The sequence below is a fragment of the Streptomyces sp. NPDC048197 genome, assembly GCF_043202395.1.
GTDB classification, from domain to species: Bacteria; Actinomycetota; Actinomycetes; order Streptomycetales; family Streptomycetaceae; genus Streptomyces; species Streptomyces siderophoricus.
In genome coordinates, this window is the sequence record NZ_JBIDAJ010000007.1 from 184,703 (window position 1) to 240,159 (window position 55,457).

Here is a 55,457-nt window from a genome sequence, read left to right on the forward strand (position 1 = left end):
GGCCGCCGGAGATGACGAAGGTGACGGTCCCGGTGGGGGTGCCGGGGCCGGGTGGGGAGGGGGCGACGGTGGCGGTGAAGGTGACCGGCTGGCCGAACACCGAGGGGTCGGGCGAGGACGTGACCGTGGTGGTCGTCGCTGCCGTGCCCTGGACGGTCTGGGTGTCGGTCCCGGAGGACGCCGCGTAGTTGGTGCTGCCGTTGTAGGTGGCGGTGATGGCGTGGGTGCCGACGGTGAGGGTGTTGGTGGTGACGCTGGCGTTGCCGCCCACGAGCGGTGCCGTCAGGGTGCCGCCCCCGCCGCCTCCGATGACGAAGGTGACCGTGCCCGTCGGGGTGCCTCCGCCCGGCGCGACCGGCGCGACATGGGCGGTGAGGGTGACCGTCTGGCCGAAGAGCGAGGGGTCGGGGGACGAGGTGACAGTGGTGGTCGTGGAGGCCTGCACGACGGTGAGCGAGCCGAAACCACTGGAAGGGGAGAAATTGACACTGCCGTTGTAGTTTGCCGTGACGGTGTGGAACCCGACGCTCACGTTGTTGACGGTGGCCGTCGCGGTGCCGCCGACGAGCGGTGCCGTCACGGTGGGCCCGCCGCTCACGGAGAAGGTGACGGTGCCGGTGGGTGTGCCCAGTCCGAGCGGGATCACGGTTGCGGTTAAGGTCACGGGTTGTCCGAAGACCGCCGGATTCGGCGCCGCGGACACCAACGTGAAGGTAAATGCCATGGTGAGGCCCTTCGATGGGGGTGTGGAGGGCGGCGGGCCGTTCGCCCCCACCTAGCCCGGAAGGCTGCGGTGAGCGACAACTTCCTGTACGAGGGGGTGGGCGGTCAGGGCAGCCGGCGTCCCGGACTGCCGCGTACCGGTGTCCTCCCCCGCCAGGTGGCAAACCGCCGATCGATAGCATCAGTAGGCGCGCCGTTCACTCGTACGCGCCAGAGCCGCTCCCCCGTTTCCCCCGGATAGCGCAGCGCTCGGCGGCCCCCCGTCACGCACGGCGCACTCCGCGGGCGTGGACGGTTCGCGGACCACGCCGGGGGCACATGCGGTCGGTACATTTCCTTGCCGGGGCGCCGCCCCCGGGCAACGAGGCCGGCCCCTCGGCCGGAAAGGTTCGGAAGGTTCGGAAAAGTTCGGAACCGGTTCGAAAGGTGACGCCATGACCGACAACACTCCGGTGCCCCCGCCCGGCTCGATACCGAGCGGCCTGACGCTGCGCCACCCCGTACCGTCGGACCACCCACGCCTCCAGGTGGCGCTGGCCGACTGGTGGGGCGGCCTGGGCGGCGAAGCGGGCGCACTGCAGCGGCAGTTGCTCGTGCCGCGCCTCTTCCTGCAGCACTTCGCGGGCACCAGCTTTCTCGTCGAGCGCCCGGACGGGACCCTGCACGCGTTCCTGATCGGCTTCCTGTCCCAGACGGACCCGCGGACCGCGTACATCCACTTCGTGGGCATCTGCCCGGACGGCAGACGGGACGGCCTCGGCAGGGCCCTCTACGAGCGTTCTTCGCGCTGGCCCGAGAGGCCGGCCGCAGTCAGGTCCGCTGCATCACCAGCCCCAACAACCGCAACTCCATCGCGTACCACACCCGCATGGGCTTCCACCTGGAGCCGGGCGACCACCTCGACGAGCACGGCACCCCGGTGCACACGGACTACGACGGTCCGGGGCTGGACCGGGTCTCGTTCGTGCGGGAGCTGTGACGGGCACCGCCCCAAGGAGCATCAGGAACGCGGCACTTCGAGAAGTTCGAGGCTCTCGATGACGGTGCCGGCGGCGTCCTCCTCCCCCACGCTCAGCAGCCAGTCGGCGAAACGCCAGCCGTGTTCCTCCATGGGGCTGCGGTCGTAGGTGGGGGGTGTGGGGCCGAAGTTCTGCTGGAGCCAGGTGTGGTACGCCCGGCGGGTGGTGCGGTATTCCTCGCGGTCGGGGGTGGGTTCGTCCGCGTCCTCGTCGAGGAGGTCCCAGAAGAGCTCCCGGAGGTCGTGCGCGGTGATGTAGAGGTCGCCTTCGTCGCCGAGGAAGAGGACGGGGAGGGTGGCGAGGTCGGCGCGGTCGTCGCAACGCCACAGGGCGTACCGGGAACCGGACGTGGTGGCCCGGGCGAAGGCGAGTACCCGGTCCTCGAACTCCGGGTTGTCGGGGTCGGTCCAGCCCACACCCTGCTGGTACGGGCGCAGTGCGAAACCTGGTGAGTAGAAGTCCGTGCAGGTGTCGTCGAATGCCTTGAGCAGGTTCAGCTCGGGTATCGGCGAGTAGGCGTCGCTCATGGGGTCAGGTCACCTGGGCAGGAATGGGTGAACGGGTGGGTGAAGTGAGCCTATGCCTCCGGGGTCGGTGGCAGGGCTCTGATCAATGCCTCCAAAGCGCCGTTGAAGGCGTGCTCCGGTGGCCTCCCGTATGCCACGACCAGGGCGTCGCGGGGGGCCGGCGGCGCGGACGGGTGCGTGAAGCCGCTCAAGCCCTCCAGGGCGAGACCCTGCCAGCGGGCGGCCTGGACGATGGACTGTTCGGTGCCGGGCGGGAGTTCGAGGACGGCGTGCAGGCCGGCGGCGATGCCGGTGACGTGGACGTGCGGTGCCCGTTCGGCGAGGGCCCCGACGAGTTGGTCGCGGCGGCGGCGGTAGCGCAGCCGCATGCCGCGCAGGTGCCGGTCGTAGGCGCCGGAGGAGAGGAACTCGGCGAGGGTGAGCTGTTCCAGCTGGCCGGACTGCCATTCGCCGGTGCGTTTGACGGCCAGCAGTGGGTCGACGAGGCGGTCCGGCAGCACCATCCAGGCCAGCCGCAGGGCGGGGGCCAGGCTCTTGCTGGCGGTGCCCAGGTAGACGACGTGGTCGGGGTCGAGGCCCTGGAGGGCGCCGACGGGCTGCCGGTCGTAGCGGAACTCGCCGTCGTAGTCGTCCTCGAGGATGTAACCGCCCGTTGCCCTGGCCCAGTTGACGGCGGCGGCGCGGCGGTCGGGGTGCAGGGGGACGCCGGTGGGGAACTGGTGGGCGGGGGTGAGCAGGGCCGCGCGGACGTCGTCGAGGCCGGACAGGTCCTCGGTGCGGGCGCCGTGCGCGTCGACGACGAGCGGGACGGTGCGCAGTCCGGCGCGGGTGATGACGTCGCGGTGGAAGTCCAGCCCGTACGACTCGACGGCCAGCCGGCCGGTGCCCAGGGTGCGGGCGAGCAGCGCCAGGCCCTGCATGAAGCCGGTGCAGACGACGATCCGGTCGGGGTCGGCGCGGACCCCGCGGGCCCGGGCGAGGTAGTCGGCGAGGACGGTGCGCAGTTCGGGGCGGCCGGCCGGGTCGCCGTAGCCGAACGCCTCGCTGGGGGCGGCGGTCAGCGCCCGGCGGGCGGCGGCGAGCCAGGCGGTGCGGGGGAAGGCGGAGACGTCCGGGGTGCCCGGGGTGAGGTCGAAGCGCGGCGGTCCGGGGCGGGTGGCCGGGCCGGACGGGCGGCGGGCCCGGGCGGGGGCGGCCCCCAGCGGCGCGACGCGGTCGGCGACCCGGGTGCCGGAGCCCTGGCGGGCGCTCAGCCAGCCCTCCGCGACGAGCTCGGCGTAGGCGTCGGCGACCGTGTTGCGGGCGATGCCGAGGTCGGCGGCGAGCGAGCGGGAGGACGGCAGCCGGGTGCCGGGGGCCAGCCGTCCGGTCCGTACGGCGTCCCGCAGCGCGCCGATCAGGGCGGCCCGCAGCCCGCCGGGGCCGGTGAGGTCCAGGTGTAGGTCGCGACCGAAAGTGGCCCAGGAATTCCCCATGGAACTGGACCATAGCGCTGTGCCATTGCTGTCGTAGCGTCGTGGTCATGACGACGACATCAACGACATCTACGGCAGCGACGGGATCCGCCGGTCCCCGGATGCAGTGGGCCAAGCTCGCGCCCGAGGTCTACAAGGCCATGATCGCGCTGGACGCGGCGGCGAAGAAGGGCCTCGACCCGACGCTGGTCGAGCTGGTCAAGATCCGGGCGTCCCAGCTCAACAAGTGCGCCTTCTGCCTCGACATGCACATCAGGGACGCCCGCGGGGCCGGGGAGACCGAGGAGCGGATCCATCTGCTGAGCGCCTGGGCGGAGGCCGAGGAGTACTACACCGACAAGGAGCGGGCGGCGCTGGCGCTGACCGAGGCCGTGACCGTGCTGACGGAAGGCTTTGTGCCGGACGAGGTGTACGAGCGGGCCGCGGCCCACTTCGAGGAGCCCGAGCTCGCCCAGCTCATCGCCCTGATCACCACCATCAACGCCTGGAACCGTTTCGGCGTGAGCACCCGCATGACCCCGGGGAGGTCCTGAACCGATGACCCAGCGGATGAAGTTCTGGGGCCGGCAGCCCGCGTTCTACCAGGCGCAGCTGGCGCTCACCATGGCCGCAAAGAAGGGCCTGGGCGACCCGGTCCTGGCCGAGCTGGTGGTGCTGCGCGCCTCGCAGCTCAACCGGTGCGCGTTCTGCATCGACATGCACGTGAAGAATCTGCGGGAGGCCGGGGTGAGCCGGCAGCGGATCGATCTGCTGCCGGCGTGGGAGGAGGCGGGCGACCTCTACTCGGCGCGTGAACGGGCCGCGCTGGCGTTCGCCGAGGCCGTCACCGTGCTGACCGAGGGGCACGTCCCGGACGAGGTGTACGAGCGGGCCGCGGCCCACTTCGACGAGCGGGAACTGGCCCATCTGCTCGCGGTGATCGTCGCGATCAACAACTGGAACCGGGTCAACGTCACGGTCCGCCAGCCGACGGGGTCCGAGCTGTGAGCGCCGCCGCGACGCTGCGCGCGCTGCACCACGGCCCGCGGCTGCCGCTGGTCCTGCCCGGTCCGTGGGACGCGGCCGCCGCCCGGGTCTTCGCGGACGCCGGATTCCCGGCGCTGGCCACGCCCAGCGCGGGCATCGCCGCCTCCCTGGGCCACGAGGACGGCCGGACGCCGCCGGCGGAGATGTTCGCGGCGATCGCCCGGATCGTGCGGGCCGTGGACGTGCCCGTCACGGCGGACGTGGAGGCCGGGTACGGGCTGTCCGCGAAGGAGCTGGTGGGCCGGCTGCTGGACGCCGGGGCGGCCGGCTGCAATCTGGAGGACACCGACCACGCCACCGGCGCCCTGCGCGACGCCGAGGAGCAGGCCGCCTGGCTGGCGGAGGTACGGGCCGAGGCCGGTGACGCGCTGGTGATCAACGCCCGGATCGACACGTATCTGCGCGGGGTCGAGGGCGAGCGGGAGACGGCGGAGACGGTGCGCCGCGGTCTGCTCTATGCGGCGGCGGGTGCCGACTGCGTCTACCCGATCCTCGCCCCACCCGCGCTGCTGTCCGCGCTGGCCACCGCCGTCGGCCGCCCGGTGAACGCCCTCGCGGTGCCCGGCGGGCCCACCCCGAAGGAGCTGGGCGCGCTGGGCGCGGCCCGGATCACCTTCGGCGGCGGGCTGCAGCACGCGGCGATGACGACGCTGGCGGAGGTGGCCGAACGGCTGCGGGGCGAGCGGCCGGCGGAGGGCTAGGCCCGGCCGCGCACGGGGCGAGGACCGCGGGCCACGGCGTAGGCGGGCGTACAGGGGTCGCCCGCCCCGCCGCGGTCCCCGCGTCAGCGTTCGTCGGTCCCGGCGACCTTGCCCGTGCTGATCGCGATCCGGTTCCAGGTGTTGATGATGAAGATCAGCGCCAGCAGCCGGGCCAGCTCGTCCTCCGCGAAGTGCCGGGCGGCGCGCTCGTACACCGCGTCCGGCACCCCGCCGTGCGCGACCAGCGTGACGGCCTCGGTGAGCGCCAGCGCCGCCCGCTCCCGGTCGGTGAAGAAGTGCGCCGCCTCCTCCCAGACGGCGACCATGTGCAGCCGCTCCTCGCTCTCCCCCGCCTTACGGGCGTCGGTGGTGTGCATGTGCAGGCAGTAGGCGCACTTGTTGAGCTGCGAGGACCGGATCTGGACCAGTTCGACCAGGGCCGGGTCCAGCCCCTCGCGGGCCGCGGCGTCGAAGCCGACCAGCGCCCGGAAGGCCTTGGGGGCGGACTTGGCGAAATTCACCCGGGGAGTGGGGAGTTGGGGTGCTTCGCAGCCTTCTGCGGTGGTCATCACGTCATGCCCTTCGATGTTCGTCATGCCTTGAATCTACGAGCGGGGACGACCGGCTGTAGGGTGCATTTCCATGCCGGAATCATGGGTCAATTCCGCCGAGGGCCTGGGCGCCGATCTGCATGTGGAACTGACCGGCCCGGGTGGCCGCCGCGCCGCCCTGCTGCGTGCGCTCCGCGAAGCCGTACGGTCCGGGCGGCTGGCTCCCGGCACCCGTCTGCCGCCGTACCGCTCGCTCGCCGCCGACCTCGGTCTGGCCCGCAACACCGTCGCCGACGCCTACGCCGAACTCGTCGCGGAGGGCTGGCTCACCGCCCGCCGGGGCTCCGGCACCCGCGTGGCACACCGGGCGCAGCCGCTGACCCCCACCCGGGCCCCGGCCCACCGCGCCCCGGCGGCCCGCCCCCGGCACAACCTCCTCCAGGGGCAGCCGGACGCGGCCGCGTTCCCCCGTACGGCATGGGTCGCCGCCGCCCGCCGGGCGCTGACCGCGGCCCCGGACGACGCGTTCGGGCCCGGTGATCCGCGCGGCCGCCCGGAGCTGCGCCGCGCGCTGACCGACTATCTGGCCCGCACCCGCGGCGTCCGCACCGACCCCGGCCGGATCGTCATCTGCTCCGGTTTCGCACATGCCCTGCGGCTGCTGTTCCCCGCCGTCCTCGCCGGCCCGCTCGCCGTCGAGTCGTACGGCCTGCCCTTCCACCGGCAGCTCCTGGCCGCCGCCGGCACCGTCACCCGCCCACTGGTTGTCGACGAACTTGGCGCGGATACCGGGGAGTTGGTGGACCTGGACGAGGTGCGGGCGGTGCTGCTCACCCCTGCCCACCAGTTCCCCACCGGCGTGCCGCTGCACCCCGACCGGCGGGCCGCCGTCATCAACTGGGCGCGGACGAGCGGTGGTTACGTCATCGAGGACGACTACGACGGCGAGTTCCGCTACGACCGCCGGCCGGTCGGCGCCCTCCAGGGCCTGGACCCGGAGCGGGTGATCCACCTCGGCTCGGTCAGCAAGAGCCTGTCGCCCGCGGTGCGGCTGGGCTGGATGGTGCTGCCCGGCCGGCTGGTCGACGCCGTCCTCGCGGCCAAGGGCGAACGGGAGGCGTGGGCCGGGGTCACCGACCAACTCACCCTCGCGGAGTTCCTGATGTGCGGCGCGTACGACCGGCATGTCCGCCGGATGCGGCAGCGCTACCGGCGGCGCCGGGACCAGTTGGTCGCGGCGGTGGCCGGCCATGCGCCACAGCTGCGCGTCACCGGTATCGCCGCCGGGCTGCACGCCGTCCTCCAACTCCCGGACGGCTCGGGCGCGGCGGACGAGCGGGCCGCGCTGCGGGCCGCCCGCTGGCAGGGCCTGGCGCTCGACGGGCTGGCGGAGTACCGCCACCCGGAGGCCCCGGATCGGCCCCGGCACGGCCTGGTCGTCGGCTATGCCACCCCGTCCGAGAGCGCCTTCCCGGCGGCCCTGGCGGCGCTGTGCCGGGCACTGCCGCCGGGGCCGTAGGGAGACCTCGCCACAAGAGGCGGACCGGCTCTATTGGCCGGCGAACTTGCGGCTGATGCCGTCGAAGACCCGCTGCGCCTCGGGGCCCAGGTGCGGGCCGGCCAGCCAGGTGTGGGCGTTGGAGCTGATGGAGGTGTTGGAGACCAGGGTCAGCCGGCCGCCGCGGTTGACGAACCAGCCGCCGCCGGAGGTGCCGCCGGTCATCGTGCAGCCGATGCGGTGCATGGCGGGCGTGCCCTGCTGCATGACCAGCCGGCCGGGGCGGGCGGGGCAGTTCATCATCCGCGCGCCGTCGTACGGGGGCGCGGCCGGGTAGCCGAACGCGTCGAGGGAGCTGATGCCGTCGGCGGAGGGGGCGTTGAACCACACCTGGGCGGCGGCGCCCACGGTCTCCTGGAGCGACTTGGTGCCGCCGTTCTCCGGCTTCACGTGCAGCACCGCGAAGTCGTAGGCGGAGCCGCCGTTGCCGGTCTCCTCGCTGCCCATGTTGATCCACTCACCGGAGGTGGTGATCCAGTCCGCCCAGAAGCGGCCGTAGGGGGTGATCTGCTGGCTGGGGGTGCTGCCGACCTGGTTCATCGGGACGCCGTTGTCGTTGTACGACGGCACGAAGACGATGTTGCGCATCCAGCCGCCCTGCTTGCCGGAGTGCACGCAGTGGCCGGCGGTCCACACCAGGTTGGACTTCCCCGGGTGCGCCGGGTCCTCGACGATCGTGCCGGAGCAGACCATCGGGCCCTTGGGGCTGTCGAAGAAGATCTTGCCGACCGGCGCCATGTGCTGGTGGTACGGGCGGGCGACCTGCTCGGCGGTGACCGGCCGCGGTTCGGGGTCGGAGGCGGCGGATCCACTGCCCGCGCCGGTGGCGTTCACCCCTATCTCCGGGGCGGCCTTGGCCTTGGCGAGCCGGTCGGCCTTCCAGTGGTCCTTGATGATCGGGTTGGCGAAGTCCGAGGCCTTGCGGGCCCAGTCACCCCAGTCGTTCCAGCCGCCGTCCTTCCACTTCTTCAGGCCGTCGATGCTGGTGGGCATCCCCTTGGGCAGCTTCAGGCCCCCGTCGCCCGGGCCCTTCTGGTCGGCGGCGGCCGAACTGCCGGGGGCGGCGGCCTGGTCGTCGCTGGGGCCGCAGCCGGTGGCGGTGACCGCGAGCAGCGCGGCCACGGCGGCGACCGCGGCGGTGGAACGGCGGATGGCTGGCATGGAAGCGGAAGTCCCCCCGGTGCGTGGCGGCCGCGGCTCGCGGCGCCATGGTGTGGTGTGTCATGTCCCGTCTCGGACTGCGCCCTACTATGCCGCGCCTGAGGGCCCGGGGGGCGGCCAGGTCCCGGCGGCCGGGGGACATAACGGGAGGGGTTGCCGCACGTCGGACGGCCCCGCACCGGCGGCAGCGGTGCGGGGCCGAGTGCCGCCCGTACTCCCCCCACAGGAGGCAGGCAGCGGTCGGGGGACGGAAGGCGGAGAGGCTCAGGACCTCGGGGGTCGGTCCTGAGCCTCTCCTGGAGGTGGGCCGGTGGGCGGGGCGTTACCGCAGGAGCTTGACGATCAGCTCCAGCACGTACTTGTCGACCTTCTCCAGGACGATCCGGACCGGGCTCGACGGCTTGAGGGTCTTCACCCACTTGCGGAAGGCGGCGACGCCCTTCTTGGCGGCGGCCCGGGCCTCCTTGTAGTGCTTGCCGAGCACCTTCTTGAGGAACTTCACGATCGCCTTGGCGCGGTCCTTGGCGTCCTTGCCCGAAAGGCCCGGCGCCTGGGCCTTGTCGAGGCCGGCCGCGTAGGTCATCGCGGTGAGGGTGTTCACGTCACCGGCCGAGCGGACCGCGCCCACCTGGACCGAGGAGACGACCGGGGTCCGGGAGTGCTGGGCCGCACTGGCCATGGGTGCCGCGATACCCAGCGTGACCGCTGCGGCGAGGGCGGTGGCGGCCATCCGCATCGTCTTGCGCATGGAACTCCTCTTCTCTCTTTCGCGGCGCACCGGTTGTCGGTGATCGCCGGAGAGAGTCTTCCGTCGCCGTCCGGCATTCCGCTATTGCCTCTTGGGGCATCGGACGGATGGCCAACGGACATGTGGTCATTGACCGAAGGGGAGCCGTACGCAGGGGAATTGAGGATTTCCGCCGGAGGTAAAGGAACCTCCTCGCCCATCCCGAGGGCGAGGAGGTTTCCGGCGGCCTGCCGGGATTACGAACGGTCCACCGGAATGCTGCCGTCCGGCGGGCTGATGTCGTGATGATGGGCGTAGGCGAAGATGGCCGCTTCGATGCGGGTGGCCACCTCGATCTTGGTCATGAGATTGGCCAGGTGAGCCTTGACGGTGCGTTCGGTGATGCCGAGTTGCTGCCCGATCTCCCGGTTGGACGCGGCCTTTCCGATGAGGATGAGCACTTGGCGTTCGCGCGGCGTCAGATGAGGGATTCTGGAGGGGTCTCCCGGTGTCGGGCGCGGGCTCGTGGGGTACGCCACGGTTATCCGCGCAGCCGATAGTTCACTTTTGTTGCACGTATGACTCTGAGGCAAAGCAGTTCTACCTTCCCCGTATTCTGCTTATGAGTCCTGCTGGGCACGATCGATCCGCTTTCTCCCCGGTTGGTCGAGTCGGGGTTCCGGCGGACGAACATGGGCGTGCGGTCATCGTGCGCTGCGGTCCGCGGTCCGCCCCGGCGGGTGACTCCGGGAGGCGGGCGCGGTGACCGCCCGACGCGACCTCCGCCCGGCCTGGGCGACGTCACGGTCGGTAACTGCCCAGCAAAGCGAGGCCACATGGCCGGAAAGAGCACTTACCGCAGATCTTAAAGGGTTCCTAAACCGCCGGTACGAGTTTGAGAAGTGGATCTCCAGGAGCCCGGCCTGTCCCCGAGGGCACCGGCCAAAGGGTCAATACCGCCCGCGCGGCCCCGTTCGTACTCTCGGTCTCCCCTGTCGTACCCCGGAACAGAGCAAGAGGAGATTCCATGAGCAACGGTTCCACCATGCGCCGGATCGGGTCGGCCGCCGTGGCCGGCGCGGCGGCGCTCGCGGTCCTGGCGCCCGCGGCCTCGGCCGCCGGCCGGCCGTCGGCGCCGGCCCCCGCGGGGGCCGCGGAGCAGTCGCTCGGGAGCAAGCTGACCGTCACGGGCTACCTGCAGTACCTGGCGTCCCGGAACACCCCCGAGGCGAAGCGGACCCTCAAGGCGTTCCGTGCGCTGCCGAAGGCCAAGCAGCAGAAGTTCGTCGGTTACCTCCAGAACCGCAAGGTCTACGAGGCGCTCACCGCGTCGCTGAAGGGCACCACCCGGCCCGGTGGCCTGCGCCGCGCCGTCCCGTACAACGCGGACGTGTCGTTCGTGAAGGAAGTGCGGGTCAAGGCCAAGGGGACCATCGCCGGCCTGGACACCCGCGTCAGCTTCGCCATGTCGGAGGAGATCTTCGGCATCCCGGTCACCGCCGAGAAGGTGTGGGTGCAGTATCTGGCCAACGGCGGCCGGGCCACCCACCTCAAGGGCGGCGGCGCCACGGTGAGCAACGTCAACGCGGCGGTGGACATCAAGGGCGGCGGCAAGCCGCACCTGGACCGTGGGGCGGCTGCCATCTCGGCCACCTGGAAGGCCACCCCGCGCTACGCCTCCTTCGGCAAGGCACTCAACAAGGTCCAGGCACTGGACGCGGGTGTGCTGGGCTACTGGCGGGCGAACCTGCACAACGCCTGAGCCGGTGCGGGCCGCCGCGCGTCACGGGCGCGCGGCGGCCACCCTCGGGTCCCGGTACGCGGCGGCGCGCGGCTGCCGACCCGGGCCGCCCGGTCCCCCCGGGCCGCCCGATGCCCCATGGCGGAACTCCCCGAGCTGTTCCGCCGTGGGGTACCACTGTTTCTGGCAACGGCAGCACCACCAGCGCCAGTTGTCCCAGTCGGTGCTGGTCTGGGTGGTGTCCTTCCACAACCAGGCGTCACAGTCGGTCGTGGGGCATTTCGGGGGAAGCGGCATGGTGGCATCCTCGGGCGTCCCCGCCCGTCCACCGGGCGGAACTCCCCGGCCGCCATCCGAACGGGTGAGCCCCACCCGGCCGACCACGCACGCGAAGGGGGTGCGGGTCCCACGGGCCCGCACCCCCTTCGTCCGGCGTCCGGCCGGGGACCGCCTACTTCTTCGGCAGCCAGCTCTTCCAGACGTCCGGGTGCTTGTCCACCCACCGCTTGGCCGCCTCGTCGGCGGACAGGCCGCCCGAGGCGATGGATTCGGAGACCTCGTTCTGGTCGTCCTTGGTCCACTTGAAGTTCTTCAGGAACGCCGCGGCGCTGCCGCCGTTCTTGGCGAAGTTGGTGTTGAAGTACTTCTGGAGCGGGGTGGTGGGGTACGCGCAGTCGATGGACTGCGGGTCCTTGGCGCCCTTCTCCGCGCAGGCGTCGGTGTACTTGGGAAGCTTGACCTCCACCATCGGCACCTGGTTGAAGAGCCACTGCGGCTCGTACCAGTACGTCAGGAAGGGCTTCTTCTCCTTGGCGAACTGCTGGATCTGGGTGATCTGGGCCGCCTCGGAGCCGGCGAACACCACCTCGTAGTTGAGGTGGAGGTTCTTCACCAGCGCCTTGTCGTTGGTGACGTAGGACGGCGAACCGTCCATCAGCTGGCCCTTGTTGCCGCTCTCGGAGGTGCGCAGCTGGTCGGCGACCTTGTTGAGGTTGTGCCAGTCGGTGATCTCGGGGTGCTTGTCGGCCCAGTACTTGGGCACCCACCAGCCGATGTGGCCGGTGACGCCGTTGCCGCCGCCCGCGGTGATCGTCTTCTTGTCCTTGACGTACCGCTTCTCCTGGTCCGGGTGGCCCCAGTCCTCCAGGATCGCGTCGACCCGGCCCTGGCTGAGGGCGTCCCAGGCGGGGATCTCGTCCACCTGGACGGTGTCGACGTGGTAGCCCAGCTGGTGTTCCAGCAGGTACTTGGCGACGGCCACGTTGGACTGCGCGCCGACCCAGGTCTGCACGGACAGCGTGACCGACTTCGAGCCCTTGGCCGCGGCGAACGGCGAGGTCTGCTTGGTCATGTCGGCCTTGCCGCAGGCGGACAGGGACAGCGAGAGCGCCACCGTGCCGGCGAGCACGGCCGTACCGAGGAATGCTGTGCGCGTACGGGACATGATCAGGCTCCCTTCCCCGTCGTACGGCGTTCCGTGGGCTGGGTGACCCGGTCGAGCATCAGGCCCAGGCACACGATGGCCACGCCCGCGACCAGGCCGAGGGCCAGGTCTCCGGTGGCCAGGCCGGTGACCACGTCGTAGCCGAGGGCACCGCCGCCGACCAGACCGCCGATGATGACGACGGCGAGGACCAGGACCACGCCCTGGTTGACGGCGAGCAGCAGGGCCGGCCGGGCCAGCGGCAGCTGCACCTGGCGGAGCATCTGCCAGCGGGTGGCGCCCAGCGAGCGGGCCGACTCCATCGCGGCGGGGTCGACCTGCCGCAGGCCCTGGGTGGTGATGCGGATGACCGCGGGCAGCGCGTAGACCACCGCGGCCGCGGCGGCCGGGGCGCGGCCCACGGCGAACAGGGCGACGACCGGGATCAGGTACACGAACTGCGGCATGGTCTGCATGACGTCGAGCACCGGGCGGAGGATCGCCTCGAACCGCTTGCTGCCGGCCGCCAGGATGCCGGTGCCGAAGCCCAGCACCAGCGTCACGGCCAGGGCGGCGAGCACCTGGGAGAGGGTGTTCATGGACGGCTTCCACACGCCCAGCACACCGATGGCGGCCATCGCGAGGACGGCGGTCAGGGCGGTGCGCCAGGTGCCGATGACCCAGGCCAGCGCGGCGACGATGAGCAGCGTGCCGTACCAGGGCAGCGCGGTCAGGCCGTCGCGCAGCGGGTTGAGCACCCAGTTGGTGAAGTGCGCGGCCCAGTCGGCGGTGCCGCCGATGACCGGGACGCCGGAGTAGAGGTGGTCGACCATCCACTCCTTGAAGTCGTTCACCGGGTGGGCGATGTCCACGAACCAGGCACCGGGCCAGACCGCGGAGCCGGTCAGCCGGCCGATCAGGGTCAGCAGGGCGGTGAGCGCGGCCACGCCGGTCCAGACCTGCCAGCCGCGCAGCCACGCCGGGCCGGCGGTGTTGGCGGTCGCGCCGATCCGGGCGCCGGCCGCGGCGGTGGTGCGGTCCATGACGATGGCCAGCAGCACGATCGGGATGGCGGCGGAGAGCGCGGCGCCGACGTCGACGGAGGCGAGCGCCTGGTAGACGCGGTCACCGAGGCCGGCCGCGCCGATCATCGAGGCGATCACGACCATGGACAGCGCCATCATGATCGTCTGGTTGACGCCGAGCAGCAGCTCCTTGCGGGCCAGCGGGAGGCGGGCGGTCAGCAGCCGCTGCCGTCCGGTGGCGCCGAGCGAGGAGACCGCCTCCAGTACGCCGGGGTCGGCGCCGCGCAGTCCGAGCGCGGTCAGCCGGGCCATCGGCGGGGCGGCGTAGATGACGGTGGCCAGCAGCGCGGCCGGCACGCCGATGCCGAAGATCAGCACGACGGGCAGCAGATAGGCGAAGGCCGGCAGCACCTGCATGGTGTCGAGGACCGGGCGGAGGATCCGGAACAGCCGCTCGGAGAGCCCGGCGGCCAGTCCGAGCAGGGCGCCGACGACGACCGAGGCGGCGACCGCCACGACCATCAGCGCCAGCGTCTGCATGGTCGGGACCCACATCCCGAGCGCCCCGCTGACGAGGAGGGAGACCAGCGCGGTGGCGGCGATCCGCCAGCCGGCCACCCGCCAGGCGATCAGCGTGACGCCGGCGGTCACACCGGTCCAGCCGAGGGCGAGCAGCAGCAGGTAGACCGCTCGTACGGAGATGACCACGGCGTTGGAGAGGTGGCCGAGGAAGTAGACGAACAGCCAGTGGTTGTCGCGGTTGTCGATGATCCAGTCGCTGGTCTTTCCGAGCGGTCCGGACAGGTCGACGGTCAGCGCGGAGGGCCAGGCGGCGCCGGGCCAGGCGGCGTGCACCAGCGGGACCAGGACGGCCGCGGCGACGGCGAGCAGCAGGAGCTTGGCGAGGCCGCGGCGGTCCAGCAGGGCCTTGAGCGGCCCGGCCTTGGGGGCGTCGGCGCCGAGACCGCGCTGAACGGCGGGGGGTGCGGAGGCAGTACTCATGCTCGGCCCCGCTTCACGGTTCCGGTCGGCACGCCCAGGGCGGCGGCGCGCTGCGCCTCGCGCCAGCGGCGCAGCAGGGCGGCCCGCAGCCGGGTACGGCGGGAGGCGACGGGGGCTCTGGAGCCCACGGCGCGGACGGCGCCGTGGCGGGGGGTGGCGGCGTACATCATCAGGCAGCCACCTCGCCGGGCCGGTCCTCGTCGATCCGGGCGACCACGTTGAGCAGGCAGGCGTGGTCGACGACGCCCAGGCAGCGGCCGCCGTCGACGACGCGGGCCGCGCCGCCGGAGCGGGCGACCGCCTCGATGGCGTCCGAGATCAGGGTGTCGGCGGCCAGCGCCGGGCCCTGGTCGGCCTCGCCGTCCTCGGCCGGGCGCATCGCGCGGCGGACGGTCAGCACCTGCTCGCGGGGGACGTCCCGGACGAAGTCGCGGACGTAGTCGTCGGCCGGGGAGCCGACGATCTCCTCGGGGGTGCCGAGCTGGACGATCTCGCCGTCGCGCATCAGGGCGATCCGGTCACCGACCCGCAGCGCCTCGGAGAGGTCGTGGGTGATGAAGACCATGGTGCGGCCCTCCTCGCGGTGCAGGCGGACGACCTCTTCCTGCATGTCGCGGCGGATGAGCGGGTCGAGCGCGCTGAACGGCTCGTCGAACAGCAGGACCTCGGGGTCGACGGCGAGTGCGCGGGCGAGTCCGACGCGCTGCTGCTGACCGCCGGAGAGCTGGCCGGGGCGGCGCTTCTCCAGGCCGGCCAGGCCCACCTTGTCGACCATCTCGTTGGCCTTCTCGCGCCGTTCGGCCTTGCCGACGCCCTGGATCTCCAGGCCGTAGGCGACGTTGTCGACGACGCTGCGGTGCGGCAGCAGGCCGAAGTGCTGGAAGACCATGGCGGCGCGGCGGCGGCGCAGTTCGCGCAGCGCGGTGCGGTCCATGGCGCGGACGTCCTCGCCGTCCATCTCCAGGTCGCCGCTGGTCGGTTCGATCAGCCGGGTCAGGCACCGGACGAGGGTGGACTTGCCGGAGCCGGACAGGCCCATGACGACGAAGACCTCGCCCTTGTGGACGTCGAAGGAGACGTCGCGGACGGCGGCGGTGCAGCCGGTCCGCTCGCGCAGTTCGGTCACGCTCAGCCCGGCGACGGAGGTGTCATCGGGGATCTTGTCGGCCTTGGGGCCGAAGACCTTCCACAGGTGGCGGACGGAGAAGACGACCTCGCGGCCGTCCTCGGCCGCGTCGGTGGCCTTGCGGGCAGCGGGTATCTCGGATGCGCCGGCGGCGGTGGTAGCCATCACGCATCACCTCCCTCGGTAGGAATCTTCTGGAGCAGTTCGGCGCACTTCTCCCCCACCATGAGCACGCCCAGCATCGGGTTGACGGCCGGCATCGTCGGGAAGACCGAGGCGTCGGCGATCCGGATGCCGTGCAGACCGCGGATCTTCAACTCCGGGTCGACGACGGCGAGTTCATCGTTGGCGGCGCCCATCTTGCAGGTGCCGGCGGGGTGGTAGACGGTGTGCGCGGCCTTGCGCACCAGCTCGCTGATCTCCGCGTCGTCGGTCACGTCCGGACCGGGGAAGACCTCGCGCTTGAGCCACTTCTTGAACGGCTCGGCCTGGGCGACCTTGCGGGCCAGCTTGATCCCGTCGACGAGGGTCTGCCCGTCGTAGTCGTCCTCGTCCTCGAAGTACCTGAAGTCGAGGGCGGGCTTGACCTCGGGGTCCGCGGAGGTGAGGTACAGGCGGCCGCGGGAGCGGGACTTGGGGATGTTCGGGGTCATCGAGACGCCGTGTTCGGGGCGCTCGTAGCCCAGCCGCTCGGGGTTGTCGGTGAACGGGATCTGGTAGAAGTGGAACATCAGGTCGGGGCCCTTGTGCTCCGGGTCCCGCTTGACGAACAGCCCCGCGTCCGAGTCCATCGCGGAGTTGCCCGGGATCGGCCCGTTGGTCTCCCAGACGATCACCGACTCGGGGTGGTCGATCAGGTTCTCGCCGACGCCCGGCAGGTCGTGCACGACGGGTATGCCGAGCGCCTCCAGGTCCTTCTTCGGCCCGATGCCGGAGTGCATCAGCAGCCGCGGGGTGTCGACGGCGCCGGCGCAGACCAGCACCTCGCGGGCGGCCTCGACGTAGACCTCCGCGCCGTCCTTCGTGCGGACGTGGACGCCCTTGGCGGTGGTGCCGTCCAGCTCCAGCTTGTGCGCCCAGGTCTCCAGCATCAGCGTGAGGTTCGGCCGGTCGCCGGCCTCCATGTGCGGGTGGAGATAGGCGACCGAGGCGGAGGACCGCTTGTTGTTCTCGGGGTGGTAGGAGAGGTCGAAGAAGCCGACGCCCTCGTCGAACGGCCGGTCGTTGAACCCGACGACCTCCGGCACGCCGAGGGCGGTCTTGGTCGCCTCGATCCAGTCGGTGGCGATCTGGTTCTGGTCCTTCTTCGCCACCCGCACGATGTTGTTGCGCAGCTTGCCGAAGTAGGGGTCCATCTCCTTCGCGCCCCAGCCGGTGGCGCCGGCCGCCTCCCACTCGTCCCAGTCGGACGGCAGCGGCTTGAAGGAGATCAGGGTGTTGTGCGACGAGCAGCCGCCGAGGACCTTGGCCCGGCTGTGCAGGATGTGCGAGTTGCCGCGGGGCTGCTCGGTGGTCGTGTACTCGTAGTCCAGCTCGCCGCCGAGGAGGCCGAGCCACTTGCGCAGCGTCAGCACGTCCTCACGGTCGATGTCGGACGGGCCGCCCTCGATGACGGCGACGGTGACGTCCGGGTCCTCGGTGAGGCGGGAGGCAATGACGGAACCGGCGGTACCACCGCCGACCACGACGTAGTCGTACACGGGCATGGAGGGTGCTCCTTCTTGCAAAGACCTTGGGCGGTGCGGGGGTTGGGGGATCGGGGCGGGGGCGGCCGCTGGTCGGCGGCGGTCGCTCAGCCCGCGAACCACCGCACCGGCGCAGGCCGGAGGTTCTCGTAAATGTGCTTGCTCTCGCGGTACTCGTCCAGACCCGTGGGGCCGAGTTCCCGGCCGATGCCGGACTTGCCGAAGCCGCCCCACTCCGCCTGCGGGAGGTAGGGGTGGTAGTCGTTGATCCAGACGGTGCCGTGCCGCAGCCGTGCGGCGACCCGGCGGGCGCGCGCGGTGTCGGCGGAGAAGACCGCGCCGGCCAGCCCGTACTCGGTGTCGTTGGCGAGCGCGACGGCCTCGTCCTCGGTGGTGAAGGTCTCCACCGTCAGGATCGGCCCGAAGGTCTCCTCGCGGACGACCTTCATCTCGCGGTGGCAGCCGTCCAGCACGGTCGGCGCGTAGAAGTAGCCGGTGGCCGGGCGGACCGCGGACGGCTCGGGCCGGGCCCCGCCGCACCGCAGCTGGGCACCCTCTGCCAGCGCGGAGGCGACGTACGCCTCGACCTTGTCGAGCTGCGCTTGCGAGACCAGGGGACCGCACTCCACGCCGTCCTCGGTGCCCCGGCCGAGCTTGATCTTCTCGGCGCGGCGGGCGAGTTCGGCGACGAAGCGGTCGCGCACCGACTCCTCGATGATCAGCCGGGCGCCGGCCGAGCAGACCTGGCCGCTGTGGATGAACGCGGCGTTGAGCGCCTGGTCGACGGCGGTGTCGAAGCCCTCGTCCGTGGCGCAGGCGTCGGCGAAGACCACGTTCGGGTTCTTGCCGCCGAGCTCCAGTGCGATCTTCTTGGCACCGGACACCGCGGCCGCACCGGCCTTCGTGCCGCTGACCAGGCCACCGGTGAAGGAGAACAGGTCGACGTCCGGGTGCTCGGCCAGCCGCTGGCCGACCGGCACGCCGGTGCCGGTGACGATGTTGGCGACCCCGGCCGGCAGTCCGGCCTCGACCAGCAGCTTGACCAGGTGCACGGTCGACAGCGGGGTGACCTCGCTGGGCTTGATCACAAAAGTGTTGCCGGCCGCAAGGGCCGGCGCGATCTTCCAACTGGCTTGCAGCAGCGGGTAGTTCCACGGAGTGATCAGTGCGCAGACACCGACCGGCTCGTGCACGACCACGCTGTGCACATCGGCCGAACCGGCGTCGACGACCCGACCGCCGCTCTCGTTCATCACCACGTCGGCGAAGTACCGGAAGGCGTTGGTGACGTCGTCGATGTCGACCCGGCCCTCCTCCAGCGTCTTGCCGGTGTCCCGGCTCTCGATGAGCGCGATCTCCTCGCGGTCGCGCTGCAGCAGGTCGGCGACCCGGCGCAGCAGCGCGGAGCGCTCGGCGACCGGCGTACGGGGCCAGGCGCCCGCGCCGCCGTCGAAGGCCCGGGCGGCGGCCGCGACCGCGGCGTCCGCGTCCTCGGCACCACCCTCGGCCACCACCTGGAGGGTCGTCGCGTCGGCGGGGTCGAGGACCTCGCGGGTGGCCCCGGACGCGGCGGCCCGCCACACCCCGGCTATGTGAATGGTCTCGCTTGCCGACACGATTTTTTCTGCCTTCCGGTTTCCGGTCTGTTCCCACTGGTGCAACCACTGGCGTCACCAGCAACGAGGACCCCTCCCCGGAAGCGCCTGACCTATGCCCAAACATTCATGGAAAGTGAGCCGACTCACTCGGTGTGCAGCGGAATGTCCTAGAACGTACCCTGAATAGCCGTATGTCCAAGCGGGGAGCTCACGCCGTACGACCCGCCGGCAGCAGGAGGTCCGTGCGGCCGTCCCTCACACCGCCCCACCGCCCCTCCGCCCCCTCCGCCCGGAGGTATCGAGATGACCACCAGACGGCGTGCCGTCACCGCCACCGCCCTGGGCTGCGGAGCGGCCCTGCTCGCCGGGGCCGCCTGTACGGCCGCCGCGGCGGCCGGCGATCCCGACGGTGAGGGCGACCTCGCGGGAAAATCGGCCCAGCAGATCTCCGACGACGCCCTGCACCAGCTCGTCTCCGCGAAATCCCTGCGACTGCGCACCGAGACCACCGCCGATCCCACCAAGCTCGACCTCACCCTCGACAAGGCCGGCAACTGCGCCGGCGCGATCAGCAAGGGCGACCTCGGCCGTGTGGAGATCATCAAGCACGGCAACCAGGTGTGGATGAAGCCGGACGCGGCGTTCTGGAAGAGCCAGCTGCCCGGCGAGGAGGGTGCCCGGGCGGCCGCCAAGTACCGCAACACGTTCCTGCACGGCACCGCCGACCACGACGCCTTCCTGCAGAACCTCGCCACGGCCTGCGACCTCACCGCCTTCCAGAAGTCCGCCACCGGCCCCGGCGAGCCGCCTCCCTCCGGCGAGCCCACCCCCACCACCAAGCTCACCAAGGGCCACCCCACGACCCACGAGGGCACCCCCGTCCTCCCCGTCGTCAAACACACCGACGGCGTCACCGAGACCCTCTACGTGGCCATCAAGGGCACCCACTACCCCCTCAAGCTCACCGTCGAGGCCGACGACCAGAAGGGCACCGTCCTCCTGAGCAACTACGGCACGCCCGTACCGGACAAGACCCCGGCCCCCGGCGACACGGCCGACATCTCGGCACTGGAGGACCTGTTCCAGGGCACGCACACCGCGTGAATGGCACGAATGGCATATGCCGCTACAGCGCGTAACCGGCCCGGGTGCCTATCGTTGAACCGTGCGGCTGCCCGTACGACGTGGCAGCGGGGAGGAGCGGCACGATGACCATCAGCCTTGAGCGGACCGAAACGATCACGATCGACGGGATGGAGATGGCCGAGCGCGAAGAGCCGACCTTGGACGAGCTGTTCGAGCGGCTGGAGAACTCCGTCCCCGAGGGCTACAAGTTCGAGATCGTCGGGGGAACAATCTTCATGTCGCCGCAGCGTGCCGCCCACTGGGAAACCATCCTGGACATCGTCGAGCAACTGCGGGCCCGCTACCCGAGGAAGCGCGTCATGTCCGACGTCCGCGTCGATTTCCCGGGCAAGCTGAACGGCTTCGCTTCCGACGTGCTCGCGATCGCCGAGAGCTCGACCAAGGACCGGGACGGCCGCTGGCACTACCAGGACATCGAGTTCGTCGCCGAGGTCGTTTCCGCAAGCACCGCGGGGAACGACTACGGCGTGAAGAAGAAGGCCTACGCCGAGGCCGGCGTCCCGGTCTACGTGATCGCCGACCCCTACATCGGCCGCTGCCGCGTCTTCACCCAGCCGCAGGACGGCGAGTACAAGGGCGACCTCACCGTGCCGTACGGCGAGCCGATCGACCTCACCGGCACCGTCGTGGACCTCACCCTCGCCACGAACGACTTCCCCCGCCAGGGATCCGCGGCGCGCGAGACCTCCCCGACCGAGTGAGAATGCAGGCATGGTGCAGACAGCGGCGAAAGCAGTGCTGGAGGGCGGCCCCGCGGACCTGCCCGAGCGGATCGTGCCTGCCGATCCGCACGGCAGCGAGCTGAAGATCCCCTTCCGCGGCGGCTACGAACACTTCCGGCCCACCACCCGCCAGCAGCACACCTCCGAGGGCGCGCTGCCGGTCTACGAGTGGTGGGAGCGCACCGAGATCGCCGAATAGGCGGGGTGCGCGGGCCGTCAGCCTTTCGGGGCGAACGCCTGGAGGGCGATCCGCTGGGTCTCCTGCTGGAGCGGCCAGTCGGCCTCGGTGCCCAGGACGAGGACGGCGAACTGCCGGCCGTCGTCGGTCGTGAAGGCACAGTCGACGACCTTGACGCGGGTACCGAGCCGCTCGCTGTCATAGGCGTAGACCAGCTGGGCGGCGTCCGTGCCGGGCGCCGGGCCCTCGAAGTCGCCGAGGCTGATCTCCTCGTAGCCGGGGTTGCCGGCCAGCCCCTTCGACGCCTGTTCCAGTGCCGCGCGCGGACCGATGTCCGGTTCGGTGATCTCGAAGACCTGCAGCAGTCCGCGGTCGTCCGGCGCGGTGTAGAACACCCCGGTCTTGCGCTCGCTGCGCTGCCAGCTGTCCGGCACCGCCGTGGTGAACCCCTTGTCGTCATGGACGAGGCGGTAGCCGGCGGGCACGGCGGGAGAGGAGACCGCGTCCATGGGCGGTGTGCTGTCGGTGCTGGGCGGGGTGGTGTCGGTAGCGGTGGAAGTGGGGGTGTGCGGGGCGGAGGCCCGGGTGCGGGCGGCGGGCGGTGCGTCGCCGTCGCGGCCCCACAGCAGATAGGCGCCACCGGCCCCGGCACCGATCACCGCCACGGCCAGCCCGGCGATCAGGGCGGTGGTGCGGCGGCGAGACCCGGGGCCGGGAGCGGGACCCGGGCCGGGAGTGGGTACGTGTCCCGGAGGGACCCCGGGGTCGGGTAACCAGCCGGAAGGCGGCTGCGGTGGTGTGCCCACGCTCGGGGCGAAGTCCGGGCGGGGCGGCATCGGACCGCTGTACGGGGCGGGCGCGGGCCTGCCGTCCTCCCAGCTCTGGGTCTCGTCGTTCCAGCGGGCCGGCCCGCCGCGTTTCATCGTCAGCCTCCCACCAGGGCCGCGACCGCCTGGGTCACCGCCGCCCCGGACGCCAGCAACCCGACCACCGCGCCGGCGTCGGTCAGCGCCGCCCGCAGCCGCGCCAGCCGCCCGGGTCCGGCCGCCCCGGTGCCGCCGATCTCCTCCTCGGTCCCGGCGAGTTCCTCGTCCAGCGCGGTCACCTCGGGGCTCCGCACCGCCCGGGCCAGGTCGCTCCGCAACTCCCTTACCGCACGCAGGAGTTCCTCCTGCGCCGGATCGGCGGCCGGTGTGCCGCCGCCTTCGTTCTGCGTCACGGTGTTGTGGTCGCCGATGGCGAAGGCGCCCCGGACGCTGCCGATGTGGATGCCGTTGCCGCGCGCGTCAGCCGTTGCCACTCTTCTTCCTTCCCTTCGGGGCGGTGCCACCCGCGGTGGTGTTCTGGGTGATCGTGTTGTTGTCGCCGATGCCGACGGCCCCCTGGGCGGACTCCACGTAGACGCCGCCCTCGGCGACGTGCACGATCCGCTGCTCGAACTCGTCGGTCTGGTAACCGGCCTCGCGCAGCGCGGTGGTCACCCCGGCCGTCACCCGCTGCTGCACGGTCTTCAGGTACCGCGCCACGTCCATGTCCTGGAACAGCGACGCCTCGCCGTACGAGCCCAGTTCACGCACGGAGACGCCGGGGCCCTCCGGGAGCGCGGCGCCGTGCCCGGCGGTGGCCAGCCGCCACGCCGAGCGCAGCCCGCGCGCCAGGGTGAGCACCGCGTCGCCGGCCGAGCGCGGCGTCTGGGCCAGCGCCCAGACCGCCTTGCCGAAGTGGTGGTGGTGCCGGTACTGGTGGGCGAGCCGGTCGGCGTCCTGGAAGAGCTGCCGCAGCGGCCACAGCACGTGCGGCGCGACCTCCAGCATCAGCATCCCGCCCTGGGTGTGGACCCGGACGAAGACCGTGGTGACGATGCCCTCGTTCCAGCCGCCGACCCGGATCCGCAGGAAGTGCCGCCGGGTCTCGCCGCCCTCCTCGACCGCGGCGGCCCGGTGCTGCGCGAACGCCTCCGGCCCGTACGGTGCCGCGGCCCGGTCGGGCAGTCCCTCGACCGGCAGGAAGACGCACTCGTCGATCTCCAGGGTGCGCAGCCGGTCCCGGACCGCGGCCGCCGCCTGCGGTGATCCGTGCGGCGACGGCACCCGCAGCGCCTCCACCAGCGGCACGATCCGGGCCAGGATCGCGGCGTTGTCCAGCGGCTCGGTCTCCCGGTCCGGGTGCGGGACCAGCTCCACCGACAGCGACCAGGTCTTGTACGGGTCCCCGGCGCCGCAGAACGGGTTGGCGGCGCGGTACATCACCAGCGGCCCGTGCTGCTCGATCCGCACCCGGTCCCGCAACCGCCGGAACCGGACGCCCTCGGCCCGCTCCGCCGGATCGGACATCACATCCGGGAACCGCTCCTTGGACAACTCCCGGGCCAGCGACCGGGCGAACTGCCCCTGTTGCAGCCCGACCAGGACGGCCAGCGCGACCGGCAGCAGCAGCGTGACCCAGAACGGGACGGCCAGGACGGCCGAAGAAGCGCCGTAGTCGCTGCCGCTGTCGTACGAGGAGCCGTACGAGGACCCGTACGAGGAGCCGGACCAGCCGTCGCTCCCGCCGCTGTCCGACTGGAAGAGGGACAGCAGGCCCGGGATCAGCCGGCCGGGCGTCCAGAGGCTGACCGCGAACGCCGCGGCCACCATCCCCACGAGGAAGAAGAGCAGGGAGAGCCGGCCGTACCAGCGGAGCGCGAAGGACGCCGAGCGGGCCAGCCACTGCGGCAGGGGCGCCCGGCGGACCAGGCGGGACAGCCCGATGAGGACGACGGGGAGGACGTAGAACGTCACCATCCCGCCGGACAGCGGGATCGCCACGATCCACAACCCGAGGATCGCCGCCGCCCAGCCCAGCTCCAGCCACCGGGCCCGCAGCGCGTGGGCGAGCACCCGGGCCGCGTCGATCCCCAACGAGGGCGCGGCGAACCGCTCCTCGTGGACGTAGAGTTCGTCGATCACCGCGTCCCGGAACCCCTCGTCCAGGTACGTCCCGGCGCACAACAACCGGGTGGCCTCACTGGCACCGGGCGGGACGGGTTCGAGCGGGGCGGGCTTCGTCAGCTGCGCGGGTACGTTCATCCGGACACCGGCCTCCCCCAAAAGCCTTGCGGAAGCCGCAGCATAGGCCAGGGAAGCACTCCGTGTCAGGGAGTTAACGCAAGGTCACGACAGCGTCATTTTCTTGACCGCAGTCACAAAGGACGACCACTCACCCGCGGGGAAGAACAGCACGGGCCCGTCAACGTTCTTGCTGTCCCGGACGGGGACGACGCCGGGGATACCGGGGGCTACTTCGATGCAGTTGCCGCCGTTGTCGTCGCTGTAGCTGCTCTTGATCCAGGTCGCCGCGCCGAGTTCGTGCCTGTTCATGCTGCCCGTACCCTTCCATCACGTCGCTGATCAAAGCGGCGGACTCGCAAGCTGACGGGATGTCGGCCCTGAGCACATCATAGGTCTGGCTGTGTCGTACGTAGACGGCCGGATCGTTGGTGAAATGGCCGCTGTCCAGCGATTCCGAGTACACCCACCGCTCGTCGGGCAGCTCGATCAACGACATGGAGCCCCTGGGGCGGACAAGCCCGAAGATGTCGGCCGGGGCCACCTGGAGGCGGATATTGGACCGCTGTCCGGCGCCCAATAGATGCGCACATTGGTCACGCATGACCTCCGGGCTCCCCACCCCGTTACGCAGACAGCTCTCGTCCAAGACCACCACGTACAGCGGCCCATCGTCGTCCAGAAAGCGCTGCTGTCGGCTGAGTCGGGCATGAACGCGCGACTCGACATCGTCGGCGTCTGCGTGACGGCGGCTGAACAGTGCGCGGGCATAGTCAGGTGTCTGCAACAGCCCCGGGATGACGCGCTCTTGGTACTCCCGCAGGGCCACCGCCACCGCATCCATCTCGGCCCGCCGCCGGAACCAATCCGGGTGCTCCACCTGCGGATACCAGTCGATCCGCCCCCACAACCGCAGCAACACCCCACCCGTGCCGAGGATTTCGTCGCAGGCGTCGGCGAAGGTTTCCTGCGGCACCCGGACGCCCGCCTCGACACGCGCCACCTGCGAGCGGTCACAAGGGACCTTGCACGCCAAGGCTTCCTGGGTGAGCCCGGCCGCTTCCCGGTGATGCTTCAGCACCTCGCCGAACACAGCGGCCGTCGTGGCCGCCGTTCCTCCTGCGGCGTTGCGTCGATTCACGGAGCCCCCTTCGTGACAGTTGGGAAATGTCACGCGCTCAGCGTTGTGACCGTCGGTCTCGCTAGGCAACGATGAACGCACCCAGAGTAACGAACGGCGAACCCCCGCGACGTTGGCAGACGTCCGGGGGCGTGGCCTTCAACCCAGAGAGATTGATGACATGCACCACGTTATCCGGCTCTTCGAGCCCCTGCTACGGCTGTTACTGCCCGGCTCGGGGCGGCACCGGCCCGCAGAGGAGCCGCCGCCGGTACCGCCTCCCGTCGTTCCGCCCCGTTGGGTGCCCGTACGGCACACGGAGTTGCTGCGGGGTGAGGACTCCGCCCTCGTGCGGCCGTATCTGATCGCGCACGAGCGGCGGCAGTACGCGCGCCGCATGCCGGAGGTGGTGTGGTAACGGGCGGCGCGGGACCGGGCGTTCAGCTGGGCGTGCCGGTGCCGGATCCGGAAGCGGTCGGCGGCTGCGATGTGTGTGAGGCGCTGGCGCGGCAGCGGGTGGCGGCGTATGCCGTGGGGGACCGGTCGAAGGTGTCGGACTGCAATGTCGAGATCCGGCGGCATCCCCACCGGTCGTGAGGAGCCGCCAACGGAACGAGCCCGCACCGCCGTTGAGGCAGTGCGGGCTCGTCGTGGAAGCGGGGTGGCTCAGATGAGGCCGAGGGCGCGGACCGCCTCGCGCTCCTCCGTCAGCTCCTTGACGGAGGCGTCGATGCGGGTGCGGGAGAACTCGTTGATGTCCAGGCCCTGGACGATCTCGTACTGGCCGTCCTTGGTGGTGACCGGGAAGGAGGAGATCAGGCCCTCCGGGACGCCGTAGGAGCCGTCCGACGGGATGCCCATCGAGGTCCAGTCGCCGTCGGCGGTGCCGTTGACCCAGGTGTGGACGTGGTCGATGGCGGCGTTCGCGGCGGAGGCGGCCGACGAGGCACCGCGGGCCTCGATGATCGCGGCGCCGCGCTTGGCGACGGTCGGGATGAAGGTGTCGGCCAGCCACTTCTCGTCGTTGACGGTCTCGGCGGCGTTCTTGCCGGCGACCGTGGCGTGGAAGATGTCGGGGTACTGGGTGGCGGAGTGATTGCCCCAGATCGTCAGGCGCTTGATCTCGGAGACCGGGGTGCCGGTCTTCTGCGCGAGCTGGGAGATGGCGCGGTTGTGGTCGAGGCGGGTCATCGCGGTGAAGCGCTCGCGCGGTACGTCCGGCGCGGCGGCCTGGGCGATCAGCGCGTTGGTGTTGGCGGGGTTGCCGACGACCAGGACCTTGATGTCGTCCGCGGCGTGGTCGTTGATGGCCTTGCCCTGCGGCTTGAAGATGCCGCCGTTGGCCTCCAGGAGGTCACCGCGCTCCATGCCCTTGGTGCGGGGGCGGGCGCCGACCAGCAGGGCGACGTTCGCACCGTCGAAGGCCACGTTCGGGTCGTCCGAGATGTCGATGCCCTGCAGCAGCGGGAAGGCGCAGTCGTCGAGCTCCATCGCGGTGCCCTCGGCGGCCTTCAGCCCCTGCGGGATCTCCAGGAGGCGCAGCTTGACCGGCACGTCCGCGCCGAGCAGATGACCGGAAGCGATGCGGAAGAGGAGGGCGTAACCGATCTGGCCGGCGGCGCCGGTGACGGTGACATTGACGGGAGTGCGGGTCATGGCGATCTCCTGCGCGGTGTTTTCCGGGGGCAAGCCCCTGGACCACCAGGGGTGGCGGTGGGTGTCCCTGCCCAGCTATCGAGGTCTCTTGGTATCGAGAGACCCGGCCGTCAGGCTATCGGACCCCTGCCCGGTGCCGGTGACGGGTCGGTGTGGCACGCCTCACCGGGTGTATCGGCGCGCCCGGACGGCGGCCCGCCCGGACCGCGGTCGACGTCGGCCCGCCCGGCCTCCGCTCCGGCCGGCCCGCACGGTTCGTGGCGGCGGCCGCCCGCTCAAGGAGGGGGGAGGCGGGCGGCCGCCGGGTTCTGCCACACCCGTGGGGGGATAACCGGCGCCTGCCCGGGATAACCGGGCGCATGCCCCCCTTTTTTCACCGGACGCCCCGCGGACGTCGATTCCCGGCCAGCAGCGGCACTCCGGGCCGCCGCGGCCGGCCTCGCCGCCCGGGGGCCGGCCGTCAGTGTCCGGGAGCCAGCAGGAGCACGGCGGCGAGGGCCATCAGCAGGGCGCCGAGCGCGCCGACCGCCAGCATCAGCGCCCGCAGGCGACGGGCCCGCCGGCCGGCGGGCGCACCGGGCCCGGCCGAGGGCTCCGGGGCGACCGCCGCCGACCGGCCCGGCCGGTCGGCGTACGCCCCCTGTTCCGCCTCTTCCGCCCTCCCCGCCTCGTCCCGGGCGGGCAGTTGCGCGACCTGCGTACGGACCGCGCCCGGCGCCGCCGCGGCCTTCCGTACGGCCCACGCCGGGGCGGCCCGGATCGCCTCCCTCGGTACGTCGTGCCGCAGCTCGGCCCGGCTCCAGGCGCGTTCGGCCGGTTCCCACCGCATGACGAGGTGTCCCGGGTCGGTGCCGGTCGCCTCGGCGAGCGCGACGACGGCACGGCGCGGCGGCAGCAGCCGCCCGTCCAGATAGCGCTCCCACGACGTCTTGCTGTAACCGGTGCGGTCCGCGACGGCGGCCACACTCAGCCGGCTGCGGTCCACCAGACCGCGCAGCCGTTCCGTGAACTCCCCCACCGCCGGATCGAGTTCTTGCGGCAGTGCCTTCCAGCGAGGCATGGCCTCCCCCTGTTCGCCCACTCACGCGCCGTACCGCGGCGCGACTCCCCCGGACCTGCCCTATTCACCCCCAGGAGGGACACCGCCATCCAGTGGAACGTCCCTTTCCCGCTGGGCGCACGGGAGCATTCGGGCCTGCGCCGCGCCCTCGTCGTGCCTCCCGGGCGCGCCCCGCACCGCCGTCCGCACCCGCGGCTCCGGCGGGCCGGTGGGTGTCGGCTGTCCGTGGGCATCGGCTGTCCGTGGGCGTCGGCGGGCCGTGGGCGTCGGCGGGCCGCTCAGTGCGCGAAGCACTCGCGGGGGCCGCCGCCCGCCGGGTAGAGGCAGAGCCGGATGCCCCGCGGGCCACGGACCGCCGCCATTGGCGTGACGAGGTAGCCCTCGGCGTCGAACCGGTCCCTGACCCGTACCGACCGCGGCAGCGAGCCCGGTGCGGTGAGCTCGATGCGGTCCCCGATCCGGCCGCCGCCGAGCCGCCCCCATACAGCCGCGCACGCCGTGCCGTAGCGCACCTGGAGGTGCTCCCCGCGGGCGGTGGTGGCCTCGACGACCGTGTCCACCATGCCCTCGCCACCGCAGAACATCGACTGCGGGTCCTTGCCGTCGCAGGACCGTCCGCGGCAGCCGGTCACCGCCGAGGAGCTGGGCGCGGCGCTCGCGGCCGGGCCACCGCGGGCCTCCCCCGCCCGCTCCCCCGCCAGGAACGTCACCGCCACGGCCAGCGCCAACCCCCCGGCACCGGCCCCGGCCGCCACGGCCACCACCCGCCGGTGCCTCCTCGGGGGCGGCGGCTGCTCGGGCTGTTGCGGCGGTGCCGGATGAGCCTCGGGCGTAGGGCCAGGGTCGGCCGCTGCGGCCCGCGCGGCCGCGGCCTCCGCCCGGGCCGCGGCGGGCGCGGCCCGTCCGCTCCAGGCCGCGTCCGCCAGTTCCCACAGCGCCAGCAGCCGCCCGGCCGGCTCGCCCGCCAGCCGGCACAGCGCCTCCACGGCGTCCCGCGGCGGCAGCTTCTTGCCGTTGAGATAGCGCTCCCAGGAGGACTTGCTGTACGGGGTGCGGGCCGCGAGCGCGGCCAGGCTCAGCCCCGTACGGCCGCGCAACTCCCGCATTCCGGCGGCCAGTCGGGAGCTCTCGACGCCCTCGCACAGTTCGCTGCCCGGGCCGCTCACCGGCGCAGCACCTTCCAGGTGTCGGGGCCCACGATCCCGTCCGTGGGCAGCCCGGCGGCGGCCTGCAGCCGCTTGACGGCGCGCATGGTGTGCTCCCCGACGATGCCGTCCACCGGGCCCGGGTCGTAGCCGTGGTGGTTCAGCAGGCACTGCGCCTCGACCACCTCCCAGCCGGTCACGCCGCCGCTCAGGATCGCCGTGGTGCTACGGCTGCGGTCGGCGGTCAACACGCCTGCGGTGCGCCGGACATGGCAGCGGAAGGTCTCGCCCACGCGGTGGGTGAACGCGGGTGTGGCGGCGGTGGACCGGCCGGCCGCCGCGGTGCCGGTCCCGTGTCCGCCGGCACCGTCGTCCTGCCAGGGCGGGACGGCCAGCAGCACCACGGCGGCCACCGCGACCACCACCAGGCCGCCGAGCAGGGCGAGCGGCGCGCCCCGCAGCCACGAACGACCGGGCGCCGCAACGGGGGCGGGGGCGGCGGCAGTTGCGGGCGCGGCGGCCTCGGTCCCCTCCGTGGCCCCTGGGGAGCGGGGCTGCCCCGTCCGTTCCGCGCCCCACGCCTGCGCCGCGACCTCGTGCAGCGCCAGCAGCCGGGTCGCGTCGGCGCCGCAGACCCGCGCCAGCGCCTCCACCGCCTCCCGCGGCGGCAGCTTCTTGCCGTTGAGGTAGCGCTCCCACGACGACTTGCTGTACGCGGTCTTGGCGGCGAGCGAGGCCAGGCTCAGCCCGCTGTGGTCCTTCAGCCTCCGCAGCTGTACGACGAGCTGCCGCACCCGATGGTCGAGAGTTTCGGGCAGCCCTTTCCAACGCGACATGTTCCACCCCATACGCGTTTGCTCTTCCCCCGAGGCCAGCAGCCCCCTACACGCCGATGATGGCCCGGATGCACCCTCCGGTTGCCCTTTTTACGGTTTCCGCACGGTATCCGGACATCCGTACCGCCTCCTTCCCCTCGCCCCGCCGTCCCACCGCGGCGTCCGTCAACCCCGCGTCCCCGCAGGTCAGCGGCTGGGACGTCCCAGGGGTTCCCCATCGGTCCGGAGGCTGTGGCCGGCCGTGCGGCGGGGGGCGCACAGTCGGTGACGCACCACGGCGGCGCGGTCCACCCCGCGCCGCCTCCTGACCACCTACGGGGAGGAACCCGACCATGAACGCTCGCAAGCGCCTCGCCCTCACCGCGGCCGCCGCGGCCGTCACCGGAGGACTCGCGCTGGCCCCGGCCGTCAGCGCCAGCGCCGCCCCCGCCCCCGCGAAGCAGGGCTCGGCCACCGTCCTGCGGGCGCCGAGCAACTGTCCCCGCGGCTACCTGTGCGTCTACCCGCAGGCCAACTACAAGGGGACGCCGAAGAAGGTCGCGGGCAACAACAACGACCTGCGGCACTACGGCGGTGCCTTCAACTACCCGCTGTCGGCGTACAACAACGGCACCCGCTGCAACGTGACGGTCTGGGAGAAGCCCTACCGCCACGGCCACCACGCCAAGCTCAACCGCGGCACCGGCTGGAAGTTCATCGGCGCCAACCTCATGACCATCTACTCGAACAAGTGGTGCTGACGCCCTGAAGCACACGGCGGCGGCCCGTCCTTCCCCGGGGGAGAGGACGGGCCGCCGTCGTGCCGTTGCGTCGCGGACGCTGCGGGCGCCGCGTCAGCGCACGGTGAAGTGCACGATGTCGTCCAGGAACGGGACGTGGATCCACGGCTTGGGCTGCACCATCATCGACAGCACCACGATCACGAAGCCGAGCACGCCGTACGTCGCCAGGTCCGTGAAGCGGGAGCGCACCGCGAGCATGCCCACCGACGGCAGCGCCCAGCGCAGCGCGGCGCCGCCCAGCAGGGACAGCCCGACGACCAGGCTGCCGATGCGGAACGCGTCGAGCGCGACCAGCAGCAGCCCGAGGGCGACCCCGCCCATGACCGTGAGCAGCGGCCACTGCCGGGCGGGCGCGGAGTGCTCGCCGGAAGCGGCCCGTCCGCCGCCCTCCGGCCGGGCCGTGTCACGGGTCAGCGTCGGGAAGCGGCGCGAGGAGCGCTGCGGCTCGGAGGCGCCGTCCGAATGCGCTTCGGCTGGCATGGCTGGCAGTCCCTTCGGTTCCTGGTCCGGCGGTCCGCCCGGCCGTCCGCGGCCGGGCGTCACCTCTTCGAGGGTACGGGCAAGCAACGGGCGGCTCAGCCGGCCGCGCGCTCGGCCGCCTCGACGACGTTGACCAGCAGCTGGGCGCGGGTCATCGGGCCGACGCCGCCGGGGTTGGGGGCGACCCAGCCGGCCACCTCGGCCACGCCGGGGTGCACATCGCCGACGATCTTGCCCTGCTCGTCCCGGCTGACGCCGACGTCCAGGACGGCCGCCCCGGGCTTGACGTCCTCCGGCTTGATGATGTGCGGCACACCGGCCGCCGCGACGATGATGTCGGCCTGCCGCAGGTGCGCGGACAGGTCCCGGGTGCCGGTGTGGCACTGGGTCACGGTCGCGTTCTCGGACTTGCGGGTGAGCACCAGCGGCATCGGGCGGCCGATGGTGATGCCCCGGCCGACCACGACGACGTGGGCGCCCTTGATCTCGACCTCGTGGCGGCGCAGCAGCTGGACGATGCCGTACGGGGTGCACGGCAGCGGGCCCTCGATGCCGAGCACCAGCCGGCCCAGGCTCATCGGGTGCAGCCCGTCGGCGTCCTTGGCCGGGTCCATCAGCTCCAGGACGCGGTTGGCGTCGATGCCCTTGGGGAGCGGGAGTTGGACGATGTAGCCGGTGCAGGCCGGGTCCTCGTTCAGCTCCCGGACGACCGCCTCGATCTCCTCCTGGGTGGCGGTCTCCGGAAGTTCGCGCTGGATCGAGGCGATGCCGACCTGTGCGCAGTCGCGGTGCTTGCCGTTGACGTACCAGCGGCTGCCGGGGTCGTCGCCGACCAGGAGGGTGCCCAGGCCGGGCTGGACGCCCTTGGCCTTCAGGGCCTCGACGCGGGCGGCGAGCTCGGACTTGATAGCGGCTGCGGTGGCCTTGCCATCCAGAATCTGGGCAGTCATGTCTCCATCCTCCCGGATGAGGGCGGTCACGTTCCAATCAGGGCGTGCACGGCGCCCGCGCGCCGGGTGGTGCGCCGACCGGACCCGGGGCCCATCTGCCCCTGCATTTTCCGGACATGATATGGCCGGAAGTGATCATTGCACTTGGACAACGGCTCCGCTATCTGACTGGACAGAGTCAACGCCCACCTAGAAGGATTGACGCCGCAGTGCCGCAGGCATCGTCGGGGGCGGGCCAGTGAAACCTGTTTTTCCTCCGAGTCACGCTGCGTCGTCCCCCACTGACCCAACGGAGGAAAACACCCCATGAGTTTCGGCGACCCGAACAACCCTTACGGCCAGCAGCCGCAGGCCCCGCAGGCGCCCTACGGGCAGCAGCCCCCGGTGCCCCCGCAGGGCGGCCCCGGCTACGGCTACCCGCAGCAGCCGCAGGCCCCGCAGCAGCCGTACGGCTACCCCCAGCAGGGTCAGGTCCCGCCGCAGCAGCCGTACGGCGGCTACCCGCAGCAGGCCGGCTACGGCATGCCGGGCATGCCGCAGGGTTACGCGAGCTGGGGCGCGCGCGTGGGCGCCTACCTCATCGACTACCTGATCGTGGGTCTGCTCCCGACGATCCTGTACTTCGTGGCCCTGGCCATGTCGGCCAGCGCGGCGACGGTCACGCCGGACACCTCGTCCTGCCCGCCCGGCGACATCCAGTGCATCAGCGACGCCTACAACAAGGCCGCGGACACCGCCACTCCGGTCGGCTCGTTCGTGCTCATCGCGATCGCCGGTCTGATCGGCCTGGCCGCCGGTCTGTTCGTGCTCGCCAAGGAGGGCAGCACCGGCCAGACCCCGGGCAAGAAGGCCCTCGGCATCCGCCTCGTCAAGGAGGCCACCGGCCAGCCGATCGGCTTCGGCATGGCCTTCGTCCGGAAGCTCTGCCACATCCTCGACGGGTTCTGCTGCCTGGGCTACCTGTGGCCGCTGTGGGACGAGAAGTCGCAGACGTTCGCGGACAAGATCGCCGGCACGGTGGTCGTCAAGTCCCAGTAACGCCCCGGCATTCCGGCCGGGGCCACCGCCCCGACGGACGTGCGCCACTCCCCGAAGGCCCCCTCGCAACAGCGCGATCGGGGCCTTCGCGGCTCCGTTCAAGTCGCCTGAAGGACACCGCTCGTGAGCTACCCCAACCCCAACCCCTACGGCCCGCCTCCGGGCCAGCAGCCCGGCTACGGCTATCCCCAGCAGCCGCCGCAGCCCTCGCCGTACGGCCCGTACCCGGGCGGCCCGATGCCCGGCATGCAGCCGCAGTACCCGACGGTGATGCCCGGTGGCGTCAAGGCCGCCCGGGTGATGCTGTTCGTGCTGGCCGGGCTGAACCTCATCGGCCTGGTCCTCGCCGTGATGGGGCTGGGCGGCGTCAGCAAGGCGTCGCACAACGCCTCGGCGTACAGCACCAGTGACGACATCACGGCGATGAACATCGGCAAGGGCGTACTGATCGCGGTCATCGTGGTCATCGTGATCTTCACCGTGTCCGCGATCACCCTGGCCCTGCAGTTCGCCAACGGCGGTTCCGGCGTCCGCATCGGCACGATCGTCTTCGGCGTGGGCAACATCATCCTGAGCCTGCTCACGTTCCCGCTCGGCCTGGTCCACACGGTCCTGGGCATCCTGGTGCTGGTCTTCGTCTCGAAGGACGAGGGCAACGCCTGGTTCAACCGGCCGCGTTACTGACCGCGCCGCACATACGGCGGAGGGCCGCACCCCGGCTGGGGTGCGGCCCTCCGGCCGTTTCGGGCGCTCAGTGGAAGAAGTGCCGGGCGCCGGTGAAGTACATCGTCACGCCGGCTTTCTTGGCGGCCTCGACGACCAGTTCGTCGCGGATCGAACCACCCGGCTGGACGATCGCCCGGACGCCGGCCGCGATCAGGATCTCCGGGCCGTCGGGGAACGGGAAGAAGGCGTCGGAGGCCGCGTACGAGCCGCGGGCGCGCTCCTCGCCGGCCCGCTCGACGGCCAGCTTGCAGGAGTCGACGCGGTTGACCTGGCCCATGCCGACACCTACCGAGGCGCCGTCCTTGGCGAGCAGGATCGCATTGGACTTCACCGCGCGGCACGCCTTCCAGGCGAACGCCAGCTCGGCCAGCTGCTCCGGCGCCAGCGCCTCGCCGGCCGCCAGCGTCCAGTTGGCCGGGTCGTCACCGTCGGCCTGGAGCCGGTCGGTGACCTGCAGCAGCGCACCGCCGTCGATCTGCTTGACCTCGACCGGGGCGGCCGGGGCACCCTCGGCGCGGAGCACCCGGATGTTCTTCTTCCGGGCCAGGACCTCGACCGCACCGTCCTCGTAGCCGGGCGCCACGATGACCTCGGTGAAGATCTCGGCGACCTGCTCGGCCATCGCCACCGACACCGGGCGGTTGACGGCGATCACGCCGCCGTACGCGGAGACCGGGTCGCAGGCGTGCGCCCTGCGGTGCGCCTCGGCGACGTCCGCGCCGATCGCGATGCCGCAGGGGTTGGCGTGCTTGATGATGGCCACACAGGGCTCGGCGTGGTCGTACGCGGCCCGGCGCGCGGCGTCGGTGTCCGTGTAGTTGTTGTACGACATCTCCTTGCCGTGCAGCTGCTCGGCCTCGGCCAGCCCGCCCTCGCCGGTCACGTACAGCGCGGCGCCCTGGTGCGGGTTCTCGCCGTAGCGCAGCACGTTCTTGCGCGCGTACGTCGCACCGAGGAAGTCGGGGAAGCCGCTGTCGTCGGCGGCGGCGTAGTCGTCCGCGAACCAGCCCGCCACCGCCACGTCGTAGGCGGCGGTGTGCTGGAAGGCCTCCGCGGCCAGCCGCTTGCGGGCGGTCAGGTCGAAGCCGCCGTCACGGACCGCGGCGAGCACGTCGGCGTACCGGGCCGGGCTGGTGACGACCGCGACCGAGGGGTGGTTCTTGGCGGCGGCCCGGACCATCGAGGGGCCGCCGATGTCGATCTGCTCGACGCACTCGTCGGGGGTGGCGCCGGAGGCGACGGTCTCCCGGAACGGGTAGAGGTTCACGATCACCAGGTCGAACGGCTCCACGCCCAGCTCCGCCAGCTGCTGCCGGTGGGCGTCGAGGCGCAGGTCGGCCAGGATGCCGGCGTGCACCTTCGGGTGGAGGGTCTTGACCCGGCCGTCGAGGCACTCGGGGAAGCCCGTCAGCTCCTCGACCTTGGTGACCGGCACCCCGGCGGCGGCGATCTTCCCGGCCGTCGACCCGGTCGAGACGAGCTCGACGCCCGCCGCGTGCAGGCCCTGGGCCAGCTCCTCCAGCCCGGACTTGTCGTAGACGCTGACCAGCGCGCGGCGGATGGGCCGCTTCGTACCTTCGGCGGTCACGAGATACGTACCTTTCGTCCCTCAATGCGGTAGCCGTGCCGGGCCAGATGCCCCACGACCTCGACGAGCAGCGATCGCTCGACTTCCTTGATGCGCTCATGCAGCGCGGCTTCATCGTCCTCGTCCCGGATCTCGACCACGCTCTGCGCGATGATCGGCCCGGTGTCGACCCCGTCGTCGACGAAGTGGACGGTGCATCCGGTGACCTTCGCGCCGTACGCGAGGGCATCGCGCACGCCGTGGGCACCGGGAAAACTCGGCAGCAGCGCCGGGTGGGTGTTGACGGTCCGGCCGCCGAACCGGGCCAGGAACTCCTTGCCCAGGATCTTCATGAAGCCGGCCGACACCACCAGGTCCGGCTCGTACGCGGCGGTCGCCGCGGTCAGCGCGGCATCCCACTCCCCGCGGCTGCCGTGGTCCTTGACCCGGCAGACGAAGGTCGGCAGGCCCGCCTTCTCGGCCCGCTCCAGGCCCGCGATGTCACCGCGGTCCGCGCCCACGGCCACGATCTCGGCGCCGTACTCCTCGGCTCCGCGGGCGGCGATGGCGTCCAGCAGGGCCTGCAGGTTCGTACCGGAACCGGAGACGAGCACGACGAGGCGCGCCGGACGGGCGGGCCCGGCGGGTCGGGCGGGCGGGGCGGGGGGCGGGGACGAAGCCACGGCGGGGCTCTTTCTCGATCTCGCGTGCAGTGAGCTCACATGCTTTGTGTGGTCGTACAAGGCCGCGGGTACCGCAGATCCGGGGAACCCTACGAAGGCGCCGACCGTCAGCAACGATACCGGCACACCGAGCGGCCCCCGCGGGACGGGGGCGAGGACGGGAGGTAGCGTCGGGCGTGAGACTGCACGCAGTTCGTGGTATCCGGCCGCCGGTCGCGAAGGCCCGCGTACGGACGAGACAAGGGGAAGACACACTCCAGATGACGGACCGACGCCGCCGCGCGGCCCTCCTGCTCCCTCCCCCGGCCACCGCTGGGAGCCACCCCCGGCCCGCCACCGCCCCCGGGGTGGTGGTGCTGCCGCGCGGCCGCATGACGTCGTCCTCCGGTCCGTCCTCGCCGGGCCCCGACCGCGACAACCCGTTCGCGCCGCCGCCGGCCGGCACCCCCGACCAGGAATGGCGGCCCCGGCACCCGGCCCCGTACGCCCAGGGCCAGGACCAGGACCAGGAAGAGGGGCAGGGCCAGGGCCAGGGGCAGGACGGCGGCGACCGGCCGCAGCCGGGACCGGACGAGCCGGCGCCCAGCTGGGGCAGCCAGTGGAGCCCCCGGCAGCCGGGCCGGCAGAGCGGCGGCTTCGGCAGCCGTCCGGGCAGCCGCAACGGCCAGCCCGGCGGCGGCCCCGGCGGCCCCGGCAATCTCCGCTGGGACCCCACCGACCCGGCCCAGCGCCGGGCCCGCTACGCCCTGCTCGCCGGCATGTGGGCGTTCTTCTTCGTGCTCTTCAGCCTCTCCGAGGTCGCCCTGCTGCTCGGCGCGCTGGCGATCTACTGGGGCATCAGCGCGCTGCGCGCCAAGCCGGACCCGGCCAAGGCCACCGCATCGGCGACCACCGCCGCCATGGAGGGCCGCCCCGCCCCCCACCGGCCGCCCGCCCAGGGCCCGCGCCCCGGCGCCCCGGCCACCACCCGGCCGCAGGTCACCGCCGCCGTCGGGGGCCTGGTGACCGCCTCGCTCGCGCTGATGCTGGTGGCCGCGACGTTCACCGTCCAGATCGTCTACCGCGACTACTTCACCTGCGTGAACGACGCCCTGACGCAGTCGTCCGGCAAGTCCTGCGAGAAGCTCCTGCCGAAGGAACTGCGTCCGCTGCTCAGCGTGCAGGAGTAACCAGCGGGCACGGCGACCGCCCCGGTCGCTCAGCCCCCGGGAGCCGCGGCGGCCGCCGCCTTGCCGTCGGCCGTCGCCTCCCCCTCGGCCGTTTGCTCGCCCTCGGCCGCCGCCTCTTCCGCTGTCGGCGCCTTCGGGTCCTCCGTCGTCTTGCCGCCCGTTGTCGTCGCCCCGCCCGTTGTCGCCTCCCCGCCCGTCTCGTCGGTCGTCGCGTTCCCGACTTCCGCCGGTGCCGCTTTCCGGGCGCGCCGGAGCTGCCAGGAGCGCACGGCGAGGGCGCCGGGGACGCCGGTGAGGGCGGTCCAGGCGGCCGCCGCGAGGCCGGTGCGCCAGCCGCTCGGGCCGAACGCGGCGAGCCCGCCGTGCCCCAGTGCCCCGCCGGCCAGGCCCGCCAGCACCGCCGCGCCGACGCCGCACAGCAAGGCCGCGAACGCCGCGACACCGGCCGTCCGCCGCCACGGCCAGGGCGCCGGCCAGGACTTCGACCAGGGCTCGTCCGCGGAACCGGAGTCGGTCGCCATACGGGCCACCGAGCGGGCGAGCCAGATCCCGGCGGCCACCGGCAGCACGGCCACCGCCCAGGTCAGCGGCGTTCCCGGGCCCACCTCCGGCACCCCGCCGAGCAGCGGCAGCTGCGGCACCGGGGGGTGCGCCGAGGCGCCCAGCGGGCCGATCGCGCTGCCCGCACCCAGCGTGAAGCCGGGCCCCAGCCCGTAGGCGGCGCCCCAGACCGCCGCGTTCGGGAGCAGCAGCAGGCACAGCAGCAGCACCGTGGCGCGGCTCGCCCAGTCCGGTGCGAGCGCCAGGAGGTCGTGGCGCACCCGGCCGCCGTGCACCGCGAGCCCGACGAGAGTGAGCAGCGCGCCGCCCACCAGCAGCGCCACGAGGCCCGCGCCGGCGGCCCGGCGGGCGGTGGCGAGGCGGTTGCCGCCGAGGGCGGTCAGCAGCCGGCGCGGCACCTTCGCAAAGATTCGCTGGACGCCCTCGGGCAGCAGGGCGGCGCCGCCGTGCCCCAGCACCCGCCAGGTGGTGACGGCCATCGTGGCGAGCGCGGTGCCCGGGACGTACAGCAGCGCGCTGAGCGGGTCCGCGGCCAGCCGGCCCACCGAGCCGTAGCCCAGCGCCGCGCCCGCGACCAGCAGATATCCGGTGAGCAGCGCGCCGAGCAGGGTGCGCGGCGCGGCCGGACCGGCCGCCGGACCGGGGTCGTCCGCGGTGGCCAGGGTGTGCCGGGCGGCCCGGTGCAGCAGCCACACCGGCAGGACGGCGAGCAGCAGCGGGGTGAGCGCCACCGGCGCCGGCACGGCCGAGTGCGGCACGTCCCGTAGGAGGCCCCCGCCGTGCGCCAGCAGCCACAGGTCCGCGGCGAGGTGCAGCGCCCGGGACAGGCTGGTGTCGGGGTAGGGGGCGGCGACCCACAGCAGCAGCACCGCGACCGTCAGCGCGCCGAGGCCGAGGCCGGCGGCGGTCACCCCGCCGAGGAAGGCGGCGCCGAGCGCGGAGGAGCGCCGGGTCGCGGGCCGGCCGGACGGGGACCATGCGGGGCCGCTGCCGAGGTACTCGCTCACGCCGCCATGCTGCCAAGAAAGCGAATTTCCACCACGTACCGGCGAAATGATCGTCGTGTCGCCCGTGTCGCGACTGATGCCCCTTTGCCGCTTTCCACACTGCTGTGCATGACCGCGCACGCCTCCCCGCCCGCTGCCGGGCGGTCCCCCGCCGCCACCGCCTTCGACGCGCTGCACACCCGGCACGCCGCCGCGCTGACCCGGCAGGCGTATCTGCTCACCGGGCAGCCGCGGCTCGCCCGGCGGGCCGTGCGGCGCGGCTTCCAGCTGGCCTGGCAGCGGTGGCCGGAGGTCGCGGTGGCCCCGGACCCGGCGGGCTGGGTGCGGGCCGCGGTGTACGACCACGCGCTACGGCCGTGGCACCGCCTGCTGCCGGGAGGACGGCCGGCCGACGGTGTGGCGCTCCCGGATGACGCGGACCGTGCGCTACGGGAGGCGCTCATCGCGCTGCCCGCCCCGTACCGGCGGGTGCTGCTGCTGCACGACGGCCTCGGGCTCGGCCTCCACGCGACCGCCGCCGAGGTGGAGGCCAGCACCCGGGCCACGGCCGGAAGGCTCACCCACGCCCGGGACCTGCTCACCGCCCGGCTGCCCGAGCTGGGCCTCGCCGGGCAGCCGCCGGCGCGGCAGGGCGCGCTCCTGCGGGACCGGCTGGCCGCCGTCCTCACCGGCCCGGCGGACGACGGGCCCGCCACCGGGGAGCCGCCGCCGACCGGTGCGCAGGTACGGGCCGGCGGCGAGCGCAGCGCCCGCCGGACGACCCGCGCCGCGTTCGGGCTGACCGGACTGTTCGCGCTGGTCACCCTGTCCGTCGCGGTCGCCACGCCGGACCACTACGCCGGGCTGCCGGTACCGCCCGTCGCGAAGGCAGCGACCACCCGGCATCCCGGGCCCGACACGAACCGGTCCGTCCACCGCACCCACCCGAACCATGCCCGGCTCCTGCCCGAGGTGCGCTGACCGGCCCCCGCAAACGGGCGCGGGCCCGCACCCACCAGGGGTACGGGCCCGCGTCCGGTTTCACGGCGAGCACTGCGCCGCAGGACGGGTCCGGCGGTGCCGACGCCGCGAGGCCGGCAGGAACGTCTGCCGGGCTCGGCCGAGGTCAGCCGACGAGGATCTCGCGGGCCAGCCGCGCGGTCTCCGACGGGGTCTTGCCGACCTTGACGCCGGCGGCCTCCAGGGCCTCCTTCTTCGCCTGGGCGGTGCCGGAGGAGCCGGAGACGATGGCGCCGGCGTGGCCCATGGTCTTGCCCTCGGGCGCGGTGAAGCCCGCGACGTAGCCGACGACCGGCTTGGTGACGTTGGCCTTGATGAAGTCGGCCGCACGCTCCTCGGCGTCGCCGCCGATCTCACCGATCATCACGATCAGGTCGGTCTCCGGGTCGGCCTCGAACGCGGCGAGCGCGTCGATGTGCGTGGTGCCGATGACCGGGTCACCGCCGATGCCGACGGCCGACGAGAAGCCGATGTCGCGCAGCTCGTACATCATCTGGTAGGTCAGCGTGCCGGACTTCGACACCAGACCGATGCGGCCGGGCTTGGTGATGTCGCCCGGGATGATGCCGGCGTTGGACTGGCCGGGGGTGATCAGGCCGGGGCAGTTCGGGCCGATGATGCGGGTCTTGTTGCCCTTGGCCTTCGCGTACGCCCAGAAGGCGGCGGAGTCGTGGACCGCGATGCCCTCGGTGATCACGACGGCCAGCGGGATCTCGGCGTCGATCGCCTCGACGACGGCGGCCTTGGCGAAGGCCGGCGGGACGAAGAGCACGGAGACGTCGGCGCCCGTCTTCTCCATCGCTTCCTTGACGGAACCGAAGACCGGGACCTCGGTGCCGTCGAAGTCGACGGAGGTGCCGGCCTTGCGCGGGTTGACACCGCCGACGATGTTGGTGCCGTCACCCAGCATCAGCTTGGTGTGCTTCATGCCAGTGGCACCGGTCATGCCCTGGACGATGACCTTGCTTTCCTTGGTGAGGAAGATAGCCATGGTTGTTAGTGTCCTCGTCCCTCTTACTTAGCGGCCAGCTCGGCGGCCTTGTCGGCCGCGCCGTCCATGGTGTCCACGCGCTGCACCAGCGGGTGGTTGGCCTCCGACAGGATCTGGCGGCCCAGCTCCGCGTTGTTGCCGTCGAGGCGCACGACCAGGGGCTTGGTGACCTCTTCGCCCTTGGACTTGAGCAGCTCCAGGGCCTGCACGATGCCCTTGGCGACCTCGTCACAGGCGGTGATGCCACCGAAGACGTTGACGAACACGGACTTCACGTCCGGGTCGCCGAGGATGATCTCCAGGCCGTTCGCCATGACCTCGGCGGAGGCACCGCCGCCGATGTCGAGGAAGTTGGCCGGCTTGACGTTGTTGTGGTTCTCGCCGGCGTAGGCGACGACGTCCAGGGTGCTCATGACGAGACCCGCGCCGTTGCCGATGATGCCGACCTGGCCGTCGAGCTTGACGTAGTTCAGACCCTTGGCCTTGGCGGCAGCCTCGAGCGGGTTGGCTGCGTCCTTGTCCTCCAGGGCCTCGTGCTCCGGCTGGCGGAACTCGGCGTTGGCGTCCAGGGACACCTTGCCGTCGAGGGCGATGACGTCACCGCTGGCGACCTTGGCGAGCGGGTTGACCTCGACGAGGAGCGCGTCCTCGGCGATGAAGGTCTTCCACAGGGTGACGAGGACCTCGGCCACCTTCTCGGCGACCTCGGCCGGGAACTGCGCCTGGGCGACGATCTCGCGGGCCTTCTCGATGGAGACGCCCTCGTTGGCGTCGACCGGGACCTTGGCGAGCTTCTCGGGGGTCGTCGCGGCGACCTCCTCGATGTCCATGCCGCCGGCCACCGAGGCCATGGCCAGGAAGGTGCGGTTGGTGCGGTCGAGGAGGTACGAGACGTAGTACTCCTCGGCGATCTCCGGCGCGGTCTCGGCGATCATCACCTTGTGGACCGTGTGGCCCTTGATGTCCATGCCGAGGATGTCCGTCGCGCGGGCGACGGCCTCGTCCGGGGTCGCGGCCAGCTTGACGCCACCGGCCTTGCCGCGGCCGCCGACCTTCACCTGCGCCTTGACGACGGACTTGCCGCCCAGCCGCTCGGTCGCCTCGCGGGCCGCCTCAGGCGTGTCGATGACTTCACCGGCCAGCACCGGTACACCGTGCTTGGCGAAGAGGTCCCTCGCCTGGTACTCGAACAGGTCCACGCGCGTCCGTCCCTTGTCTTCTCAGAATCGCCGTAGTGATCGCGGTTCGTTGTCTGCGATGGGCGTGCCGCGAAGGGCAACGTGACGGCGCTGTCACAGGGGAGGCGTATACACGGTGTCCGGATACGCGGCATGTCCGTCTCGCAGGTTATCGCCGCAGCACTTGAGGTCCTAAATCGCAGATCACACTCCAGCGGTGATTACGGTCACAGATCCTTTGGCCACGCTCGGTCCCCGCCCGCTTTCCGGCACGCGGATCATGGAACGGGGCTGCCCTGGGACCGGGCATCGGCAGCCTCTCAACTCCCCTTTCGGATCGGTGAGTTGGCGACTCCAACGGGAGGAAGGCGCACCCGGTGACCGAGCGGCCGAGGCTTCGTCGCACTCGCCGCTCTCCTCCCCTTTTTCTCGTTTTCCTCAATTTCACGGCGCGCTCACCCGCCCGTACCGGCGTTTATGCCGAAGCTTCCCGACCCCGAACACGCCGAAGCCGGGCGGCCCTCCCCCACGGAGGACCGCCCGGCTGCTTTGGGGGTGATCCGGTGCCCAGATGCTTTCGGGGCCCCGGCGCCCAGCTGCTTTCAGGGCGCCCCGGCTCCCGGCCGCCGCCGCGGCCGGGGACTGAGCTGTTCCGGGGTGCCCCGGCACCGGCCGCCGCCGCGGCCGGAACCTGAGCTGTTTTCAGGGCGCCCCGGTTCCGGTCGCCGCCGCGACCGGAACCGGTGAAACCGGCCTAACGGCCTCAGACACCCTTGACCGGGAGAACCGGCAGGACCGGCAGGGCCGGGATGCCGGTGGCGCCGGTCAGGTCACCCACCGAGGCCAGACGGCCCTCCCCCACAGAGGACCGCCCAGCTGCTTTCGGGGCGTCCCGGCACCGGCCGCCGCCGCGGCCGGAACCGGTGAAACCGGCCTAACGGCCTCAGACGCCCTGGACCGGGAGAGCCGGCAGGACCGGCAGGGCCGGGATGCCGGCGGCGCGGGTCAGGTCACCGGGCACGGCCGGGACGGCCTGCGCCGGGGCCGCGCCCCGCACACCGGCGACGGTCTGGGTGGCGGTGGCCTTGCCGTCGGTCACGACGACGGTGACCAGGCCCTCGGCGAACGGGGTGGCCGCCGCAACCGTGCCCTGCGCGAACGTCACGGCCTCGGCGGCCTTGCCCTGTGCGAAGGGGACCGCGTCGGTGGCGGAGCCCTGCGCGAAGGCCACCGCGCCGGTGGCCCTGCCCTGCGCGAACGGCACCGCGTCCGCGCCGACACCCTGCGCGAACAGCTGCGCCCGGCCCCCGGCCACGGTCGCGAACGGAACGGTCCGGCCGACCGCGTCGGGCAGTGCCGGGGCGGCGGGCAGCATGCCGGCCGTGAGGCGGCCGGCCGCGCCGAGGTCCGCCGCGCCGGCGGTCTTCTTGGCGGCCTTCAGGGCCTTCTTCGCCTGCTTCGCCTTCGTGGCCGGCTTGATCTGATTGATCTGATTGATCTGCTTGGTGGGCTGCACGTCGGCGGCCTTGGTCAGCAGTCCGGTGCCGGGCGTGGGCAGGCCCTGGGTGGGCACCCCGCCGCCGAGGGCACCGGTGGCCTTGCCCACCACGTCGCCCACGGTCTTCTGCGCGGTGCCGGTGGTGGTGCCGGTCGCGGTGCCGGTGGCGGTGCGCGCGGCCTGGGTCGCCGTACCGGTCACGTCGCCGGTGGGCAGCTGCTGAGTGGCACCGGTCGCCGCTCCGGTGGTGGGCAGCTCCGGAGTGCCGACGGGCAGTTCGGCCGCGTTGGCGGCGACCGACCCCAGGGCCCACAGGCCCGTGGCGGCAGCGGCGACGACGACCGCACGACGGATGTTCGTACGCATGGAGGTGAAGTCCTTTGAATTCAAGAGGGTGTGAAGGGCAGACCTGTCCCGCCCCCGCGCGGCAGGTCCAGTGGAGACGCGGAGCGGTCTGCCCTAGCCCGGGAATTCGAGGATTTCTTCGGCACGGCGGCGCGTCGGGGCACCGTCGGCCGTACGGACGCCACCGGGCAGCAGCCGGAAGCGCGGTGCGTCCGCCGGTGCGGCGGCGTGCTGGTCCCCGCGGGGACCCTGCTGGTCGCCGGCGGAGTGCGGGGCGGGCGGCATCGGACCCTGCGGGAGCCGCTGCTCCGGCAGGCCGGGGCGGTCCGCGTCGCGCTGACCGGCGGCGGCGGACGGCAGGTCCGGGGCGGCCTGCTGAGCCTTCCCCTGGACGCAGTGCACCGGCGGGACGACGGCGCAGCCGCCGGCCGGAGCCGCGGTCCGCGCACCGGACGGCCGGTCGCCGCCGGTCACGCCACCGTCGGTCACGCCACTGCCGTGCGGCGAGCCGCCGCCGTGGCCGGGCCGGCCCGGGCTCTCGACGGACGGCAGCTGCACGGGCAGCGCACCGCCGAACGCGTCGCCGATCTCGCCCACCGCACCGGTCACCGGGCGGGTGACCGTGCCGGCGACCGGCCCGGCCTGGTCGGCCTGGTCGGCCTGGTCGGCGACGGGCCTTACGCCGTCGGCAAGTTCGCTGCCGGCGCTGCCCGCGTGCTCGGTGATCCGGGCGCCGGCTGCGGCGCCCTCCTGCTCGACGGCCGTACCTGACGCACCGGGCGTGTCGGACGTACCGGAGCCGGCCGGGCGGTGCGCCCGGGACTCGTGGCCCGCGCATTCGGCGGACCCGTACCGGGTGGCGGCCCGGTACGGGGTCGCCCGGCCCGCGGTCGACCGGTCCGTGCTGGTCCGGTCTGCGGCGGCCCGGTCATTGGTGCCCACGCTCCGGCCCTTGGTGGTCCGGCCCTTGGTGGTCCGGCCCTTGGCGGTCCGGGCCGTAGCGGTCCGGTCCGCGGAGGTCCGCTCGCGGGCGCTCGGCACCTGCGTGTGCGTGCACGTCTGCGTCTGCGTATGCGTGGGCATCTGCGGGTGCGTGTGCGTCTGCGGCGGGGACGCGGTTCCAGACGGCGCCGGCGAGCTCGCACGGTCGTCGGCATGGGCGCCGGGTCCGAAGGCGAAGCCGAGCACGGCGAAGCCCACCAGGAAGAGCCCCGCCAGCAGCGCGCGCCGCACGGCCACCGTGCGCGGCAGGCGCACAGGTCCGGGCAGAGCGAACGCAGCAGACAAGGAGGGGCCTTTCCATACGGATGCCGGGCCGGAGATACCGCCCAGCGGTAGCTGGGGGGAGGAGACACCCGGGCATAAGCCTCGGGGTCACCCACATCGCGGGCGATCGAGCGATGTCCTGATCCTTGCACGAATCGCCAGGTGCCCTGCAACTCCTTCCGGCGCGCCTGTCACCGTTGCTCCGTCATGTCCGGTATGGGAAGCGGGCGTTTCTCCAACGCAGCCGCCATCACGTCCGGAAACCGATCAGGCGTACAGGCGAACGCCGGCGCGCCCAGGGCCGCGAGGGCCGCGGCGTGCTCCCGGTCGTAGGCCGGCGCGCCCTCGTCGGACAGCGCGAGCAGCGTCACGAACTGCACTCCGGACGCCTTCATCGCGGCGACCCGCTTCAGCATCTCGTCCCGGATGCCGCCCTCGTAGAGGTCGCTGATGAGCACGACGACGGTTTCGGCGGGGCGGGTGATGCGGGACTGGCAGTAGGCGAGCGCGCGGTTGATGTCCGTACCGCCGCCGAGCTGGGTGCCGAAGAGGACGTCGACCGGGTCGTCCAGCTGGTCCGTCAGGTCGACCACGGCGGTGTCGAAGACGACCAGCCGGGTGTCCAGCGCCCGCATCGACGCCAGTACCGCCCCGAACACCGAGGCGTAGACGACCGAGGCGGCCATCGAACCGGACTGGTCGATGCAGAGCACCACGTCCTTCTTCACGGACTGCGCGGCCCGGCCGTAACCGATCAGCCGCTCGGGGACGACCGTGCGGTACTCGGGGAGGTAGTTCTTGAGGTTGGCGCGGATCGTGCGGTCCCAGTCGATGTCGCGGTGGCGCGGGCGGGCGATCCGGGCGGAGCGGTCCAGCGCGCCGGTGAGCGTGGCGCGGGTGCGGGTCGCGAGCTTCTTCTCCAGTTGCTCAACGACCTTGCGGACGACGGCCCGTGCGGTCTCCCTGGTCGTCTCCGGCATGACCTTGTTGAGCGAGAGCAGGGTGCCCACCAGATGGACGTCCGCCTCGACCGCCTCCAGCATCTCCGGCTCCAGGAGGAGCGCGGAGAGCCCGAGCCGGTCGATGGCGTCCCGCTGCATCACCTGCACCACGGAGGACGGGAAGTACGTCCGGATGTCGCCGAGCCAGCGGGCCACCCCGGGCGCCGAGGCGCCGAGCCCGGCGGTGCGCCGGCCGCCGTCCGGGGCACGGCCGCCGGGAGCCTTCTCACGGCCGTAGAGCGAGGCCAGCGCCCCGTCCATCGCGGCATCCCGCCCACGTAGCTCATGCCCCGTACCGTCCGCGCCGCCACCCCCGAGCACCAGCCGCCAACGACGGAGACGTTCGGCTTCGGAGGTGGGGGCGGGAGCGGGAGCAGGGGCGGGGGCGCGAGCAGGGGCGGGAGCGAAGGGTGAGGTCGCGGTGGCTGATGGGGCGGTTGCCGGGGTGGGGGCTGCTGTGGTTCCGGCCTGGGGGCCGGGAAGTCGGGTGGTCAACTCATGGCTCCTGTCAGGTCGTTGTGTGCGCTGTGCGCGTTGTGCGCGCCGGGGCGCTTCTCGTCGAAGCCGTCGAAGCCGTGTTGTTCGATGCCGAGCAGCAGGCGGAGGGTGGGCAGGACGGCGGCGGCACGGTCGCGGTCCAGGCCGGGGCCGAAGCCGGGCACGGGCGCGGCGTCGGTGACGGGTTCAGTGGGGCCGGGCGAGGGGGCCGCGGGGCCGCGGCGGATCAGTTCACCGAGCGTGCGCCGCACCCCGGACTCGTACTCCGCGAACGTGCGGCGCAGCAGCGGCAGTACGTCCGTGAACGCGGTGTCCGGCACGCCGGTCAGCCAGCGGTCGACCAGGGCGAGCAGCCGTTCGTCGTGGACCAGCAGCATGCCGCCGTCCCCGCCGGACCCGCTCCCGAGGAACCCTTCGATCCAGCCGGCGGCGTCGGTGGGCGGGGTGCCGGGCGACAGTGCGAGCCCCATCAGCCGCTCGGCCCCGTCCGCCCCCAACTCACCGCCGTCCAGCAGAAGTCGGACCGCCCTCCCACGGATCAGCCCGGGAACCGCCTCCCGCCCACTGACCGCCCGCAACACCCCGGCCCAGCGCTCCCGCAGGCCGCCACCCTCCCCGCTCGCGGATTCCGACCGCATCCGCGACTCAGGCTCAGACGTGGCGTGCAGCCCGGAGCTCGCCCCAGACGCGGAGCCCGGCCCGGACGCGGCGTGCAGCTCAGACGCAGAGCTCGGCCCGGACGCGGAGTGCGGCTGGGCGAGCAGGGTGACCGCGCGGTGTGTGGCGTCGAGGTGGGTGTGCATTTCCGCGGCGGCGTCGGTGTCCAGGCCGAGGCAGGCCGGCGGCAGGCCGACGAAGACCCGCTCGGCCAGGCCGACGGCGACCTCGCGGAGCGCCCCGGCGTCCGTGCCGCGCACATCGCCGTACCGCACCGACCGGACGAGCGCGGGCAGCGCCTGGGCGAGATGGCCGACGTCCGCGTCGAGCGCCGCACGGTCCGACAGCACCCGCATCACCACCGGTAGGGCGTCCGGGAGCCCGGCGAGCAGGCACCGCTCGGCGAGCGCGGTCACCTCGGCGAGCGCGGCCGCCCCGGACGCCTCGGCGGCGGCCTTGGCGGTGGCGGCGGCACGCACGGTCGTGCCCCAGATGCCGGCCTCGGCGACCCGGACGGCCAGCTCTGGTTCCCAGCGCAGCCGCCAGGTCTCCCGGAACGTGCCGGTGCTGCCACGGGAGTGGACCGGCTCGCCCCAGGGGATGCCGAGCAGTCGCAGCCGGTGCAGCAGCCGGCTGCGGCCGCCGTCGGTCTCCTTGCGCAGGTCGAGCTCCAGCTCCCGTTCCAGCGCCTCCGGTTTCAGCCGCAGGGTGCGCTGGCTGCGGGCCAGGTCCCGCTGGAGGGGCACCGCCGGGGCGTCCTCCGGGACCTCGCCCAGCACCTCGCCGACCACCAGCCGGTCGTGGATCAGCGCGGAGGGCGCGTCGGAGCCGTCGCCCATCACGGCCCGGACCGCGTCGTCGAGTTCGGTCAGCCCGGCGAGCGGCCGGCCGCGCACCGTGGCCAGTCCCTCCGCGAGCCGCACCGCCTCGATGACGTGGGCGGACGAGACCGCGTAGTCCTCCTCGCGGAGCAGCCCGGCGACCTTGGTCAGCCAGCGTTCGACGGGGCGGTCGGGGGCGCTGAAGAGGTGGCCGTACCAGCCGGGCGAGGCGATGCCGGCGCCGTAGCCGCTGCGCCGGGAGAGCCGCCGGTGCGTCCAGGGGACCCAGGTCACCGCGGTCTTCACCTTGGGCAGGCCCTTGAGCAGCCGGCGGTCGGCGGTCACCGTGCTGCGGCGGCGCAGCGCGGGGACGTGCCAGGCCCCGCACACCACGGCGACCGCGTCGCCGAACTCCCGTCGTGCGGCGTGGAGTTGGAGTCGCATATGGGCTTCGCGCACCGGGTCACGGTCATGGCCACCGTCGCCGTACGTCTCGCGCAGCGCGCCCATCGCCTCGGCCAGCGCCGCGAACGGGGCCAGCGCGTCCGCCTCGGGGCGTCCGGGGTGGACGGCACCCGTCCCGGCGCGGTGCTCGACCACGTCCTCCCACCAGCGCTCGGGGTCGTCGTACCCGGCGGCCTCGGCGAGCGTCCGGATCGGATCGACCCGCACCTGGTCCTGGTCCTGGTCACGGCCCTGCTCCCCCAACAGGCCGCGCTCTACGTCCCGTTCGCCTCCACGAGCCGTCTCGCCCGCCTCGCCCGCCTCTCCCGCTTCCTCTGTCTCCTCCGTCCCGTCCGCCTTGCCCGCTTCCTCTGTCTCATCCGCCCCGTCCGCCTTGCCCGCCTCCTCTGTCTCTTCCGTCTCGTCCGCCATGGCGAGGGTGTGGGCCGCGGGCAGGTCGATGAACCGGACCGGAACGTCGTGTTCCAGCGCCCAGCGCAGCGCCACCCACTCCGGGGAGAACTCGGCCAGCGGCCAGAACGCGGCGCGGCCGGGATCGTCCTGTACATGGGCGAGCAGGGCCACCGGCGGCCGCATACCGTCCTGTGCGGCCAGCGGTACCAGGTCGTCGGCCTCCGGCGGGCCCTCGATCAGGACCGCGGCGGGCGCGCACTGCTCCAGGGCGGCCCGCACCGCGCGCGCCGATCCGGGGCCGTGGTGCCGCACCCCCAGCAGGAACGGGCCGCTGCCGTCCGGCGGGGCTTTCGTGCCGTGCGTGCTCATGCGCTCACCTCCCGGCAGGCGCGGTAGAAGTCCTTCCAGCCGTCGCGCTCGCGCACGACCGTTTCGAGGTACTCCTGCCAGACGACCCGGTCGGCGGCCGGATCGCGGACCACCGCGCCCAGGATGCCCGCGGCCACGTCGCCGGCGCGCAGCACGCCGTCGCCGAAGTGGGTGGCGAGCGCCAGGCCGTTCGTCACCACCGAGATGGCCTCGGCCGTGGAGAGCGTGCCGGACGGGGACTTGAGCTTGGTCCGGCCGTCGGTGGTGAGGCCGTCGCGCAGCTCGCGGAAGACCGTGACGACCCGGCGGATCTCCTCCAGGCCCTCGGGTGCGGGCGGCAGCTCCAGCGAACGCCCTATCTGGCCGACCCGCCGCGAGACGATGTCCACCTCGTCGTCGGGTGTCGCGGGCAGCGGCAGAACGACGGTGTTGAAGCGGCGGCGCAGCGCGCTGGAGAGTTCGTTGACCCCGCGGTCGCGGTCGTTGGCCGTGGCGATCAGGTTGAAGCCGCGGACGGCCTGTACCTCCTGGCCCAGCTCGGGAATGGGCAGGGTCTTTTCCGAGAGGACCGTGATGAGCGTGTCCTGGACGTCGGCGGGGATCCGGGTGAGCTCCTCCACCCGTGCTGTCATGCCCTGCGCCATCGCGCGCATCACCGGGCTGGGCACCAGGGCCTCGCGGCTGGGGCCGTGGGCGAGCAGCCGGGCGTAGTTCCAGCCGTAGCGGATCGCCTCTTCCGGGGTGCCGGCGGTGCCCTGGACGAGCAGGGTGGAATCGCCGCTGACCGCCGCCGCCAGATGCTCCGAGACCCAGGTCTTGGCGGTGCCGGGCACACCGAGCAGGAGCAGCGCACGGTCGGTCGCGAGGGTCGTCACGGCGACCTCGATGATCCGGCGCGGGCCGACGTATTTGGGTGTGATGACCGTGCCGTCGGCGAGCGTGCCGCCGAGCAGGTACGTGGCGACCGCCCACGGCGAGAGCCGCCAGCGCGCCGGCCGCGGCCGGTCGTCGGCCGCGGCGAGGGCCTTGAGTTCGCCGGCGAAACTGTCCTCGGCGTGCGGGCGCAGCGCTTGGCCGCCCCCGGCCCCCTCCGCCGTCGTGTGCGTGTCGTCCGTCGTGTCGTTGATGAGCTCGGACATGGGTCCCCCTCGTCGCAAGAATCCGCGGCCGACGCCCGGGAAAAATCCCTCCGGCCGCTTGCTGTTCCCAGCCTGCACCACACCACTGACAACGCCCCGAAAACCGTCTCTGACCTGCGAGTTCGCCATGCGTGAGGGGCATTGTCAGTGGGTCGTCGTAGCGTCGGAGACATGAATCCGCAGGGGGAACGCTGGACGACGGATCAGGTGCTGGCACTGGCGCCTGACGAGGCATCACGCAAGGCGGGCGGCAGGCTCGCGGCGCCCGGCCCGTGGTCGGAGACCGGCGCGGACGGCAGCGCGGTGTGGGGGCTGTGCAAGGGCAGTGGGAAGAAGCCGTACCAAGCGGTCGTGGACGTCAAGGGGCCGGCCTTCAAGTGCAGTTGTCCGAGCCGCAAGTTCCCGTGCAAGCACGCGCTGGGACTGTTGTTGCTCTGGGCGGGGGACGAGGGTGCGGTGGCGGCCGGCGAGCCGCCGCAGTGGGCCGGTGAGTGGCTGGCCGCGCGCCGGGAGCGCGCGGAGCGGCCGGCGGCCGGTCCGTCCGGCGCCGCCGCCTCGCGCGGGCCCGCCGATCCGGATGCGGCCCGGCGCCGGGCGGAGCGCCGGATGCAGCGGATCGGCGCGGGCGCCACGGAGCTGGAGCAGCGGCTGACGGATCTGCTGCAGTCCGGTCTGGCCGCGGCCGGCCGGGACGGTGGCGGCGCCCCGGGCGACGGCGGCGGAGGAGGCTCGTGGGAGGAGACGACCGCGCGGATGGTCGATGCCCAGGCGCCCGGTCTCGCCTCCCGGGTGCGGGAGTTGGGCTCGCTGGTGGCGTCCGGTGCGGACTGGCCGGCCCGGCTGCTGGAGGAGTGCGCGCTGCTGCACCTCCTCGATCAGGGCTTCCTCGGCATCGACCGGCTGCCGGCCCCGCTGGCGGCCACAGTCCGCGCGCGCGTCGGGCTGACCACGGACGCGGCGGACCTGCTGACCGGCCCGGATGCGGCGCCGGTCCGGGACCGCTGGCTGGTGCTGGCCCAGCAGGACAGCGACGACGGCAGGCTGACCACCCGCCGGATCTTCCTGCGCGGCGAGCGCACCGGCCGGATGGCGCTGCACCTGTCGTTCGCCGGCGCCAACCGCCCGCTGGAGCCGGCCCTGCCGCCCGGTCTGGTCATCGACGCGGACCTCGCCTACTACCCCGGCGCCCGCCCGCTGCGCGCCACCCTGGGCGAGCGGTACGCCCCGGCGGTCCCGGGCCCGGTGCCGCCGGGCTGCGGTATCGACGCCGCCCTGGCCGCGTACGGCGATGCGCTGCGCGACGACCCCTGGCTGGACTCCTGGCCGGTGGTGCTCGCCGATGTCACCCCGATACCGGGCCGCGACGGCCGGCGCTGGCAACTGGCCGACGCGGACGGCGAGTCGGCGCTGCCGCTGGACCCGCGCTGCCTGGGCGGTACGGGCGTCTGGCAGCTGGCCGCCATATCGGGCGGCGCGCCGGTCACGGTCTTCGGCGAGTGCGGCCACCGCGGCTTCCTCCCGCTGACCGCCTGGGACCCGTCCCCGGTGTCCCTGTGACCCCGATTCCCGGCCGCGCCGGAGCGCGCGCTTCCGAAGACGCCATCCATCACCGATGCCTGGAGGACGGGCATGACGACCACCACCAGCCCTGAGACCCACCCGACCGACCCGACCCATCAGACCGCCCCGACGGCCTCGATGCCTCCGGCGACCACGCCGGCCCCCTGGCCCGATCTGGTGAGCGCGGCGCTGCTGGGCACCGATCGGCGGCTGCCCCCGATGGCCGTACGGCCCGGGCAGAGTGCCGCGGCGGCCCTGCTGGACGCGGCCGCGGTGAGCACGGTGCGGCGGCGCGCCGCGCTGCGCCCCGCCCCGGCCGGTGAGCGGCCGGCCCCGGCACCGGACGACCCGCGGCCGCCGCTGCCGGCCGCGGCGCGCCGCAGGCTCGCCCTGCTGCTCGCCGACCGCGGCGGTACGGGGAGCGGCAGCCGCCGCGGCGCGGCTCCCGACCTGACCGAACTGCTGCCCCAGTGGCTGGCCGCCGCCGACGAGTACGGCTACCGCGCCCCGGAGGCCCTGCTGCCCGCGCTGCTCGACGCCGCCCGGGCCCGTACGGACCTGCGGCCGGCCGCGCTGGCGCTGGCCGGGCCGCGTGCGCTGTGGCTGGCGCGGCTCAACGACGCCTGGAAGTTCGCGCTCCGGGGGACCGGCGGCGCGGCCGTCCTGCCCGACGGGGAGGCGCCCGAGGAGATCGCGCAGCGGTGGGAGGAGGGGCTGTTCGCGGAGCGGGTGGCCCTGCTGACGGCGGTCCGCCGCCGCGACCCCGAGGCGGGCCGGGAGCTGCTGCGGACGACCTGGTCCACGGAGCGGGCCGAGGACCGGCTGATGTTCCTCGACTCGCTGCGCGAGGGGCTCACGGCGGGTGACGAACCCTTCCTGGAGCAGGCGCTGTCCGACCGCAGCCGCACGGTCCGGGCCACCGCTGCCGAGCTGCTCTCCGCGCTGCCCGGTTCGGCCCTCGCGGCCAGGATGGCGCAGCGGGCACACGTCTGCGTGACCCTGGATCCCGCGGCGGGCCAGGAGGCGGTGATCCGGGTCGAGCCGCCCCAGGAGTGCGATGCGGGGATGCAGCGGGACGGAGTGGTGCCCAAGCCGCCCTCGGGTCGGGGCGAACGGTCCTGGTGGCTGGGCCAGTTGGTGGAGGCGACCCCGCTCGGCGGCTGGGCGGAGCGGTTCGGCGGCCGCGGTCCGGCGGAGATCGTCGCGCTCCCGGTGGCCGACGACTGGCGGACCGAGCTGCACGACGCCTGGTGCCGGGCCGCCGTGCGCCAGCGGGACGCCGCCTGGGCGCGGGCCCTGCTGGGCGTGCCCGGCGCGCCGTCCCGGACCGGCCAGGTCGCCCCGGCCGGCTCCGCACGGGACCTGACGAAGCTGCTGACCGTACTGCCGGACGGGGAACGGGCCGGCTGGGTGGCGGAGTTCATCGCCGCGCACGGCCTGTCGGACGCGTTCCGGATGCTCGGGGTGTGTGCGGTCCCCTGGGCGGAGCCGCTGGGCCGGTCCGTCGTCGACGCGCTGGACATCGCCCGGGACGCCGGCAGCTATCCGTGGAGCTTCAGCGGGGTGATGGGCCTGGCCGAGCGCTGCCTGGACCCGGCGGCGGCGGACCGGCTCGCGATGCTCACCGCGGTCACCGACGAGCCCGAGGGCGCCTCGCCCGGCTCCGGCGGCTACTGGTCCGAGGCGTTCCAGCGGCTGGTCGGCACGCTCCGGCTGCGCGCCACGATGCGCGCCGAGCTCCTCCCGCCGCCGGACGCCGAGGCCGCCGGCGGCATCGGCCCGACCACCGCCGATGCCGCTGCTGCCGCCGAGGTTGAGACAGCTGCCGATGCCGCTACGGCTGCCCCGGACGACGGGTCCGCGCCATGATCACTCTCGTCGCCCCGGGGGCCTCAGACCGCCAGCGGGCGGACGTTCGCGTTGACCCACTCCACGATCGAGGCGGTGGTCGCGCCGGGCGTGAAGATCTCGGCGACGCCCTGGGCCTTCAGCGGGGGAATGTCGGCCTCGGGGATGATGCCGCCGCCGAAGACCTTGATGTCCGCCGCGTCGCGCTCCGCCAGCAGGGCGATGACCTTCGCGAAGAGGGTGTTGTGCGCGCCGGAGAGGATGGACAGCCCGATCGCGTCGGCGTCCTCCTGGATCGCGGTGTCGACGATCTGCTCCGGGGTCTGGTGCAGCCCGGTGTAGATGACCTCCATACCGGCGTCGCGCAGCGCCCGGGCGATGACCTTGGCGCCCCGGTCGTGCCCGTCCAGCCCCGGCTTGGCCACCACGACACGGATCGGCCCCGACCGGCCCGCCGCGCCAGTCCCCGCCTGCGCTCCGTCCTGCCGAGCCACACTCATCACTGCCTCCAAGCCCTGCACGGCACGGTGGTGCCGCAAAGCCGACAATCGGGCGCGCGACCGCGATCCGGCGGCCACGACGTGAACGAACGTTATCGCCAGCATCCAGTATCCAGCCGTTTCGTGACATCCGGCGAGGGGGAAATCACACCTGGGACACGTTCGCTACGCGCCGCGTTCCGTGCGTCGTGCCGCCAGGGCCGGGCGGAGTGCGCGCGGGCCGGGCGTCCGGGGAGCCGCAGCCGGGCCGCCGCACCATGGATCGTCACGCGCATCGGGACGAGTGCGCCCGTGCGCCGCCGCTCATGGCTTCCCACGAGGGCATCGGGGGTCAGCGCCGCCTGCCGCATGCCGTTCGGGAGGTCGGTCATGCAGACCCTGCCCTGTCTTCGCACCACGCTCGTGGACCTGGCGGTCCTCGCCGGGCATCTGCTCCTCTATCCCACCGGCATGTCCCAGGAGCGTTCCGTGCCACGGCCGTCCCACGCGACGGAAGACGCCCCTCCGCTCCTCCCGACCGAAGGCCGGGCGCATCCGCCCGTCCTGCTGCTGCACGGCTTCATCGACAACCGCTCGGTCTTCGTGCTGCTGCGCCGTTCGCTGTTGCGCCACGGCTGGTGCCACGTCGAGGCGCTCAACTACTCCCCGCTGACCTGCGACCTGCGGAAGGCGGCGGAGTTGCTGGGCCGGCATGTGGCGGACATCTGCGCGCGGACCGGTCACCGCCGGGTGGACCTGGTCGGGCACAGCCTGGGCGGCCTGATCGCCCGCTACTACGTCCAGCGGCTCGGCGGCGACGCCCGGGTCCGCAGGGTCGTCACCCTCGGCACCCCGCACGCGGGGACCCGTATAGCCCCCTTGATGTCGGCGCACCCCATCGTCCGCCAGATGCGCCCCGATTCCGAGGTGATAGCGGAGTTGTCGCTGCCGGCGCCGAATTGCCGGACGCAATTTGTCGCTTTCTGGAGCGAGGCGGATCAGGTGATGA

Annotated in this window: 52 protein-coding genes (1 of these 52 cut by a window edge); 17 read left to right on the forward strand and 35 right to left on the reverse strand. The window is 72.8% G+C overall.

The genetic code is table 11. The features are described 5' to 3' along the window. From ACGF4C_RS12780 to ACGF4C_RS12790, 3 genes are all read right to left on the reverse strand, one after another. Positions 1-664, reverse strand: a 664-nt coding sequence (locus ACGF4C_RS12780) for an Ig-like domain-containing protein (protein ID WP_393565713.1), incomplete at its 3' end; no start/stop codon positions are given. Between the two features lie 1,059 nt (positions 665-1,723). After that, complete coding sequence (locus ACGF4C_RS12785) at positions 1,724-2,269, reverse strand: hypothetical protein (protein ID WP_393565715.1); 546 nt, start codon at positions 2,267-2,269, stop codon at positions 1,724-1,726. Between the two features lie 50 nt (positions 2,270-2,319). Continuing rightward, positions 2,320-3,744 carry a PLP-dependent aminotransferase family protein gene (locus ACGF4C_RS12790; RefSeq protein ID WP_393565717.1) on the reverse strand — a complete coding sequence of 475 codons (1,425 nt, stop codon included), beginning with the start codon at positions 3,742-3,744 and terminating at the stop codon, positions 2,320-2,322. 47 nt (positions 3,745-3,791) lie between these two features. Here ACGF4C_RS12790 and ACGF4C_RS12795 point away from each other — a divergent pair, with 47 nt between their 5' ends. From ACGF4C_RS12795 to ACGF4C_RS12805, 3 genes are read left to right on the forward strand one after another with little or no spacing between them, the layout of a single operon-like run. Further along, positions 3,792-4,277, forward strand: a complete 486-nt coding sequence (locus tag ACGF4C_RS12795; protein ID WP_393565719.1) for a carboxymuconolactone decarboxylase family protein — start codon at positions 3,792-3,794, stop codon at positions 4,275-4,277. A gap of 4 nt (positions 4,278-4,281) precedes the next feature. Beyond that, positions 4,282-4,731, forward strand: a complete 450-nt coding sequence (locus tag ACGF4C_RS12800) for a carboxymuconolactone decarboxylase family protein (RefSeq protein WP_393565721.1) — start codon at positions 4,282-4,284, stop codon at positions 4,729-4,731. Next, entirely contained in the window at positions 4,728-5,471 is a 744-nt protein-coding gene (locus ACGF4C_RS12805) for an isocitrate lyase/phosphoenolpyruvate mutase family protein (RefSeq protein WP_393565723.1), read from the forward strand. The genes ACGF4C_RS12800 and ACGF4C_RS12805 overlap by 4 nt, the downstream gene beginning before the upstream one ends. Before the next feature lie 83 nt (positions 5,472-5,554). On the opposite strand, the gene ACGF4C_RS12810 is transcribed toward ACGF4C_RS12805, so the two are convergent. Continuing rightward, positions 5,555-6,040, reverse strand: a complete 486-nt coding sequence (locus tag ACGF4C_RS12810; RefSeq protein WP_393565882.1) for a carboxymuconolactone decarboxylase family protein — start codon at positions 6,038-6,040, stop codon at positions 5,555-5,557. Positions 6,041-6,113: 73 nt separating this feature from the next. Here ACGF4C_RS12810 and ACGF4C_RS12815 point away from each other — a divergent pair, with 73 nt between their 5' ends. Next, positions 6,114-7,541 (forward strand): PLP-dependent aminotransferase family protein, encoded by a 1,428-nt coding sequence (locus tag ACGF4C_RS12815; protein WP_393565724.1) that lies wholly within the window; start codon positions 6,114-6,116, stop codon positions 7,539-7,541. A gap of 30 nt (positions 7,542-7,571) precedes the next feature. Here ACGF4C_RS12815 and ACGF4C_RS12820 read toward each other — a convergent pair whose 3' ends face one another. The 3 genes from ACGF4C_RS12820 to ACGF4C_RS12830 form a co-directional block, all read right to left on the reverse strand. Then, complete coding sequence (locus ACGF4C_RS12820; RefSeq protein ID WP_393565726.1) at positions 7,572-8,741, reverse strand: trypsin-like serine peptidase; 1,170 nt, start codon at positions 8,739-8,741, stop codon at positions 7,572-7,574. 322 nt (positions 8,742-9,063) lie between these two features. Further along, positions 9,064-9,489 carry a hypothetical protein gene (locus ACGF4C_RS12825; RefSeq protein ID WP_393565727.1) on the reverse strand — a complete coding sequence of 142 codons (426 nt, stop codon included), beginning with the start codon at positions 9,487-9,489 and terminating at the stop codon, positions 9,064-9,066. A 236-nt stretch (positions 9,490-9,725) separates the two neighbouring features. After that, entirely contained in the window at positions 9,726-10,007 is a 282-nt protein-coding gene (locus ACGF4C_RS12830) for a response regulator transcription factor (protein WP_267887910.1), read from the reverse strand. Positions 10,008-10,495: 488 nt separating this feature from the next. On the opposite strand from ACGF4C_RS12830, the gene ACGF4C_RS12835 reads away from it, so the two are divergent. Then, positions 10,496-11,230 (forward strand): hypothetical protein, encoded by a 735-nt coding sequence (locus ACGF4C_RS12835; protein ID WP_393565730.1) that lies wholly within the window; start codon positions 10,496-10,498, stop codon positions 11,228-11,230. Between the two features lie 430 nt (positions 11,231-11,660). Here ACGF4C_RS12835 and ACGF4C_RS12840 read toward each other — a convergent pair whose 3' ends face one another. The 6 genes from ACGF4C_RS12840 to ACGF4C_RS12865 form a co-directional block, all read right to left on the reverse strand. Beyond that, positions 11,661-12,653 (reverse strand): ABC transporter substrate-binding protein, encoded by a 993-nt coding sequence (locus tag ACGF4C_RS12840; protein ID WP_393565732.1) that lies wholly within the window; start codon positions 12,651-12,653, stop codon positions 11,661-11,663. Positions 12,654-12,655: 2 nt separating this feature from the next. Then, positions 12,656-14,659, reverse strand: coding sequence for an ABC transporter permease (locus tag ACGF4C_RS12845; protein WP_393565734.1), 2,004 nt, complete (start codon positions 14,657-14,659; stop codon positions 12,656-12,658). Beyond that, on the reverse strand, positions 14,656-14,829 hold the full coding sequence (locus ACGF4C_RS12850) for a hypothetical protein (RefSeq protein ID WP_158745063.1): 174 nt from the start codon (positions 14,827-14,829) through the stop codon (positions 14,656-14,658). Before ACGF4C_RS12850 ends, ACGF4C_RS12845 begins: the two co-directional genes overlap by 4 nt. Then, positions 14,829-15,950, reverse strand: coding sequence for a glycine betaine/L-proline ABC transporter ATP-binding protein (locus ACGF4C_RS12855; RefSeq protein WP_393565736.1), 1,122 nt, complete (start codon positions 15,948-15,950; stop codon positions 14,829-14,831). The genes ACGF4C_RS12850 and ACGF4C_RS12855 overlap by 1 nt, the downstream gene beginning before the upstream one ends. Continuing rightward, positions 15,950-17,491: a GMC family oxidoreductase gene (locus tag ACGF4C_RS12860; protein WP_393565738.1), complete on the reverse strand. Its 1,542-nt coding sequence runs from the start codon at positions 17,489-17,491 to the stop codon at positions 15,950-15,952. The genes ACGF4C_RS12855 and ACGF4C_RS12860 overlap by 1 nt, the downstream gene beginning before the upstream one ends. An 86-nt stretch (positions 17,492-17,577) precedes the next feature. Next, positions 17,578-19,086, reverse strand: coding sequence for an aldehyde dehydrogenase family protein (locus ACGF4C_RS12865; protein ID WP_393565739.1), 1,509 nt, complete (start codon positions 19,084-19,086; stop codon positions 17,578-17,580). 285 nt (positions 19,087-19,371) lie between these two features. Between ACGF4C_RS12865 and ACGF4C_RS12870 the strand changes: the two genes are divergently transcribed. From ACGF4C_RS12870 to ACGF4C_RS12880, 3 genes are all read left to right on the forward strand, one after another. Continuing rightward, positions 19,372-20,172 (forward strand): hypothetical protein, encoded by an 801-nt coding sequence (locus ACGF4C_RS12870; RefSeq protein ID WP_393565741.1) that lies wholly within the window; start codon positions 19,372-19,374, stop codon positions 20,170-20,172. A gap of 104 nt (positions 20,173-20,276) precedes the next feature. Further along, positions 20,277-20,915 carry a Uma2 family endonuclease gene (locus tag ACGF4C_RS12875; RefSeq protein WP_393565743.1) on the forward strand — a complete coding sequence of 213 codons (639 nt, stop codon included), beginning with the start codon at positions 20,277-20,279 and terminating at the stop codon, positions 20,913-20,915. A gap of 10 nt (positions 20,916-20,925) precedes the next feature. Further along, the gene (locus tag ACGF4C_RS12880) at positions 20,926-21,135 is read left to right on the forward strand and encodes a DUF5988 family protein (RefSeq protein ID WP_393565745.1); all 210 of its coding nucleotides are present in this window, start codon (positions 20,926-20,928) and stop codon (positions 21,133-21,135) included. A 17-nt stretch (positions 21,136-21,152) separates the two neighbouring features. Here the strand turns inward: ACGF4C_RS12880 and ACGF4C_RS12885 are convergent, their stop codons facing one another. The 5 genes from ACGF4C_RS12885 to ACGF4C_RS12905 all read right to left on the reverse strand — a co-directional run bounded on the left by ACGF4C_RS12885 (position 21,153) and on the right by ACGF4C_RS12905 (position 25,302). After that, positions 21,153-22,037 carry a hypothetical protein gene (locus tag ACGF4C_RS12885; RefSeq protein ID WP_393565746.1) on the reverse strand — a complete coding sequence of 295 codons (885 nt, stop codon included), beginning with the start codon at positions 22,035-22,037 and terminating at the stop codon, positions 21,153-21,155. 2 nt (positions 22,038-22,039) lie between these two features. Next, on the reverse strand, positions 22,040-22,414 hold the full coding sequence (locus ACGF4C_RS12890; RefSeq protein ID WP_393565748.1) for a hypothetical protein: 375 nt from the start codon (positions 22,412-22,414) through the stop codon (positions 22,040-22,042). Continuing rightward, positions 22,401-24,182, reverse strand: a complete 1,782-nt coding sequence (locus ACGF4C_RS12895; protein WP_393565749.1) for a hypothetical protein — start codon at positions 24,180-24,182, stop codon at positions 22,401-22,403. Before ACGF4C_RS12895 ends, ACGF4C_RS12890 begins: the two co-directional genes overlap by 14 nt. 84 nt (positions 24,183-24,266) lie before the next feature. Next, a complete protein-coding gene (locus ACGF4C_RS12900; protein ID WP_393565884.1) occupies positions 24,267-24,401 on the reverse strand; it encodes a DUF397 domain-containing protein in 135 nt (44 codons plus the stop codon). Continuing rightward, positions 24,343-25,302, reverse strand: coding sequence for a Scr1 family TA system antitoxin-like transcriptional regulator (locus ACGF4C_RS12905; protein ID WP_393565751.1), 960 nt, complete (start codon positions 25,300-25,302; stop codon positions 24,343-24,345). Before ACGF4C_RS12905 ends, ACGF4C_RS12900 begins: the two co-directional genes overlap by 59 nt. A 160-nt stretch (positions 25,303-25,462) precedes the next feature. Here ACGF4C_RS12905 and ACGF4C_RS12910 point away from each other — a divergent pair, with 160 nt between their 5' ends. After that, on the forward strand, positions 25,463-25,699 hold the full coding sequence (locus tag ACGF4C_RS12910) for a hypothetical protein (protein WP_393565753.1): 237 nt from the start codon (positions 25,463-25,465) through the stop codon (positions 25,697-25,699). Between the two features lie 248 nt (positions 25,700-25,947). Here the strand turns inward: ACGF4C_RS12910 and ACGF4C_RS12915 are convergent, their stop codons facing one another. From ACGF4C_RS12915 to ACGF4C_RS12930, 4 genes are all read right to left on the reverse strand, one after another. Continuing rightward, positions 25,948-26,937 carry a malate dehydrogenase gene (locus tag ACGF4C_RS12915; RefSeq protein WP_393565755.1) on the reverse strand — a complete coding sequence of 330 codons (990 nt, stop codon included), beginning with the start codon at positions 26,935-26,937 and terminating at the stop codon, positions 25,948-25,950. A gap of 460 nt (positions 26,938-27,397) precedes the next feature. After that, on the reverse strand, positions 27,398-27,997 hold the full coding sequence (locus ACGF4C_RS12920) for a helix-turn-helix domain-containing protein (protein WP_393565757.1): 600 nt from the start codon (positions 27,995-27,997) through the stop codon (positions 27,398-27,400). A 278-nt stretch (positions 27,998-28,275) separates the two neighbouring features. Beyond that, entirely contained in the window at positions 28,276-29,163 is an 888-nt protein-coding gene (locus ACGF4C_RS12925; protein WP_393565759.1) for a helix-turn-helix domain-containing protein, read from the reverse strand. Beyond that, on the reverse strand, positions 29,160-29,978 hold the full coding sequence (locus tag ACGF4C_RS12930) for a peptidoglycan-binding protein (protein WP_393565761.1): 819 nt from the start codon (positions 29,976-29,978) through the stop codon (positions 29,160-29,162). The genes ACGF4C_RS12925 and ACGF4C_RS12930 overlap by 4 nt, the downstream gene beginning before the upstream one ends. Before the next feature lie 332 nt (positions 29,979-30,310). Here ACGF4C_RS12930 and ACGF4C_RS12935 point away from each other — a divergent pair, with 332 nt between their 5' ends. Beyond that, on the forward strand, positions 30,311-30,718 hold the full coding sequence (locus ACGF4C_RS12935) for a peptidase inhibitor family I36 protein (protein ID WP_393565763.1): 408 nt from the start codon (positions 30,311-30,313) through the stop codon (positions 30,716-30,718). A gap of 93 nt (positions 30,719-30,811) precedes the next feature. On the opposite strand, the gene ACGF4C_RS12940 is transcribed toward ACGF4C_RS12935, so the two are convergent. Both ACGF4C_RS12940 and ACGF4C_RS12945 read right to left on the reverse strand, forming a co-directional pair. Continuing rightward, complete coding sequence (locus tag ACGF4C_RS12940; RefSeq protein WP_030806905.1) at positions 30,812-31,240, reverse strand: DUF3017 domain-containing protein; 429 nt, start codon at positions 31,238-31,240, stop codon at positions 30,812-30,814. Between the two features lie 95 nt (positions 31,241-31,335). Beyond that, positions 31,336-32,190 (reverse strand): bifunctional methylenetetrahydrofolate dehydrogenase/methenyltetrahydrofolate cyclohydrolase, encoded by an 855-nt coding sequence (locus tag ACGF4C_RS12945; protein WP_261956101.1) that lies wholly within the window; start codon positions 32,188-32,190, stop codon positions 31,336-31,338. 306 nt (positions 32,191-32,496) lie between these two features. On the opposite strand from ACGF4C_RS12945, the gene ACGF4C_RS12950 reads away from it, so the two are divergent. Both ACGF4C_RS12950 and ACGF4C_RS12955 read left to right on the forward strand, forming a co-directional pair. Continuing rightward, positions 32,497-33,228 (forward strand): RDD family protein, encoded by a 732-nt coding sequence (locus tag ACGF4C_RS12950; protein ID WP_393565766.1) that lies wholly within the window; start codon positions 32,497-32,499, stop codon positions 33,226-33,228. A 123-nt stretch (positions 33,229-33,351) separates the two neighbouring features. Continuing rightward, a complete protein-coding gene (locus ACGF4C_RS12955; RefSeq protein WP_393565768.1) occupies positions 33,352-33,912 on the forward strand; it encodes a hypothetical protein in 561 nt (186 codons plus the stop codon). A 67-nt stretch (positions 33,913-33,979) separates the two neighbouring features. Here ACGF4C_RS12955 and purH read toward each other — a convergent pair whose 3' ends face one another. Beyond that, complete coding sequence (gene purH / locus ACGF4C_RS12960; RefSeq protein ID WP_393565770.1) at positions 33,980-35,542, reverse strand: bifunctional phosphoribosylaminoimidazolecarboxamide formyltransferase/IMP cyclohydrolase; 1,563 nt, start codon at positions 35,540-35,542, stop codon at positions 33,980-33,982. Next, on the reverse strand, positions 35,539-36,204 hold the full coding sequence (purN, locus tag ACGF4C_RS12965) for a phosphoribosylglycinamide formyltransferase (RefSeq protein ID WP_393565772.1): 666 nt from the start codon (positions 36,202-36,204) through the stop codon (positions 35,539-35,541). Before purN ends, purH begins: the two co-directional genes overlap by 4 nt. A 260-nt stretch (positions 36,205-36,464) precedes the next feature. On the opposite strand from purN, the gene ACGF4C_RS12970 reads away from it, so the two are divergent. Further along, positions 36,465-37,373, forward strand: coding sequence for a hypothetical protein (locus tag ACGF4C_RS12970; RefSeq protein WP_393565774.1), 909 nt, complete (start codon positions 36,465-36,467; stop codon positions 37,371-37,373). Positions 37,374-37,402: 29 nt separating this feature from the next. Here ACGF4C_RS12970 and ACGF4C_RS12975 read toward each other — a convergent pair whose 3' ends face one another. Beyond that, positions 37,403-38,941 (reverse strand): DUF6350 family protein, encoded by a 1,539-nt coding sequence (locus ACGF4C_RS12975; protein ID WP_393565775.1) that lies wholly within the window; start codon positions 38,939-38,941, stop codon positions 37,403-37,405. A 108-nt stretch (positions 38,942-39,049) separates the two neighbouring features. On the opposite strand from ACGF4C_RS12975, the gene ACGF4C_RS12980 reads away from it, so the two are divergent. After that, on the forward strand, positions 39,050-39,901 hold the full coding sequence (locus ACGF4C_RS12980; protein ID WP_393565777.1) for an RNA polymerase sigma factor: 852 nt from the start codon (positions 39,050-39,052) through the stop codon (positions 39,899-39,901). A gap of 145 nt (positions 39,902-40,046) precedes the next feature. Here the strand turns inward: ACGF4C_RS12980 and sucD are convergent, their stop codons facing one another. The 7 genes from sucD to ACGF4C_RS13015 all read right to left on the reverse strand — a co-directional run bounded on the left by sucD (position 40,047) and on the right by ACGF4C_RS13015 (position 50,561). Further along, the gene (gene sucD, locus ACGF4C_RS12985; RefSeq protein ID WP_030413993.1) at positions 40,047-40,931 is read right to left on the reverse strand and encodes a succinate--CoA ligase subunit alpha; all 885 of its coding nucleotides are present in this window, start codon (positions 40,929-40,931) and stop codon (positions 40,047-40,049) included. Positions 40,932-40,954: 23 nt separating this feature from the next. Further along, entirely contained in the window at positions 40,955-42,130 is a 1,176-nt protein-coding gene (gene sucC / locus ACGF4C_RS12990; protein WP_393565779.1) for an ADP-forming succinate--CoA ligase subunit beta, read from the reverse strand. A 922-nt stretch (positions 42,131-43,052) separates the two neighbouring features. Then, positions 43,053-43,973, reverse strand: a complete 921-nt coding sequence (locus ACGF4C_RS12995; RefSeq protein WP_393565781.1) for a hypothetical protein — start codon at positions 43,971-43,973, stop codon at positions 43,053-43,055. A 93-nt stretch (positions 43,974-44,066) separates the two neighbouring features. After that, on the reverse strand, positions 44,067-45,239 hold the full coding sequence (locus tag ACGF4C_RS13000; protein ID WP_393565783.1) for a hypothetical protein: 1,173 nt from the start codon (positions 45,237-45,239) through the stop codon (positions 44,067-44,069). A 170-nt stretch (positions 45,240-45,409) separates the two neighbouring features. Then, positions 45,410-46,543 (reverse strand): VWA domain-containing protein, encoded by a 1,134-nt coding sequence (locus ACGF4C_RS13005; RefSeq protein ID WP_393565886.1) that lies wholly within the window; start codon positions 46,541-46,543, stop codon positions 45,410-45,412. A 167-nt stretch (positions 46,544-46,710) separates the two neighbouring features. Next, the gene (locus ACGF4C_RS13010) at positions 46,711-49,422 is read right to left on the reverse strand and encodes a DUF5682 family protein (protein WP_393565785.1); all 2,712 of its coding nucleotides are present in this window, start codon (positions 49,420-49,422) and stop codon (positions 46,711-46,713) included. Next, positions 49,419-50,561 (reverse strand): AAA family ATPase, encoded by a 1,143-nt coding sequence (locus tag ACGF4C_RS13015; protein ID WP_351539653.1) that lies wholly within the window; start codon positions 50,559-50,561, stop codon positions 49,419-49,421. The genes ACGF4C_RS13010 and ACGF4C_RS13015 overlap by 4 nt, the downstream gene beginning before the upstream one ends. Positions 50,562-50,732: 171 nt before the next feature. Between ACGF4C_RS13015 and ACGF4C_RS13020 the strand changes: the two genes are divergently transcribed. Both ACGF4C_RS13020 and ACGF4C_RS13025 read left to right on the forward strand, forming a co-directional pair. After that, positions 50,733-52,118 (forward strand): SWIM zinc finger family protein, encoded by a 1,386-nt coding sequence (locus ACGF4C_RS13020; protein ID WP_393565787.1) that lies wholly within the window; start codon positions 50,733-50,735, stop codon positions 52,116-52,118. 72 nt (positions 52,119-52,190) lie between these two features. Then, positions 52,191-53,990, forward strand: coding sequence for a DUF5691 domain-containing protein (locus ACGF4C_RS13025; protein ID WP_393565789.1), 1,800 nt, complete (start codon positions 52,191-52,193; stop codon positions 53,988-53,990). Positions 53,991-54,013: 23 nt separating this feature from the next. On the opposite strand, the gene ACGF4C_RS13030 is transcribed toward ACGF4C_RS13025, so the two are convergent. Beyond that, positions 54,014-54,469, reverse strand: coding sequence for a cobalamin B12-binding domain-containing protein (locus ACGF4C_RS13030; protein ID WP_393565791.1), 456 nt, complete (start codon positions 54,467-54,469; stop codon positions 54,014-54,016). 369 nt (positions 54,470-54,838) lie between these two features. On the opposite strand from ACGF4C_RS13030, the gene ACGF4C_RS13035 reads away from it, so the two are divergent. Continuing rightward, positions 54,839-55,457 carry the 5' portion of an esterase/lipase family protein gene (locus tag ACGF4C_RS13035; RefSeq protein WP_393565793.1) on the forward strand. The gene runs 182 nt beyond the window's last position, so only the first 619 of its 801 coding nucleotides appear in the window; its start codon is at positions 54,839-54,841; its stop codon lies beyond the right edge, outside the window.

What these genes read in the sequence shown, in the direction of transcription:
- ACGF4C_RS12935 (WP_393565763.1), top strand. Translation starts at nt 30,311, where the DNA reads ATGAACGCTCGCAAGCGCCTCGCCCTCACCGCGGCCGCCGCGGCCGTC.
- ACGF4C_RS12790 (WP_393565717.1), bottom strand. Translation starts at nt 3,744, where the DNA reads ATGGGGAATTCCTGGGCCACTTTCGGTCGCGACCTACACCTGGACCTC.
- ACGF4C_RS12825 (WP_393565727.1), bottom strand. Translation starts at nt 9,489, where the DNA reads ATGCGCAAGACGATGCGGATGGCCGCCACCGCCCTCGCCGCAGCGGTC.
- ACGF4C_RS12860 (WP_393565738.1), bottom strand. Translation starts at nt 17,491, where the DNA reads ATGCCCGTGTACGACTACGTCGTGGTCGGCGGTGGTACCGCCGGTTCC.
- ACGF4C_RS12885 (WP_393565746.1), bottom strand. Translation starts at nt 22,037, where the DNA reads ATGAAACGCGGCGGGCCGGCCCGCTGGAACGACGAGACCCAGAGCTGG.
- ACGF4C_RS13025 (WP_393565789.1), top strand. Translation starts at nt 52,191, where the DNA reads ATGACGACCACCACCAGCCCTGAGACCCACCCGACCGACCCGACCCAT.
- ACGF4C_RS12970 (WP_393565774.1), top strand. Translation starts at nt 36,465, where the DNA reads ATGACGGACCGACGCCGCCGCGCGGCCCTCCTGCTCCCTCCCCCGGCC.
- ACGF4C_RS12810 (WP_393565882.1), bottom strand. Translation starts at nt 6,040, where the DNA reads ATGACCACCGCAGAAGGCTGCGAAGCACCCCAACTCCCCACTCCCCGG.
- ACGF4C_RS13010 (WP_393565785.1), bottom strand. Translation starts at nt 49,422, where the DNA reads ATGAGCACGCACGGCACGAAAGCCCCGCCGGACGGCAGCGGCCCGTTC.
- ACGF4C_RS12840 (WP_393565732.1), bottom strand. Translation starts at nt 12,653, where the DNA reads ATGTCCCGTACGCGCACAGCATTCCTCGGTACGGCCGTGCTCGCCGGC.
- ACGF4C_RS12875 (WP_393565743.1), top strand. Translation starts at nt 20,277, where the DNA reads ATGACCATCAGCCTTGAGCGGACCGAAACGATCACGATCGACGGGATG.
- ACGF4C_RS13020 (WP_393565787.1), top strand. Translation starts at nt 50,733, where the DNA reads ATGAATCCGCAGGGGGAACGCTGGACGACGGATCAGGTGCTGGCACTG.
- ACGF4C_RS12835 (WP_393565730.1), top strand. Translation starts at nt 10,496, where the DNA reads ATGAGCAACGGTTCCACCATGCGCCGGATCGGGTCGGCCGCCGTGGCC.
- ACGF4C_RS12850 (WP_158745063.1), bottom strand. Translation starts at nt 14,829, where the DNA reads ATGATGTACGCCGCCACCCCCCGCCACGGCGCCGTCCGCGCCGTGGGC.
- ACGF4C_RS12920 (WP_393565757.1), bottom strand. Translation starts at nt 27,997, where the DNA reads ATGCCTCGCTGGAAGGCACTGCCGCAAGAACTCGATCCGGCGGTGGGG.
- ACGF4C_RS12915 (WP_393565755.1), bottom strand. Translation starts at nt 26,937, where the DNA reads ATGACCCGCACTCCCGTCAATGTCACCGTCACCGGCGCCGCCGGCCAG.
- ACGF4C_RS13015 (WP_351539653.1), bottom strand. Translation starts at nt 50,561, where the DNA reads ATGTCCGAGCTCATCAACGACACGACGGACGACACGCACACGACGGCG.
- ACGF4C_RS12855 (WP_393565736.1), bottom strand. Translation starts at nt 15,950, where the DNA reads ATGGCTACCACCGCCGCCGGCGCATCCGAGATACCCGCTGCCCGCAAG.
- ACGF4C_RS12820 (WP_393565726.1), bottom strand. Translation starts at nt 8,741, where the DNA reads ATGCCAGCCATCCGCCGTTCCACCGCCGCGGTCGCCGCCGTGGCCGCG.
- ACGF4C_RS12895 (WP_393565749.1), bottom strand. Translation starts at nt 24,182, where the DNA reads ATGAACGTACCCGCGCAGCTGACGAAGCCCGCCCCGCTCGAACCCGTC.
- ACGF4C_RS12995 (WP_393565781.1), bottom strand. Translation starts at nt 43,973, where the DNA reads ATGCGTACGAACATCCGTCGTGCGGTCGTCGTCGCCGCTGCCGCCACG.
- ACGF4C_RS12910 (WP_393565753.1), top strand. Translation starts at nt 25,463, where the DNA reads ATGCACCACGTTATCCGGCTCTTCGAGCCCCTGCTACGGCTGTTACTG.
- ACGF4C_RS12815 (WP_393565724.1), top strand. Translation starts at nt 6,114, where the DNA reads ATGCCGGAATCATGGGTCAATTCCGCCGAGGGCCTGGGCGCCGATCTG.
- ACGF4C_RS13030 (WP_393565791.1), bottom strand. Translation starts at nt 54,469, where the DNA reads ATGAGTGTGGCTCGGCAGGACGGAGCGCAGGCGGGGACTGGCGCGGCG.
- sucD (WP_030413993.1), bottom strand. Translation starts at nt 40,931, where the DNA reads ATGGCTATCTTCCTCACCAAGGAAAGCAAGGTCATCGTCCAGGGCATG.
- ACGF4C_RS12880 (WP_393565745.1), top strand. Translation starts at nt 20,926, where the DNA reads ATGGTGCAGACAGCGGCGAAAGCAGTGCTGGAGGGCGGCCCCGCGGAC.
- ACGF4C_RS12870 (WP_393565741.1), top strand. Translation starts at nt 19,372, where the DNA reads ATGACCACCAGACGGCGTGCCGTCACCGCCACCGCCCTGGGCTGCGGA.
- ACGF4C_RS12845 (WP_393565734.1), bottom strand. Translation starts at nt 14,659, where the DNA reads ATGAGTACTGCCTCCGCACCCCCCGCCGTTCAGCGCGGTCTCGGCGCC.
- ACGF4C_RS12950 (WP_393565766.1), top strand. Translation starts at nt 32,497, where the DNA reads ATGAGTTTCGGCGACCCGAACAACCCTTACGGCCAGCAGCCGCAGGCC.
- ACGF4C_RS12785 (WP_393565715.1), bottom strand. Translation starts at nt 2,269, where the DNA reads ATGAGCGACGCCTACTCGCCGATACCCGAGCTGAACCTGCTCAAGGCA.
- ACGF4C_RS12930 (WP_393565761.1), bottom strand. Translation starts at nt 29,978, where the DNA reads ATGTCGCGTTGGAAAGGGCTGCCCGAAACTCTCGACCATCGGGTGCGG.
- ACGF4C_RS12795 (WP_393565719.1), top strand. Translation starts at nt 3,792, where the DNA reads ATGACGACGACATCAACGACATCTACGGCAGCGACGGGATCCGCCGGT.
- ACGF4C_RS12980 (WP_393565777.1), top strand. Translation starts at nt 39,050, where the DNA reads ATGACCGCGCACGCCTCCCCGCCCGCTGCCGGGCGGTCCCCCGCCGCC.
- ACGF4C_RS12940 (WP_030806905.1), bottom strand. Translation starts at nt 31,240, where the DNA reads ATGCCAGCCGAAGCGCATTCGGACGGCGCCTCCGAGCCGCAGCGCTCC.
- ACGF4C_RS12945 (WP_261956101.1), bottom strand. Translation starts at nt 32,190, where the DNA reads ATGACTGCCCAGATTCTGGATGGCAAGGCCACCGCAGCCGCTATCAAG.
- ACGF4C_RS12800 (WP_393565721.1), top strand. Translation starts at nt 4,282, where the DNA reads ATGACCCAGCGGATGAAGTTCTGGGGCCGGCAGCCCGCGTTCTACCAG.